This is a genomic window from Streptomyces sp. NPDC002825 (assembly GCF_040295385.1).
Taxonomy (GTDB): Bacteria; Actinomycetota; Actinomycetes; order Streptomycetales; family Streptomycetaceae; genus Streptomyces.
Map to the genome: position 1 here is coordinate 1 of NZ_JBEOVH010000003.1, position 55,781 is coordinate 55,781.

The 55,781-nt window shown below is 70.0% G+C and carries 51 protein-coding genes and 4 pseudogenes; 33 read left to right on the forward strand and 22 right to left on the reverse strand.

From position 1 onward, the window contains the following. Positions 1-547: 547 nt before the first annotated feature. Positions 548-769 (forward strand): hypothetical protein, encoded by a 222-nt coding sequence (locus ABT041_RS04535; RefSeq protein ID WP_279949063.1) that lies wholly within the window; start codon positions 548-550, stop codon positions 767-769. A 13-nt stretch (positions 770-782) separates the two neighbouring features. Here ABT041_RS04535 and ABT041_RS04540 read toward each other — a convergent pair. Further along, positions 783-1,207: pseudogene (locus tag ABT041_RS04540) on the reverse strand (transposase family protein); the annotation flags it as partial. Between the two features lie 870 nt (positions 1,208-2,077). Between ABT041_RS04540 and ABT041_RS04545 the strand changes: the two are divergent. Beyond that, complete coding sequence (locus ABT041_RS04545) at positions 2,078-2,620, forward strand: DUF6368 family protein (RefSeq protein ID WP_351178888.1); 543 nt, start codon at positions 2,078-2,080, stop codon at positions 2,618-2,620. Positions 2,621-2,638: 18 nt separating this feature from the next. Here ABT041_RS04545 and ABT041_RS04550 read toward each other — a convergent pair whose 3' ends face one another. Then, positions 2,639-3,940: an ISL3 family transposase gene (locus tag ABT041_RS04550; protein WP_351178891.1), complete on the reverse strand. Its 1,302-nt coding sequence runs from the start codon at positions 3,938-3,940 to the stop codon at positions 2,639-2,641. 33 nt (positions 3,941-3,973) lie between these two features. Here ABT041_RS04550 and ABT041_RS04555 point away from each other — a divergent pair, with 33 nt between their 5' ends. After that, entirely contained in the window at positions 3,974-4,162 is a 189-nt protein-coding gene (locus tag ABT041_RS04555) for a TetR/AcrR family transcriptional regulator (RefSeq protein WP_351178894.1), read from the forward strand. Between the two features lie 47 nt (positions 4,163-4,209). On the opposite strand, the gene ABT041_RS04560 is transcribed toward ABT041_RS04555, so the two are convergent. From ABT041_RS04560 to ABT041_RS04570, 3 genes are all read right to left on the reverse strand, one after another. Beyond that, positions 4,210-5,010 (reverse strand): SDR family NAD(P)-dependent oxidoreductase, encoded by an 801-nt coding sequence (locus tag ABT041_RS04560; protein WP_351178897.1) that lies wholly within the window; start codon positions 5,008-5,010, stop codon positions 4,210-4,212. Between the two features lie 151 nt (positions 5,011-5,161). Next, on the reverse strand, positions 5,162-6,604 hold the full coding sequence (locus tag ABT041_RS04565) for an aldehyde dehydrogenase (RefSeq protein WP_351178900.1): 1,443 nt from the start codon (positions 6,602-6,604) through the stop codon (positions 5,162-5,164). A gap of 48 nt (positions 6,605-6,652) precedes the next feature. Further along, positions 6,653-8,188: an MDR family MFS transporter gene (locus ABT041_RS04570; RefSeq protein ID WP_351178902.1), complete on the reverse strand. Its 1,536-nt coding sequence runs from the start codon at positions 8,186-8,188 to the stop codon at positions 6,653-6,655. Between the two features lie 171 nt (positions 8,189-8,359). On the opposite strand from ABT041_RS04570, the gene ABT041_RS04575 reads away from it, so the two are divergent. From ABT041_RS04575 to ABT041_RS04585, 3 genes and pseudogenes are all read left to right on the forward strand, one after another. Then, a complete protein-coding gene (locus ABT041_RS04575) occupies positions 8,360-8,848 on the forward strand; it encodes a TetR/AcrR family transcriptional regulator (protein ID WP_351179981.1) in 489 nt (162 codons plus the stop codon). A 287-nt stretch (positions 8,849-9,135) separates the two neighbouring features. Further along, a complete protein-coding gene (locus ABT041_RS04580; RefSeq protein ID WP_351178905.1) occupies positions 9,136-10,083 on the forward strand; it encodes an AAA family ATPase in 948 nt (315 codons plus the stop codon). 480 nt (positions 10,084-10,563) lie between these two features. Next, a pseudogene (locus ABT041_RS04585) lies at positions 10,564-11,028 on the forward strand (IS3 family transposase); the annotation flags it as partial. 347 nt (positions 11,029-11,375) lie between these two features. Here the strand turns inward: ABT041_RS04585 and ABT041_RS04590 are convergent. After that, a pseudogene (locus ABT041_RS04590) lies at positions 11,376-12,452 on the reverse strand (IS701 family transposase); the annotation flags it as partial. Positions 12,453-12,605: 153 nt separating this feature from the next. Continuing rightward, positions 12,606-12,737, reverse strand: a complete 132-nt coding sequence (locus ABT041_RS04595; protein WP_351178907.1) for a hypothetical protein — start codon at positions 12,735-12,737, stop codon at positions 12,606-12,608. Positions 12,738-13,130: 393 nt separating this feature from the next. Here ABT041_RS04595 and ABT041_RS04600 point away from each other — a divergent pair, with 393 nt between their 5' ends. The 6 genes from ABT041_RS04600 (at position 13,131) to ABT041_RS04625 (ending at position 21,107) form a co-directional block, all read left to right on the forward strand. Continuing rightward, complete coding sequence (locus ABT041_RS04600; RefSeq protein ID WP_351178910.1) at positions 13,131-13,427, forward strand: phospholipase effector Tle1 domain-containing protein; 297 nt, start codon at positions 13,131-13,133, stop codon at positions 13,425-13,427. A 338-nt stretch (positions 13,428-13,765) separates the two neighbouring features. Next, on the forward strand, positions 13,766-14,254 hold the full coding sequence (locus ABT041_RS04605; RefSeq protein WP_351178913.1) for a hypothetical protein: 489 nt from the start codon (positions 13,766-13,768) through the stop codon (positions 14,252-14,254). Next, entirely contained in the window at positions 14,251-14,895 is a 645-nt protein-coding gene (locus ABT041_RS04610; protein ID WP_351178916.1) for a hypothetical protein, read from the forward strand. The genes ABT041_RS04605 and ABT041_RS04610 overlap by 4 nt, the downstream gene beginning before the upstream one ends. Positions 14,896-14,897: 2 nt before the next feature. Beyond that, positions 14,898-19,610 (forward strand): putative T7SS-secreted protein, encoded by a 4,713-nt coding sequence (locus tag ABT041_RS04615; protein WP_351178919.1) that lies wholly within the window; start codon positions 14,898-14,900, stop codon positions 19,608-19,610. A 28-nt stretch (positions 19,611-19,638) separates the two neighbouring features. Next, entirely contained in the window at positions 19,639-20,238 is a 600-nt protein-coding gene (locus tag ABT041_RS04620; RefSeq protein ID WP_351178922.1) for a pentapeptide repeat-containing protein, read from the forward strand. A gap of 626 nt (positions 20,239-20,864) precedes the next feature. Next, positions 20,865-21,107 (forward strand): helicase associated domain-containing protein, encoded by a 243-nt coding sequence (locus ABT041_RS04625; protein ID WP_351178925.1) that lies wholly within the window; start codon positions 20,865-20,867, stop codon positions 21,105-21,107. Between the two features lie 382 nt (positions 21,108-21,489). Here ABT041_RS04625 and ABT041_RS04630 read toward each other — a convergent pair whose 3' ends face one another. Further along, positions 21,490-22,227, reverse strand: coding sequence for an SDR family oxidoreductase (locus tag ABT041_RS04630; RefSeq protein WP_351178926.1), 738 nt, complete (start codon positions 22,225-22,227; stop codon positions 21,490-21,492). A 92-nt stretch (positions 22,228-22,319) separates the two neighbouring features. On the opposite strand from ABT041_RS04630, the gene ABT041_RS04635 reads away from it, so the two are divergent. Further along, positions 22,320-23,159, forward strand: coding sequence for a LysR family transcriptional regulator (locus tag ABT041_RS04635; protein ID WP_351178928.1), 840 nt, complete (start codon positions 22,320-22,322; stop codon positions 23,157-23,159). A gap of 218 nt (positions 23,160-23,377) precedes the next feature. On the opposite strand, the gene ABT041_RS04640 is transcribed toward ABT041_RS04635, so the two are convergent. Together ABT041_RS04640 and ABT041_RS04645 are read right to left on the reverse strand one after the other, a co-directional pair. Beyond that, positions 23,378-24,271 (reverse strand): SDR family oxidoreductase, encoded by an 894-nt coding sequence (locus ABT041_RS04640; protein ID WP_351178931.1) that lies wholly within the window; start codon positions 24,269-24,271, stop codon positions 23,378-23,380. Between the two features lie 50 nt (positions 24,272-24,321). Next, positions 24,322-25,074, reverse strand: coding sequence for an SDR family oxidoreductase (locus ABT041_RS04645; RefSeq protein WP_351178933.1), 753 nt, complete (start codon positions 25,072-25,074; stop codon positions 24,322-24,324). Between the two features lie 127 nt (positions 25,075-25,201). On the opposite strand from ABT041_RS04645, the gene ABT041_RS04650 reads away from it, so the two are divergent. Beyond that, the gene (locus tag ABT041_RS04650) at positions 25,202-25,840 is read left to right on the forward strand and encodes a TetR/AcrR family transcriptional regulator (RefSeq protein ID WP_351178936.1); all 639 of its coding nucleotides are present in this window, start codon (positions 25,202-25,204) and stop codon (positions 25,838-25,840) included. Positions 25,841-26,201: 361 nt separating this feature from the next. Here the strand turns inward: ABT041_RS04650 and ABT041_RS04655 are convergent, their stop codons facing one another. The 3 genes from ABT041_RS04655 to ABT041_RS04665 form a co-directional block, all read right to left on the reverse strand. Beyond that, on the reverse strand, positions 26,202-26,819 hold the full coding sequence (locus ABT041_RS04655; protein ID WP_351178939.1) for a DUF4232 domain-containing protein: 618 nt from the start codon (positions 26,817-26,819) through the stop codon (positions 26,202-26,204). Between the two features lie 51 nt (positions 26,820-26,870). After that, positions 26,871-27,965, reverse strand: coding sequence for a winged helix DNA-binding domain-containing protein (locus ABT041_RS04660; protein ID WP_351178942.1), 1,095 nt, complete (start codon positions 27,963-27,965; stop codon positions 26,871-26,873). A gap of 99 nt (positions 27,966-28,064) precedes the next feature. Next, entirely contained in the window at positions 28,065-28,487 is a 423-nt protein-coding gene (locus ABT041_RS04665) for a VOC family protein (protein WP_351178945.1), read from the reverse strand. A 158-nt stretch (positions 28,488-28,645) separates the two neighbouring features. Here ABT041_RS04665 and ABT041_RS04670 point away from each other — a divergent pair, with 158 nt between their 5' ends. After that, positions 28,646-29,701, forward strand: a complete 1,056-nt coding sequence (locus tag ABT041_RS04670) for a helix-turn-helix transcriptional regulator (RefSeq protein WP_351178948.1) — start codon at positions 28,646-28,648, stop codon at positions 29,699-29,701. Between the two features lie 245 nt (positions 29,702-29,946). On the opposite strand, the gene ABT041_RS04675 is transcribed toward ABT041_RS04670, so the two are convergent. After that, entirely contained in the window at positions 29,947-31,269 is a 1,323-nt protein-coding gene (locus ABT041_RS04675) for a geranylgeranyl reductase family protein (RefSeq protein WP_502976367.1), read from the reverse strand. Positions 31,270-31,743: 474 nt separating this feature from the next. Here ABT041_RS04675 and ABT041_RS04685 point away from each other — a divergent pair, with 474 nt between their 5' ends. From ABT041_RS04685 to ABT041_RS04700, 4 genes are all read left to right on the forward strand, one after another. Then, positions 31,744-32,376 carry a hypothetical protein gene (locus tag ABT041_RS04685; RefSeq protein WP_351178951.1) on the forward strand — a complete coding sequence of 211 codons (633 nt, stop codon included), beginning with the start codon at positions 31,744-31,746 and terminating at the stop codon, positions 32,374-32,376. A gap of 646 nt (positions 32,377-33,022) precedes the next feature. Then, positions 33,023-33,385 (forward strand): MarR family winged helix-turn-helix transcriptional regulator, encoded by a 363-nt coding sequence (locus ABT041_RS04690; protein WP_351179987.1) that lies wholly within the window; start codon positions 33,023-33,025, stop codon positions 33,383-33,385. Next, positions 33,382-34,815, forward strand: coding sequence for an MFS transporter (locus ABT041_RS04695; protein WP_351178953.1), 1,434 nt, complete (start codon positions 33,382-33,384; stop codon positions 34,813-34,815). The genes ABT041_RS04690 and ABT041_RS04695 overlap by 4 nt, the downstream gene beginning before the upstream one ends. A gap of 34 nt (positions 34,816-34,849) precedes the next feature. Continuing rightward, entirely contained in the window at positions 34,850-35,143 is a 294-nt protein-coding gene (locus ABT041_RS04700; protein WP_351178956.1) for a DUF1330 domain-containing protein, read from the forward strand. Positions 35,144-35,386: 243 nt separating this feature from the next. Here the strand turns inward: ABT041_RS04700 and ABT041_RS04705 are convergent, their stop codons facing one another. Next, positions 35,387-35,644 (reverse strand): hypothetical protein, encoded by a 258-nt coding sequence (locus ABT041_RS04705; RefSeq protein ID WP_351178959.1) that lies wholly within the window; start codon positions 35,642-35,644, stop codon positions 35,387-35,389. Between the two features lie 304 nt (positions 35,645-35,948). Here ABT041_RS04705 and ABT041_RS04710 point away from each other — a divergent pair, with 304 nt between their 5' ends. Continuing rightward, positions 35,949-36,593 carry a class I SAM-dependent methyltransferase gene (locus tag ABT041_RS04710; RefSeq protein WP_351178962.1) on the forward strand — a complete coding sequence of 215 codons (645 nt, stop codon included), beginning with the start codon at positions 35,949-35,951 and terminating at the stop codon, positions 36,591-36,593. A gap of 42 nt (positions 36,594-36,635) precedes the next feature. Next, positions 36,636-37,556, forward strand: a pseudogene (locus ABT041_RS04715) (ISL3 family transposase); the annotation flags it as partial. A 9-nt stretch (positions 37,557-37,565) separates the two neighbouring features. On the opposite strand, the gene ABT041_RS04720 reads toward ABT041_RS04715, so the two are convergent. Together ABT041_RS04720 and ABT041_RS04725 are read right to left on the reverse strand one after the other, a co-directional pair. After that, the gene (locus ABT041_RS04720) at positions 37,566-37,916 is read right to left on the reverse strand and encodes a hypothetical protein (RefSeq protein ID WP_351178968.1); all 351 of its coding nucleotides are present in this window, start codon (positions 37,914-37,916) and stop codon (positions 37,566-37,568) included. 75 nt (positions 37,917-37,991) lie between these two features. Continuing rightward, on the reverse strand, positions 37,992-38,237 hold the full coding sequence (locus ABT041_RS04725; protein WP_351178970.1) for a hypothetical protein: 246 nt from the start codon (positions 38,235-38,237) through the stop codon (positions 37,992-37,994). Between the two features lie 220 nt (positions 38,238-38,457). Here ABT041_RS04725 and ABT041_RS04730 point away from each other — a divergent pair, with 220 nt between their 5' ends. Continuing rightward, positions 38,458-39,087: a hypothetical protein gene (locus tag ABT041_RS04730; protein ID WP_351178973.1), complete on the forward strand. Its 630-nt coding sequence runs from the start codon at positions 38,458-38,460 to the stop codon at positions 39,085-39,087. A gap of 414 nt (positions 39,088-39,501) precedes the next feature. Then, on the forward strand, positions 39,502-40,623 hold the full coding sequence (locus tag ABT041_RS04735; RefSeq protein ID WP_351178976.1) for an HD domain-containing protein: 1,122 nt from the start codon (positions 39,502-39,504) through the stop codon (positions 40,621-40,623). Here ABT041_RS04735 and ABT041_RS04740 read toward each other — a convergent pair. After that, a complete protein-coding gene (locus tag ABT041_RS04740; RefSeq protein WP_351178979.1) occupies positions 40,520-41,116 on the reverse strand; it encodes a TetR/AcrR family transcriptional regulator in 597 nt (198 codons plus the stop codon). The two genes, ABT041_RS04735 and ABT041_RS04740, sit on opposite strands and share 104 nt — an antisense overlap. A 76-nt stretch (positions 41,117-41,192) precedes the next feature. Here ABT041_RS04740 and ABT041_RS04745 point away from each other — a divergent pair, with 76 nt between their 5' ends. From ABT041_RS04745 to ABT041_RS04755, 3 genes are all read left to right on the forward strand, one after another. Next, entirely contained in the window at positions 41,193-41,885 is a 693-nt protein-coding gene (locus ABT041_RS04745) for an NAD(P)-dependent oxidoreductase (RefSeq protein WP_351178982.1), read from the forward strand. A gap of 29 nt (positions 41,886-41,914) precedes the next feature. Further along, positions 41,915-42,286: a pyridoxamine 5'-phosphate oxidase family protein gene (locus ABT041_RS04750; protein ID WP_351179990.1), complete on the forward strand. Its 372-nt coding sequence runs from the start codon at positions 41,915-41,917 to the stop codon at positions 42,284-42,286. 73 nt (positions 42,287-42,359) lie between these two features. Further along, entirely contained in the window at positions 42,360-43,232 is an 873-nt protein-coding gene (locus ABT041_RS04755) for a haloalkane dehalogenase (RefSeq protein WP_351178985.1), read from the forward strand. A gap of 243 nt (positions 43,233-43,475) precedes the next feature. Here the strand turns inward: ABT041_RS04755 and ABT041_RS04760 are convergent, their stop codons facing one another. After that, positions 43,476-44,441, reverse strand: coding sequence for a DUF5937 family protein (locus tag ABT041_RS04760; RefSeq protein ID WP_351178988.1), 966 nt, complete (start codon positions 44,439-44,441; stop codon positions 43,476-43,478). Positions 44,442-44,519: 78 nt separating this feature from the next. Here ABT041_RS04760 and ABT041_RS04765 point away from each other — a divergent pair, with 78 nt between their 5' ends. Then, complete coding sequence (locus ABT041_RS04765) at positions 44,520-45,374, forward strand: alpha/beta fold hydrolase (protein ID WP_351178991.1); 855 nt, start codon at positions 44,520-44,522, stop codon at positions 45,372-45,374. A 525-nt stretch (positions 45,375-45,899) separates the two neighbouring features. Continuing rightward, a complete protein-coding gene (locus ABT041_RS04770) occupies positions 45,900-47,150 on the forward strand; it encodes a HEAT repeat domain-containing protein (RefSeq protein WP_351178994.1) in 1,251 nt (416 codons plus the stop codon). A 290-nt stretch (positions 47,151-47,440) separates the two neighbouring features. Here the strand turns inward: ABT041_RS04770 and ABT041_RS04775 are convergent, their stop codons facing one another. Then, entirely contained in the window at positions 47,441-48,334 is an 894-nt protein-coding gene (locus ABT041_RS04775; RefSeq protein ID WP_351178997.1) for a class I SAM-dependent methyltransferase, read from the reverse strand. 756 nt (positions 48,335-49,090) lie between these two features. Between ABT041_RS04775 and ABT041_RS04780 the strand changes: the two genes are divergently transcribed. Both ABT041_RS04780 and ABT041_RS04785 read left to right on the forward strand, forming a co-directional pair. Further along, complete coding sequence (locus tag ABT041_RS04780) at positions 49,091-49,558, forward strand: tyrosine-type recombinase/integrase (RefSeq protein ID WP_351179000.1); 468 nt, start codon at positions 49,091-49,093, stop codon at positions 49,556-49,558. Between the two features lie 495 nt (positions 49,559-50,053). Further along, the gene (locus ABT041_RS04785; RefSeq protein ID WP_351179003.1) at positions 50,054-50,527 is read left to right on the forward strand and encodes an RICIN domain-containing protein; all 474 of its coding nucleotides are present in this window, start codon (positions 50,054-50,056) and stop codon (positions 50,525-50,527) included. Between the two features lie 214 nt (positions 50,528-50,741). On the opposite strand, the gene ABT041_RS04790 is transcribed toward ABT041_RS04785, so the two are convergent. Beyond that, on the reverse strand, positions 50,742-50,906 hold the full coding sequence (locus ABT041_RS04790; RefSeq protein ID WP_351179006.1) for a hypothetical protein: 165 nt from the start codon (positions 50,904-50,906) through the stop codon (positions 50,742-50,744). 875 nt (positions 50,907-51,781) lie between these two features. On the opposite strand from ABT041_RS04790, the gene ABT041_RS04795 reads away from it, so the two are divergent. The 3 genes from ABT041_RS04795 (at position 51,782) to ABT041_RS04810 (ending at position 54,749) form a co-directional block, all read left to right on the forward strand. Beyond that, positions 51,782-52,846, forward strand: coding sequence for a cobalamin-independent methionine synthase II family protein (locus ABT041_RS04795; protein ID WP_351179009.1), 1,065 nt, complete (start codon positions 51,782-51,784; stop codon positions 52,844-52,846). Between the two features lie 432 nt (positions 52,847-53,278). Then, positions 53,279-53,497, forward strand: coding sequence for a hypothetical protein (locus ABT041_RS04800; protein ID WP_351179012.1), 219 nt, complete (start codon positions 53,279-53,281; stop codon positions 53,495-53,497). Between the two features lie 958 nt (positions 53,498-54,455). Further along, positions 54,456-54,749: a putative quinol monooxygenase gene (locus ABT041_RS04810; protein WP_351179015.1), complete on the forward strand. Its 294-nt coding sequence runs from the start codon at positions 54,456-54,458 to the stop codon at positions 54,747-54,749. On the opposite strand, the gene ABT041_RS38995 is transcribed toward ABT041_RS04810, so the two are convergent. Beyond that, positions 54,733-55,095 carry an Lsr2 family DNA-binding protein gene (locus ABT041_RS38995; protein WP_502976370.1) on the reverse strand — a complete coding sequence of 121 codons (363 nt, stop codon included), beginning with the start codon at positions 55,093-55,095 and terminating at the stop codon, positions 54,733-54,735. The two genes, ABT041_RS04810 and ABT041_RS38995, sit on opposite strands and share 17 nt — an antisense overlap. Positions 55,096-55,781 lie beyond the last annotated feature (686 nt).

Sequence of the window (55,781 nt, forward strand, 5' to 3'; positions counted from 1 at the left end):
AGCAAAACCCCTTCTCCTTGCGCATCGCCTCGGTCTTGAGACCATCCCCCGCGCCCGGGGAGCAGACGCCAGTCGAGCCGCTGAGCTCGCCCCCCTCGGCGGTCATCCCCACGCAAGCAGGGAGCAGACGCGATCCGCACGCGGACCACCCATGCGCCTGGGACCATCCCCGCACGGGCAGGGAGCAGCCCGAGACCGTCGAGCCGCAGGCTCCGGCCACGGGACCACCCCCGCGCGAGCCGGGAGCAGGGCTAGAGCCCGCTGATCGACTGCTTCGTCCAGGGCGTGTCCGGGTCGGGGGTCGAACGCCCACCTTCCAGGCTTGAGCACTGGCGAGCTTCAACGCCTGCGGCTAGGATGTGCGTTGCTCATTCGAGAGCCACAAGCACTGGCGACGTGTCCGATGGGGGACAGTGCTTCAATCTCGACAGGCAATGAGCACGATGAGTCTCTAATCGTCGCAGAGCCTCAGCAGGCCATCCGCAAGCGGTGGTCGAGCTGAGGCTGCCCGCCGACTGGTCGATCACCTTCGTGAAAGGGATCGACTGTGAGGCTGACTTTTCTCGTTCAGGTACTTCTTGCGCTTCTGTCCTTCGTATCGTCGCTGCTGGTAGCAGTGGTGGCGGGGGTACTTTCGCATGAGGCCGGGGCGCCGGTAGCTGGTGCAGTGCTGTACGGCGGCGGCGCGTTCATCGGCTGGATGACGCTCTGCGTCACTGTGCTGACCGCACTCGGCCTCCTCGGGCGTCACAGCCATCCCGGCGAGTGAGGATGCCCGACACTCAGGAGTGCAGCCAGAGCCGGATCGCAACGAGGGTGACTGTGCCGTGGAAGATATACGTACCTGGTCGCCACAGCCCGCGACGCCTTGAGGGCATTCATGGCTCGCTCGACTTCGTTCCTGCGTTTGCAGATCAACCTGTCGAAGCCGGTGGGTCGACCTCCTCGGCTACCGCGGCGCTGCCGGTCAGCCCCGCTGATTCTTCGGTTCCGGGATGGTGTGCTTGATCTGGCGCCTGCGCAAGTAGCGGCGGTTACGCCAGGATGACTACACCTTGTCTGGCTGACGTGAGCAGGCCGGGTGCGTGGGCGACCGCCGCCCGGCCGTGGTACGCGACCGCGCACCAGGACCGGAATCATCTCAGGTGCATCGCCCGCTGTCGGGCGTGACCAACACTGTCAGGGGCCGCAGGACGCCGCGATGTGCCGCTGCCCGTGCGCCCCTCACACGCAGAGCAATGCGCCGGAACGCTCCGGCCAGCAGGAGGAATCAGCGACCGTCACGGATTGAAGAGCCAGCACCGCAGGAAGCCAGCCACCACTGACACTGCTCCGGAAGGCCTCACATGCTCCGACGCTCGGTTGCCCTCGCTGCCATGGCCACGGTCTTGGCCGGGCCCCCCATGGCCACTTTCGCCTCGGCCCAGCCTGCGCAGACGAACTCGGCTGCCCGTACCAGCTGCCACGAATGGCAGCTCAGCGACGGATACCAAGTTCTCTGCCACTTCTGGGACGAGCCTTACACCTACCGGGCGTATGCCCGCTGCGGTTACCCAGGCGGAGCGATCTACCGAATCTTCGGACCCACACGGCAGGCAGTCCGTGAAGGAGAGGGCGCCCAGGCATCCATCGCCGAATGCGGCTCCTTCGGGCCGGCCGTCGGAGGAGGACTGGACATCAACCCCTGAGCACACACCGGCCCCGGCTGTGGGCCGAACCGAGCAGGGCATGCACCAGAGCCGAAGTCGCGACCGGACCAGTCGCCCGTCTGGCTGCTGCCGCCGGGCGTGAAGCCCGGCTCGGATTTCCTTGCCATCCGGGACCATCCCCACGTGGCGGGGAGCAACTCGGCCCATGCCTGCCGTTCCAGCTTGATCAGCGACCATCCCCGCGGACACGGGGAGCAGACTCTGTGACCTGCAGTTCTATCCCATGAACAACACCATCTGAGCCACTTTCACCGGAACCGGCAAACCAGTGGCTCTGTTCACGAGTTTCGGTTCTGGCTCACTTTCCGTACAGTAGTCACGCTGAGTAATCGGTTGGGGCTAGGAGCCTGGATGACTAGGCTCGCGCCATGAGTGGACCGGTGTTGGTGATTGAGTTGGCGGAGCCTGTCCCACCTATATCGATCCAGAAGCTCCGGGACCTTCTTGTCCGATCCTCATCTCACTTTGAAGAGAAACGGGTCGGCGAGTATGACCTGAACATTCACGCGGAGAGCCTCGGCATAGCAGACACAGGCGGCATCGACGGACGTCGGCCTGTCATGGTCTCCCTCATGGGGCCCGGCATCGGCGACGAGGCCCTCTTCGAGGCTGAGCACGCCGACGAAGTCGACCAGGAACCCCTCATCGGCTTCACTCCAACCCACGCTGTCGACGTCACAGCGTTCTGCAACAGGCCTGTCGACCACGTCGTCACAGCCCTGCTGACCGCTGCTGTCATGGACGTGATTGGCGGCGTCGCCAACGCCGAACTTCGTGAGGATCAAGTGCCGATCGTGGCTGGCCTTCCGGGCATCGTCGCAACCATGACGGATCCCTGGCCTGCAGTGTACGGTTCAGCAGAATTCCTCAGAGCGTGGGCTCGACAGCCCGGCTTCCGGCTCCTGAAGTAGCCCTAGGGCAGTCAGTTTCTAGGCCAGAAGCACGCGCTTGCGTAACAGCGTGAAGCCGGCTCGGCCGAACATCTGCCGCTTGAGCATCTTGATCCGGTTGACGTGCCCTTCGACCACGCCTGAGTTCCAAGGCAGGGTCAGGCCGGCGATCACGGCGTCACGGTCACGGTCGATGCCTGCGGCGAGGGTATGGAGGCCAGGGAGGTCGTCGCGCCGGACGGCATCGAGCCACTGCGGCAACCGTTCGCCCTGGCGCTCGCTGAGCATCTGACCGAAGGAGCGGACGTGGCCGGTGAGGGCGTCCAGTTCAGGGCAGTGGACCAGAACGGCCTTGAGCCGAAGGTGCTCCGTCTCGGTGACGGTCTCCGGCCGACGGAGGATCCATCCGGCGACGACCCGGGGTGACGGTGGCCGAGCCGTCACGAGGCCTGACGAGAGCCGCTTCTCCCGGAAATAGGCGTGAACCCGCTGGTAGCTGCCCTGATAGCCGAGCGGCACGATCTCCTCCCATACCCTCCAGGCGTTCGTGCAGCCCTGGTTCCAGCGGTCATCCAGGTAGGGCTTGAAGACGTCGAGTTTGGATGGCCGGCCCTGCCACTGTCCCTGGAACAGGTCATCCGGGGTGGCTGCGTCGGCGAAGAGCTTGACGGTGCGCGAGGCCCTACGGAGTTGGCGGCCGATCGCCCTCCGGCTCAGCCCGGCCGCCAGCAGTTCGTGGACGGTCGCATGGTTGACACGAGTGCGGTCAGCGAAGCGGTGTCCCCTCGGCCAGGGCGAGCCCGAGGGGCCCTCGAACTTCTCCGGCTCGGGGGCAGGCTGGGCTGGATCCGGTCCCAGGACCTGCAGGCATCCGCGGTGGTCCGCGACGCACCGCTCTGCGGCCTCGCTCAGGTTGTGCCAAAGATGCCACCTGTCCACGACCTGCACCGCCTGCGGTGCCCCGGCCGTGGCACCTTCGGCGAAGAATGGTGCCCGATCACGGCAGACCACCTCCACCCCTGGTCGTTTCGCGAGCCAAGCCGCCAGACTGGACGCCTCCCGGTCGGGCAGCAGGTCCACCGGACGCCGGCTTTCGACGTCAACCAGAACAGTCCCGTAGTGGCGCCCTTTGCGAGTCGCGTACTCATCGACGCCGACCACTCGAGGGGCCGGAACTTCAAGCTCGGGCAACGCTTCGACCAGCCGCAGCACCATGCTGCGGCTCACGGACACACCGAACACGCTCGCCATGCGGGCACCGGCACGACCGGCGAGCACGAGGCCGACCGCGGCCAGCATCGACCGCAGGCGCTCGGTCCGCCGACTGTACCGACGGGTCAACCCTGGCAGCTGTTCGAGGGTTTCGACGCGGGCGTGCGAGCTCAGCTCGTACTCGCGCTGGTCGCCGGTACGTGGTTGCTGCGCAGCGTCGTGGGCACCACCGCTCTTGCTGCGGCCGACAACGAACGCCTGACGGACCTCCTCGCCGACACGCTCCGCCCGGTCATCGGCGAGGCCGGTGCCACGCCCGTGCCCACCTCCCCGGACGGCGCTGCCGGGTAGCCCGCCGTCTTCCGGGGCCCAGTGGCGGCGTGAAGTCCGCGTCCGGCTCAGAACGCGGATCGGATGAGCCCGCCGTCCACGCGGATGGTGGCTCCGCTGACGTACCGGGCGTAGTCGCTGCACAGGTACGCCACGGCTGCTGCGATCTCGTCCGGCTCGCCGAACCGTTCCTGGTCGTTGGGGATGAGCGCGTTGACGGCGTTGGGCTGGATCTCTTCCCAGGTGTCGCCCCACCCTCGGGCGGGACCGATCTCCGTGACGAGTTCCTTGGTGGCCTCGACCAGGATGGCTCCGGGTGACACCACGTTGGAGGTGACGCCGGTGCCCTTCAGTTCACGGGCCAGGGACACGGCGAGATTGTGCCGGGCCGCCAGGGTGGCGTTGTACTGCGGGTGGGTGTTCATCGGCTGGGAGGCGAGGCCGCCGCCGATCGTGACCACCCGCCCCCAGCCGCGCTCGCGCATCGCCGGGACCAGGTGCTGAATCATCCGGACACCCGAGACGACGTTGATGTTGTAGGTGTCCCGCCATTCGTCCGGGCTCGCTTCGGCCCACGACAGGTGTCGGTAGAAGCCGGCGTTGTTGACGAGGATGTCTACGGGTCCCTCCGAGGTCGCCGCGCGGGCGACGTCGGCGGCGGCCTCGTTGTCGGCCAGGTCGCCCACCACCGTGGTGGCGATCCCACCGGCATCACGAATGTCTTGCGCGACCCTTTCCGTACGTTCCTTGTCCCGCCCGTGCACCACGATCGCCGCACCCTCGGCTGCCAGCAGCTTCGCGGTGGCCTCACCGAGCCCGGAGTTCGAGCCGGTGACGAGCGCGCGCTTTCCGGTGAGATTGAGGTTCATATTTGCTTCTTTCTCTGTCGTCCCGTGCCGTTCCTGACGGCCGGGAGAGTGTGCCGAGACTCTTACGTATGCAGCCGTGGACTTCTCCCGAGTCGGGACGAGCCGGAGGGTTGCTCAGTGGGGCTACCGGCCAGGGAACCCCGGCTGGAGGTCAGACAGTGATGGTCTTGTACTCGGTGTAGGTGCCGAGGCCGACCGCTCCGTACTCGCGGCCGATGCCGCTGGCCTTGAAGCCGCCGAACGGGCCGTCGAACGCGACGGAAGCGCCGTTGACGGTGACGGTGCCGGTGCGGACGCGGCGGGCGACCGCCAGGGCGTGTTCCTCGTCGGAGGACCAGACGCCGCCGGAGAGGCCGTACTCGGAGTCGTTGGCGATGCGGACGGCGTCGCCCTCGTCCTCGTACGCGATGACGACCAGGACCGGGCCGAAGATCTCCTCCTGGGCGATGCGCATCGCGTTGTCGACGTCGGCGAAGACGGTCGGGGTGACGTAATTGCCCTTCTCCAGCCCCTCGGGGATCTGCGGGCCGCCGGTGACCAGGCGGGCGCCCTCGTCGATGCCGAGCCGGATGTAGTGGCGCACGCGCTCCTGCTGGTCGGGTCGGATCATCGGGCCGATGAAGGTGTCGGGGTCGTCCGGATGGCCGACTTTCAGCGACTCCACCATGTCCTTCAGCGCGGTCACGACCTCCTCGTACCGGCTGCGGGGGGCCAGGATGCGGGTCTGGGCGATGCACGACTCGCCGTTGTTGAGCAGGGATCCGAACTTCAGGCCCGCGACGGCCTTGTCGATGTCGGCGTCCGGCAGGATGACCGCGGCGGACTTGCCGCCCAGCTCCAGGCTGACCCGCTTGAGCTGCTCCCCCGCGATGGCGGCGATGCGGCGGCCGGCCCGGGTCGAACCGGTGAAGGCGATCTTGTCGACCTCCCTGTGGGAGATCAGGTACTCACTGGTCTCCCGGTCCGCGGGAAGGACGCTGATCACACCGTCCGGCAGACCCACTTGCTCCAGCAGCTCAGCGAGGAAGCCCATGCTCAGCGAGTTTTCGGGGGACACCTTGAGGACCACGGAGTTGCCGGCGAGCAGAGCAGGGATGATCTTCGAGGTGGCCGAGGAGAACGGGGAGTTCCACGGGATCACCGCGGCCACGACGCCGACCGCCTCGCGGCGCACCACGCTGCGTACCGGGGAGGTGGGGTCGGAGGGCGCGAGTGTCTCCTCCCAGGCGAACTCCTCCGCCGCCTTCAGGTAGGCGTTCGCCTGGCGGGTGAGACCGGGCTGTCCGGCGCGGGTGAACCATCCGGCCGACCCGTTCTCCAGCGAGATCAGGTGCGCGATCTTCTCCGCGTTCTGCTCGCGCAGGGCGTTGAACCCGCGCAGGACGGCGATCCGCTCCGCCGGCGGGGTCAGCGACCACTCCCCCGCCTCGAACGACGCCCGCGCCGCGGCGACCGCGCGGTCGATGTCCGCCGGGCGCGCCTGAGCGGCCCGACCGACCACCGACCTGTCGTGCGGCGAGGCGATGTCCAGCAGCTCCGGGTCACTCGGCTCCACCCAGGAGCCCCCGATGAAAAGCCGGTCGTAGGTGATCATGTGCTTTCTCTCTTTCCGATGCTCGGTGTTGGCGTGCTGTGGGGTGGTTCAGGCGGTCTGGACGGTGTCCTTGGCGGGAGCGGACCGGGTGGCCGGCGCCGTGGCGCCGGGCTTTCGGGCGGGCTTGAGGAAGACGGCCAGGAGGATTCCGGCGGCCAGGGTGGGGGCGATCCACAGATATCCGGCGGCCGTGGCGTGGGCGAAGCCGTCCAGCGCGGTGTCGCGGAGCGCCGCGGGAAGCCGGCCGATGGTGTCGGGGCGGGCGGCGTCGAAGCCTGCCGTGGCCGGCAGGCCGCTGGTGCGGGCGGCGAAGCCGCTGTTGAGCAAGGTGCCGAAGACGGCGACTCCGAAGGCCGCGCCGATGGAGCGGGCGAAGGTGACCACGGCGCTGGCGGCACCGAGGTCGGCGGTGGGCACGCTGTTCTGGACGGTGGTCAGTACGACCATGGGCACCATGCCGATGCCGACTCCGGTGATCAGGAAGTAGGCGCTCAGCGCGAAGGTGCTGGTGGCGGCCCCGATCGTGCCCAGCAGGAGCAGCCCGGCGAGGTTCGCGGCCAGGCCCGCGAGCAGGATCACCCGCAGCCGATCGATGTGCGCGGCCCAGCGTCCGGCCAGGGACTGGCTGATGACCAGGCCGGCGACCAGCGGCAGCATGTGGATGCCGGACAGGGTGGCCGAGACGCCGTGGACGATCTGGAGGTAGGTCGGCAGGTAGACCAGGACCGCGAACATCGCGGCGTTGGCGAAGAACCCGATGAGCGAGGAGAAGACCACGGTCCGGGAGCCGAGCATGGCCAGCGGCAGGACCGGGGCTGCGGCGCGGCGCTCGATGGGCACCAGCAGCGCGGCCAGCGCGATCGTGGCGAGGACGAGGCCGATGATCGCCGGCGAGCCCCAGCCCCAGCGCTCGCCGAACGAGGTGATCAGGACCAGGCCGGTCGCGATCGCTGCCAGGACGGTGGCGCCGAGCCAGTCGATGCGGGCCTTGGCTCCCCTGGTCCCCGCGGGCAGCGCCCGCGCGGCGACGACCAGGGCCAGCGCGCCGATGGGCAGGTTGATCAGGAAAGCCCATCGCCAGGACAGCTGGTCGGTGAAGACCCCGCCGAGGAGGGGGCCGACGATGCTGGCGACGCCGTAGACCGAACCGAACGTCGCCTGGTAGCGGCCTCGTTCGGCCGGGGCGACGATGTCGCCGACCAGGGCGAAGGTCAGCACGATCATGCCGCCGCCGCCCACGCCCTGGAGCACCCGGGCTCCGATCAGCTCGGGCAGGTTCTGCGCCAGGCCGCAGGCCACCGACGCGACCAGGAAGACCGTGGTCGCGGTCAGGTAGAGGCGCTTGCGGCCGAACATGTCGCCGAGCTTTCCCCACATCGGTGTGACGGCCGTCGAGGCGAGGAGGTAGGCGGCGCTGACCCACGCGATGTCGTCGAACCCGTTCAGGTCCTGGGCTATCCGGGGCAGTGCCGTGGACACGATGGTCTGGTCGAGGGCCGCAAGGAGAACCGCGAGGACCAATGCGCTCATGGCGGCGCCCACCCCACCTGCCCGGGGGGACGAGGACGATGATGACTTCAACATCAGAGTTGCCCTTTCTGAAGTATCTGCCACATCAATGTAGCACTTAATGAGCGCTTCTCTACATGGCAGTGGCGTTAGGTTTCTCAGGTTCCACAGTTCCTGGCTAGAATCGGGGCGGTGAGAGCCGACGCAGCACGTAATCTGGAAGCCGTACTGACCACCGGGGCACGGATGCTCGCCGCCGATCCCGGCGCGAGCATGGCGGCCATCGCCGCCGAGGCCGGCGTGGACCGGAGCACCGTCTACCGGCGCTTCGACTCCCGCGAGGCCCTCCTCGCCGCCGTCTACAAAGCCCGTCTGACGGCCATCGAAGAAGCCATCGAGGACGCACGGCTCCGCGAAGCACCCGTCGCCGTCGCCCTGCACCGCTACGTCGAGAACATCATCACCGTCAACCGCACCTGGCCGGTCGACCTCACGCGCATGCTCGCCGACGACACCGTCCACGCACGCCGCGACGCCGCCGTCCGCGAAGTCGACGCCTTCCTCGAACGCGCCACCGACGAAGGACTGCTCCGTCCCGGCCTTCCCGAAGGATGGGCAAGCGCGCTGCTGCCCGAGCTCATGAACCTGGTGTCCCGACAGAGCCCCGGGCTGAGCCCCGGCCGAGCAGCCGACGTCGTCGTCGACACGTTTCTGCACGGCACCGGAGCGTCCTGACCCGGCAAGGGCCCTCGATCGAGGAACAGGTGTCTCCACGTGTCTCCGCCGGAGAACGCTGCAGGGAGCGGCCCGCGCATCAAGAACGTTTTCGGCCATACCACGTGACGGGGTTCCTCGTGGATATCCAGTGTTGCCGCACGGCGGCTCGCAGGGTGGCGTGACGCCACGGGCACAGGCGCGGTGCGGGCGACGGCACCGAGCGTGCGCGTGAACCGCGGGGCGTTCGAGCCGGGCCGGTTCAACGGGGAAGGATGTAGGGGGCGACGAAGTCGATCGACGGGGCGATGGTCGGCCGCGAACGCGAGCAGTCGGTGCTGTCCGAGCTCGTGGCGGCCGCCGGAGGCCAAGCCCTCGTCCTGCGCGGCGACGCGGGTGTGGGCAAGAGCGCCCTGCTGGACCACGTCGACGGCCTCGCCGCGGGCGAGGAGCACCGGGTGATCAGGGCTGCCGGGGTCGAGGCCGAGTCGGAGCTGCCGTTCGGCGGCCTGCACCAGTTCCTGTACCCGCTGCTCTCCTCCATCGACCGGCTCGACGACGGCCACCGGAAGGTGTTCGACGTCGTCTTCGGCCGGGGTGAGGGCTCTCCTCCCTCGGTCATGCCCCTCGGCATCGCCGTCCTCGAGCTCTCCTCCCTCGTGGCATCGCAGAAGCCCTTGCTGCTGGTACTCGACGACGGCGGCCAGTGGTTCGACACCTCCAGCACCGAGGTGTGCGGATTCGTGGGGCGCCGGCTCACCGGCAGCGCGGTGAACCTCGTCGTCACCCTGCGTTCCGGCCTGCCCTCGGGCTTCGACACCGCCGCACTTCCGGAACTCGCGGTGCCCACGCTGTCGGGGGCGGCATCAGGACAACTCCTCGACAGGCACCACCCGGAGCTGGACTCCCGGATCCGCGGTCTGATTCTGGAGGCGGCCCAGGGCAACCCGCTGGCCCTGCTGGAGCTGCCGTCGTATGCGCGGGGCAACCGCACGGGGCACACACCTGAGGCACTCTTCGGGTACGCCGGCATCCCGCTCCCCCAGCGTCTCCAGCAGGTGTACGGCACCCGGATCAAAGCTCTCAGCGACGAAGTCCGTGCGGTGCTGCTGCACGGCGCTCTGGACGGCGTCGGTGCCGGTGCGGCGACCGGCCCCACGGGAGGCGCCCGTTACCGCATGACGGGTGCTCATGAGGCGGTGCGTCCAGGAGGCTGGGCAGCGCGGCGTACATCGCCGGTCACTCCGGCATGCTGAAGCACGCGCAGCAGTTACTCCTCTCGGGCACCGGGTCCGGTACCGACGCCTCCCCCGACTCGGTGGTCACGTCGGGCTACGTCGCGCTCTTCACGGACGGGGACATCCGGTCTTCGCAGCGGCAGGTGTTCGCAGCGATCGAGAGCATGCGCGACAGCGGGCCGCGGGAGCCGGCCGAGGTGCTCATCCGTCTGGTGGACCTGCTGCTTGCCATCAACCAGTACGCGAGTGACGAGGTCTGGTGGGAGAGGACTCACGAGCTGCTCGGCTCACTGGGCGACCTGGTGCCCTCGTGCTCACGTATCTACCAGGACGCCTGGGGCGACGTGGTGCGTCGCGGCGCCGGTGTGCGGAAGCGGGTGGAACGCGCCTACGCCGGCCTCCACGCCCTGGAACCGTGGGACGTCACGCGGCTCGGCGTCGCCGCCTACCACGTGGACACCCTCAGCCAGTACCGGCCGCTGCTCCAGCGCGCTGCGGGCGTGGATGTATCTGGCCACGGTGATCGACATGCATTCGCGGCGGGTCGTGGGCTGGTCGCTGGCCGAGCACATGCGTGCCGGCCTGGTCGTCGACGCGGTCCAGGCCGCTGTGGATGTCCGGGGAGGTGATGTGCGAGGCGTGGTGTTCCACTCCGATCGCGGCACGCAGTACACGTCGGCGGCGTTCGCCGATGTCTGCCGGACTCACGGGACACGCCGCTCGATGGGCCGGGTCGGCTCCAGCTACGACAACGCCCTCGCGGAGTCCTTCTTCGCCACGTTGAAGCGTGAACTGCTCTACGGCTCACGCTCGGTGACCCGGGCGCAGGCCCGCATCGCGGTCTTCTCCTGGATGGCTTGGTACAACCGCGAGCGGCGGCACTCCGCCCTCGGTTACCGCAGTCCGACCGACCACGAGCGGCAGCACATCACGACCGTCACTACCCTGGACTTGGTTGCGTAGCAGTCGAGTGTCTACGAAATAGGGCAAAGCCCGCCCTCTTCAGACCAGGTCGCCCCGCACCCCTTGCGGCCGGGCGACCGAGCCGACCCCCGCGGCAGACCTCGCGGAGTTACGGCACCCGCCGATCGAGTGGCGTGGCGGCGGCCCCGAGGGGGGACCCGAAGCCGCATTGCGACGCCCTCGTGAGAGGCTTCACGACCCAAAGACCCGGCAAGCTGAGGCCCGGTTAGCTGGCGGGGGGGCTCTCTGGTGCCATTGGAGTCGTCGAACCTCCGCCACTGTGAGCCTGACAGCCCCGAGTGCCTCACCTGTTCCACCCCCTTTTTCCCGGGGCTGGTGTGCCGTGTTGTCAGGAAGGCGTGCGCGAGCATGGCGAGGGTAATGTGCCGATACCAGCCGACGTAGCGGCGAACTTCGTACTGGTCCAGGCCGCATTCGTTCTTAGCGGCCCGGAAACACTCCTCGATCGCCCAGTGCGTCCCGGCGATCCGCACCAACTCCTGAACGGTGGTCTCCAAGAGGGCGTAAGCGAGGTAGTAAGCGATCTCGTCGGGCTTGCGGATGCTGCGCCGGGCCAGGGCCCACCGCATCCGGTGGGGGACCTCGCCCTGGTAGTCGAACTCGGCGACGGTCGGCAGCCGCACCGCCGCCCAGTGGTAGACGCGCCGGCCCTTCGCGCCGTCACCGCACGAGATCTTCTCCCACGCTTCGCCCGGGCCTGCGCGAACAAGCCGTCGATGCGGGGACAGTCCACGGTGTACTGGGACTTGGGCACGGCCAGTACGTAGCCGACACCCGACTGTTCCAGAGGCCGGCGAAAGCGGCTCTCCTGTCCGTAGGCGGAATCCGCGGTGACCCAGGTGATGGGCAGCGGCGAGGCGAGGCATCGCAACACCATGCGCCGGGCCAGTTCGCCCTTGCTGGCGAACTCCCGCTCGTCGGGGACTCTGGCCGCACGACAGCGTTCGCGGTCCTCGGTCCAGGACTTCGGGAGGTAGAAATCGTGGTCCACCAGGGCCCGGCCGTGGGTGGTGGCGTAGGCGCTCGGTGCGACCGGCGGTCCCGGAGTGCTGGCGCTGTACTCCGGCGGAAGTGACGCCCTTCTTGATGAAACCAGTGTCGTCGATGATGAGGACTGCATTGTCCTCGCCGAGCTTGTCGGCGATGTATCCCTGCAGGTCGTCGCGGACGTCGTCGGGCTCCCCCTTGGCACCGGCGAGCAGGTGCTGCAAACCATCAGGAGTGGCATGGCCGGCCTGCTCGGCCAGCTGCCAACTGTTCTTGCGAGCCACCGGGGCGAGCAGACCGCGTACGTAGTCGCGTATGCGGCGACGGAGCTCGACTCGGCCGAAACGGTGGCCGATGGTCACGAAGAGGTCGTCCAGTTCCAGGTTCCACTGCTCGGCAGCATGCCCGGTGATCACGCGAGGAGGCTGCCCCGCCGCTGTCACTACCAGCGACGCTGTCGCACGATCGAGGGGCGGTCTCTTCGAGACCGCCCCTGACCAGCTTCCGTCCCGCTACACTCCAGCCGCCCGGCATCGCCCCAGGTCAGACACCAAAGTCCTGCTGGAGTACTAGCTGTTCCTGGGCCATACGGTGGCGTCCAGCTCGATCAGGCCGGGGAGGATGCAGAGATCCGGGTCGAGGCAATGCACGTCGACGAGCCCCGCCATGACGCCCGACGCGATCATTACCTTGACGGTCACAGCGGTATGGTCTCGCCGCGCTGGAGCGGGGTCGGCGTCCGACCCGTCCAGCCGGACGGCAAACGTGACCACCTCGTAGTCTCGAAGGACCTGGGTGGCGGTCTGACGGGCCTGGGCTCCAGCGCTCCGTCGCACCCTGATCATCACCGCGCCACCCGGGTCGGTGGCTCCTCACCGGCCCGCTGGTCGTACGCGTCGATGGTGGCCCTCGAACAGGACCCCGCGAGGCCGTCGGTCGCCCCGCTGATCGCCTCACGCATGCGATCAGCCAGTTGATGCCGAGTCGTACACGTACCTGATGCAGCCTACGCACCCGGCGACCGGATCCACCTCTTCGGCTTCAGCGGCAGCACGTACACCGCGCGCCCTGGCCGGCCTGCTCAAGTCGGCCTGTTGCGGCCCGGGGCGGAGAACCTCGTACCGCACGCGACCCCCGACGTGGCACGCGTCCGCCACGCCGTCTCCACCGACGAGAAGCGCCGACCGTACGAGGAGCACCTCGTCCTGCCGCCGAAGGAGCCGGGGGCGCCGGGCCCGCCCATCGAGGAGGCCTGGTTCGACGGAGGCCACTCCGACGTGGGCGGCACCTTCGACGACGACCCGAGACTTCCCACCGTCGCGCCCAAGCGGATCGTGGACGGCGTCCTCGACGCGGGCCTCCTGCTCGAGAAGAAGGCGTACGGCAGGTGATCCGGCTCGACGCGACGGGAGAACCCCGGTTCTTCAACCGTGGCCCCGCGTACCGGAGATGGCGGGTCCGTCCGGGGATTCGGCGGACGGAGGACCCCTCGGCGGCGGCGTCAACCGGCGTCCCGGTGGGCGGCTGCTTCGGTGTCGCCGGGGCTCCTCGCGTGCGTGGGGCGCGTGTCCCCACCGGATCCGGTTCGGGGTTCCGATGGGCAGGCGTCCCCACCGGGATCCCGACGGGCGAGTGCTCGTACGGTCGATCCGGGGAACCATACGGAGAGGGAAAGCGTGTACACACGTGAAACGGGGGAGGCCCGGTACGACGTCGGGGAGGCGGGTCGGTGGGCGGAGCGACGGCACTTGCGGAACGGATCGCCGAACGGCGGGCCGGGCTCGGCGATCCGAGGGAGCTGGTGGGGGAGCTACGGCGTGCCCTCGTCCTCGTCCCGGTGGACTCCGGCGGTCTGTGGACGGCGGAGCTCGGTGGGGTGCGCTGGATCTGCGCCTTCACCGACGAGGCGGCGCTCGCCCGGTTCGCCCGGGCTCGTTCCCTCGCCCCCGGCTCGCGGGCGGACGACGCCACCCGCACCTGGGACTACGCGGCGCTGCGCGGCGCGCGGCTGCTCGACGAGATCGTCCCCGCCCTGGGCGTGCCCGCCGGGGTGGCCGTCGACATCGCCGATCCGGAGGGGGCGATGGCCTTCCCGCCGGTCCGGGGCATCGTGCCCGACGACGTGGCGATCGACGTCCCGACCGACGGGCCGACGCCCTCTCCGGCCGACGGCCCAGCCGCGGCCTCGGGGCCGACCGCCGGCGGTGACGCCCGATGAGCGGGGGCGGGCAGGAGAACCTGCGGTTCGACCAGGAGAGCATCAAGCGGATCACCGAGGGGATCCGGGCGGCCACCGCCGAACTCCGCGACATCGGCACGGGCACCGGCTCCGTGCTCGGCAAGGGGTTCTCCGAGCTCTCGATGACCGGCATGGAGGCCGGACACCACGGTCTGTCGGCCGACTTCGAGGACTACTGCGAGCGCTGGGAATGGGGCGTGCGAGCGCAGATCCAGGACGCCAACACCCTCGCGGCGACGCTGGGGCTGGCCGCCGGAATCGTCTGGGAGGAGGACCAGTACCTCCAGGGCACCTTCAAGATCGCTGTGAACTCCGCCGTGGGCAACCCGCACGCCTCGGAGGCGGACATCGTCAAACAGGACTGGGGCGACGTGTTCACGCCCGACTACCTCAGCCCCGACTGGAGCGCCGAGTCCTTCGACCGCGCCGGCGACGACATCGCGCAGACCTGGAAGGACACCGGACGGGCCGTCCTCACGGAGGGCGAGGGCGGGAGCCGGGCGCGGATCCTCAACGAGCTCCTCGGGGTGGACCAGGGCGACTTCGACCGTGCGGTGGACGAGACGTTCGGCCCGTCCCCTGAGGAGAGGGCCCAGCAGCGGAACACCGGGGGGAACTGAGCGTGGGCATCGGGGACTTCATCAGCGACCTCACACCGGACGTCGTCGAGGACGCGGTCGAGGACGGGGTCGAGTGGGTCGGCAACCGGGTCGAGGACGCCGGCAACTGGACCGCGGACCGGTTGGACGACGTCGGCTGGGAGTCCGGTGCGGACTGGGTGCGCGAGCAGTCGCGCTCGGTGGCGAACCGGATGGGCGCCGAGGTCGACGAGATGGACCTCGGCCAGACCGAGGACAAGACCAAGCTGATCTACGGCAGCCCGTCCAAGCTCCGCTCGACCGCCTCCCACCTGCGCGACCTGCAGTCCTCTTTCGACAAGGTGGGTCAGGGGCTCAAGGGTCTCGACGCGTCCGCCGTGAAGGGTGAGGCCGCGGACGCCTTCCGGGAGAAGGTGGCGGTCGAGCCGCCGAAGTGGTTCAAGGGCGCGGACGCCTTCGGCAAGGCCGCCGACGCCTTGGCGAGCTTCGGCCTCACCGTCGAGTGGGCCCAGGGACAGGCCCAGACGGCCATCGACAAGTGGAAGCAGGGCACCAAGGCGTCCGAGGACGCGGCGAACGCCCATCAGAAGAAGGTCGACGACTACAACAAGGCCGTCGACCGGTACAACGCCGAACCCGCCGACAAGCGGAACCCGGCCTCCCTGCCACCCAGGCCAGGCGCCTTCAGCGACCCCGGCAAGGCCCTGATGGAGGAGGCGCAGGAGATCCTCGCCGAGGCCCGGAAACAGCGCAACGCCGCCGCCGAGACCGCCCGCACGGCGATTCGGGCGGCCCGGGACGCGGCCCCTCCCAAGCCCTCGTACGCCGAGCAGGCCATGGACGGCCTCGACGAACTGCAGGTGATGCAGACGCACTTCGGCGGTGGCATCGTCAAGGGCACGGCCGGACTGCTCAGTTTCGTCCGGAGCGTCAACCCCACCGACCCGTACAACCTCACCCACCCCGCCGAGTACTTCACCCAGCTCAACAGCCTCGCCTCCGGCCTCGTCCTCATGGCCAACGACCCGTGGGGCACGGGCAAGCAGATGCTCGACAACTTCATGAAGGACCCGGCGGAGGGCCTCGGCCGGCTCGTCCCCGACCTGTTGCTCACCGCCGCCACCGCCGGCGGTGGCGCGGCCGTCAAGGGCGTCCGGGTCGCGGCCGAGGGAGCAGACCTGGCGTCCGACGCCAACCGCGCCCGCCGCCTGATCGACGGGTCGCCGAACGGCACCCACAACCGCCCCGACGCCCACCGACTCGTCGACGAGACCGACCCGGTGGACCTGGCCTCGGGCCGGATGTTCCTGCCCCAGACCGACGTCTCCCTCCCCGGCACCCTCCCGCTCACCTTCACCCGACGCGTCGAGTCCGGCTACACCGCCGGACGCTTCTTCGGCCCCTCGTGGTCCTCCACCGTCGACGAGCACCTGGAGATCGACGCGCAGGGGGTCGTCCACGTCACGGACGACGGACTCCTGCTCCCCTACCCGCACCCCGTGCCCGGTCTCCCCACGCTCCCCGAGTCCGGCACCGGCCGTCGGCCGCTCGCCCGCGACGAGTCCGGCGACTACACGCTCACCGATCCGGACACCGGTCTGACCCGGCACTTCGCCGCGCCCGCCGGCACCGAACCGGGCGGCGACGGAGAGGCATGGCTCGTTCGGACGGTGGACCGCAACGGCAACGCCGTCACCGTCGACCGCACCGAGGACGGAACCCCGCTCGCCCTCGTCCACACGGCGGGCTACCACGTCGACGTCACGACCGAGAACGGCCGGGTGACACGCCTCGCCCTGCGCCTTCCCGACGGCACCGGACAGGAACTCGTCCGCTACGGCCACACCGACGGCGACCTGACCGCGGTCACCAAGCCCTCCGGCGCCACCCTCACCCTCGCCTACGACGACCGGCACCGGGTGATCACCTGGACCGACTCCAACGGCAGCCGCTACGACTACGCCTACGACGAGCACGACCGGGTCATCGGCGAGGGCGGCGAGGACGGCCACGTCCAGCTCACCCTCGCCTACGGCCACCCCGATCCGGCCACCGGCCACCGCACCACCACCCTCACCACCGCCGACGGACGGGTCACCCGCCATCTGATCGACGGCGCCTGCCACGTCCTCGCCACCGTCGACCCGCTCGGCCACACCACCCGGCTCGGCCACGACGCCCGCGGGAACCTCCTCACCCGCACCGATGCCCTCGGCCGGACGACCGCCTTCTCGTACGACGACGAGGGCCGGCTGCTCACGGTCCTCCGGGCCGACGGCAGCCGGCTCTCCACCGTCCGTGACGACCGGGGCCTGCCCGTGGAGTTCATCGACGCCGACGGCGGGCGGACCCGCCAGGAGTTCGACGACCTCGGCAACCTCACCGCCGTCACGGACCCCGCCGGCCACACCACCCGCTACGCCTACGACGACCGGGGCCACCTCGCCACCCTCACCGACCCCTCCGGCGCCGTCACCACCTTCCGCTGCGACCCCGCCGGACTCCCCCTTGAGGTCGGCGATCCCCTCGGCGGCACCACGCGGTGCGAGCGCGACGCCCACGGCCGGCTCGTCCGCGTCACCGACCCGCAGGGCGCCGTCACCGCCCTGGAGTGGACCGAGGACGGCGAACTCGCCCGGCGCGTCCGCCCGGACGGCACCGTCGAGGCATGGGCCTACGACGGTGAGGGCAACTGCACGGCGTACACCGATCCGAACGGCCTCACGACCCGCTTCGAGTACACCCACTTCGACCTGCTCGCCGCCCGCACCGGTCCGGACGGCGCGCGCCACGCCTTCGAGCACGACGCGTCCCTCCGCCTCACCCGGGTCACCGACCCCCAGGGGTTGACCTGGGACTACACCTACGACCGGGCCGGCCGCACGGTCGCCGAGACCGACTTCGACGGGCGGACCGTCGCCTACGAACTGAACGCGGTCGGGCAGGTCACCGCCCGCGTCGCCCCCACCGGCCAGACCATCCGCTACGAGCGGGACGCGCTCGACCGGATCGTCCGCAAGGACGCGGCCGGAGCCGTCACGACCTACGCGTACGACGCCGCCGGCCGGATGGTCCGCGCCGAGGGCCCCGACAGCGAACTCGTCCGGCAGTACGACCGCCGCGGCGAACTCAAGGCAGAACTCGTCGACGGCCGCCCGCTCATCTACACCTACGACGACACCGGACGCCTCTCCCGCCGCATCACCCCCACCGGACACGTCACCAGCTACGCGTACGACGCCACCGGCCGGCTCGCCCAGCTCACCAGCGGCGCCCGGCGGATCTCCTTCACCCACGACACGGCGGGACGGGAACTGCACCGCGCCTTCGGCGACGCCCTCGAGCTCACCACGTCCTGGGACGGGTCCGGGCGGCTGGCCGGCCAGCACCTGACCGCGGGCGGCCGCACCGTCAACCGCCGCGCCTACACCTATCGCGCCGACGGCCACCTCACCGCGCTCGACGACGCCCTGCGCGGCTCCTTCCGCTACGGCCTCGACATCACCGGCCGCGTCACCACGGTCACCGCCGCGGGCTGGAAGGAGTCGTACGCCTACGACGCCTCCGGCAACCAGACCTCCGCGTCCTGGCCCGGCAGCCACCCCGGCCAGGACGCCACGGGCCCTCGCAGCTACACCGGAACCACCCTCACCCGCGCCGGAGCGGTCCGGTACGAGCACGACGCCGGCGGCCGGATCACCCTGCGCCGCCGGGTCACGCTCTCCGGAAGAGCGGACACCTGGCGGTTCACCTGGGACGCCGAGAGCCGCCTCACCGCCGTCACCACGCCCGACGGGACGCGTTGGCGCTACCGGTACGACCCGCTCGGCCGCCGCACCGCGAAGCTGCGGCTCGCCGACGACGGCAAGACGGTGGTCGAGGAGACCCTCTTCACCTGGGACGGCCCGACCCTGTGCGAACAGGTCACGACCGCACCCGAGCTGCCCCGCCCCGTCGCCCTCACCTGGGACCACCGGCACGCCAAGCCGCTGGCCCAGACCGAACGCGTCCTCGGCGCCGACGCCTCCCAGGAGGCCGTCGACGAGCGCTTCTTCGCCATCGCCACCGACCTCGTCGGCACCCCCACCGAACTCGTCGACGAGACCGGCCGGGTGGCCTGGCACAGCCGCGCCACGCTCTGGGGCACCACCACGTGGAACAGCGGCGCCACCGCCTACACCCCGCTCCGGTTCCCCGGCCAGTACTTCGACCCCGAGACCGGTCTCCACCACAACTACTTCCGGCAGTACGACCCGGAGACCGCCCGCTACCTCACCCCCGACCCGCTGGGGCTCCTCCCCGCCCCCAACCCGGCTTCCTACGTCCACAACCCGGTCACCTGGTCCGACCCTCTCGGCCTCTCCCCCTACCGCGGGCTCGGACTCAGCGACGAGGCGATGAACGCCATCCAGAAGCTGGAGAACATCAAGGCCGACCCGATCGGCCGCATCAACTCCGAGCCCAACCACAACCACTACTCGGCGGCGCGGCGCGAGGCGGGCGGCGAGGTGGTGGCCCGCAAGCCGGACGGCACCCCCTTCGACCACGTCCAGGACCTCACACAGGCCGCGAACGGACTGGAGAACGTCCGCAAGGCCCTGTGGAAGGAGATGGAGAAGCTACCGGACGGCATGACCGAGCGCGGGCTCGAAGTGCTCCTCAAGAAGCACGACGAGACCGTCTACCACCTGGACCGTGTGAAAGGCTTCCTGCACCAGATCAAGCAGCAGCCATGACCGATCCCAGAAACGGAACAGTGCGCCCATGACCGACGAGAACAGCCACGCCACCGAGGTACGCGAGCGGTGGGCCCGCCCGGAGAACGCCCCCGCCCTCGAGGGCATCCGCGCCGCCCTCGCCGGCGGTGGCGACTGGCGCGCGCTCGTGCGCGAGTGGACCCTGCCCTGGGGCACCGAGAACGATCTGGCCGGCATTCCGCTTGCCGGTGCGGGCCTCGGCGGCGTGGACCTGAAGGACGTCATTCTCAGCTACGCCGACCTGCGTGGCTGCGACCTGAGCGGCTGCGACCTCACCGACGCGTTCCTGACCGGCACCGACCTGCGCGAGGCCACGCTGGTGAACGCGACCCTCACCCGCGTGAACGCCGGGCTCTGCGACCTCAGCGGGGCCGACCTCAGCGGCGCGAACGCGGACGACGCCGTGTTCTCCCGCGCCCGCCTCGTCGGCACCCGGCTGTCCGGCGCCTCCCTGCGCCGGGTGAAGTTCGTCGCGGCCGAACTCGGCGACGCGGACTTCTCCGACGCGGACCTGTCGGACGCCGTGATGGTGGCGGCCAGGACGGTGGGCACGATCCTGGACGGCGCACGCCTGGAGGGGACCCGCCGCGGCTCACTGAGGCCGTAGACCCTCAGCTGTCGACGGACCACGAAGGTCCCCTCACCGATCTCGAGGGCTGCCGCGAAGGCGGCGGCCCCACCGATCAGCCGTCACCCCGCGCGCCACGGGTGCCGCAGTCGCTTGGGGCCGTGAGGCCGACCGCACCCCCTCCGCGACCGGTGTCCGAGGCCCGCCGTGCTCTTCCTCGGGTTCGACCGCCCCGCGGGAGATCCGCTTGCCCGTTCACGCTCGGCTCCGTGCCACCGTCCCCGCTCTCATGCCCTCGTCGCAGGCCGGTCCGCCGGAGATCGCGGGGCGGCCCGGGCGCAGGCTGCTCGTCCAGCGGAGCGACGACGAGATCGTGGATCCGGCAGCAACCGCAACCTCTCCATCAGCGACAATCCCGCCACGCCTTCCACAGCGGGCGACTTGATCAGACAGCCGGTGGCAGACTGGCGACACATCGAAGCTCCGTTGGTTCAGGGCGACTTGGGAAGGTCACCCCGTTCAACCGCAGCTCCGATGCGTTCGTGACGGCTCGGCCCGTACTCCTCGCACCACCGCGACCTGTGGACGATCACTGGGACTTTGCAGTGCACCTGCCAGCGCTCGGCCGACGTGCTCGACCGCGGCCTGGACGCCGAGCTCACTCCATGGACCCGTTGTGGTGCCTGGACTCCGACTGGAACCGCTCCTATCGCCGGATGCTCGGCTACCTCGCCGCCGACGGCACCGTCGCCAGCCCGGTCAACCGCACCGGCCTGGGCGACGACGCGTCCTTTCGGCCCGGCGCGTGGCTGCTCAAGCAGGCGAAGGTCCGTGTCGAAGGGAAGCTGACCGAGCAACAGACCGCGCTCCTGGACGCACTTCACGCTTCCGAGGCCGCCGGCGGCTGACAGCGCCGGTCCGGGGCGGGATCTGCCGCTCTCCACTGCGCGGTGCGCGTCGGCGGTCCGGTGGAGCGGAAAGCGGGTCAGTGGCAGGCCGTGCTCCTCGCCGACCGGCAGGGCGCCATCGCGTACTGCGGCGGCGACGTCCTCGGCGGCTGCGGCGCATGCCTCCGGACCGGCCGTGTACAGCACCAGGAACTGGAGGCGCGGCCCGTCCTCGGCGACGGTGAGCGCACGGTGCGCGGTCAGCGCGGGGACACCGAGCGCGGCGCCGGCGTCGAAGGCGATCTCGTCGGGACCATGCCCAGCAACAGCGATCTTCGCTGGATGCACGTGGGCCGACGCGGCGGCCCCGGCCTGATCGACGAGGAACGCGTCCGCGGTCAGGTCACCAGGGCACGACGCCTTTGTCGTCGAACAGTTGGCCGGTCGGGCCGTCGTCCGACAGGGTGGCCAGCCGGATGGCGATCGCCGCGCCCTGCTCGGGGGTCTGCGTCCCGCTGAATCCGTTGAGGTCGGTGGCCACGTAACCGGGGCAGGCGTTGTTGATCAGGACGTTGGTGCCGCTCAGCTCCTTGGCGTACTGGATGGTGACGGCGTTGAGGTAGGTCTTCGTCGGCGCGTACGCCCCGCTGATCCCCCCGAGGTCCACGCCGGGCGCGGTCTGCAGTGTCAGGGAGCCGACGTGGCTGGACTGGTTGACGATGCGCGGGTGCGCCGAACGGAGCAGCAGCGGCAGCATCGCGTTGGTGACCCTGATGACGCCGAGGACGTTGGTCTCCAGCAGTCGCCGCACGGTCTCGAGGTCGATGGTCGTCGGTTCCTCCGGCCAGCCGCCGGCAACGCCGGCGTTGTTGACCAGTACGTCCAGCCGTCCTGCCCGCTCCTCGATCAGCTGGACTGCGGCGGCCACGCTCCCGGCGTCGGTCACGTCCAGGGGCACGCCGAACGCGTCGGCACCGGCCGCACGCAACTTCGCCACGGCGTCGTTCCGGCGCTGCTCGTCCCGGGCGCCGACACCGACGCTCCAGCCCCGTGCGCCCAGTCCGGCCGCGATCTCATAGCCGATTCCCTTGTTCGCGCCGGTGACCAGCGCGATCGTCTTCTCGTTCATGCAAGCGAGCATGCCTGCGCTGCAGCCGGGCACCAACACCCTCTCGGTAGTGCAGCGATACCCGAGCGGTATCGATCAGCCGCCTGCCGTCTTAGCCTGGACTCATGGAAATACGCGAGCTGCGGTACTTCGTCGCCGTCGCCGAGGAGTTGCACTTCGGCAGGGCCGCCCAGCGCCTCGGGATAGCCCAGCCGCCCCTGTCCCGCACGATCACCCAGCTCGAGCGGCGGCTCGGCACCGCGCTGCTGGAACGTACCAGCCGCAAGGTCACGCTCACCGAGGCCGGAACCGTGCTGCTGGCCGAAGGACGCGAGATCCTCAGCGCGGTGACCGCGGCCGAGCGGCGTACCCGACGGGCCGCCAAGGAACACCCCAGCCTCGTCCTCGCCGTCAAATCCGGCACCGGTGGCGAGCTGCTCACGAAACTGCTCGAGGCCTACGCCGCGGAACCCGGCGCGGCCACCGTCGATCTGCTGATCTGCGAGGCGCACCAGCACCGGCAGCTGCTGCAGGAGGGACAGGCCGACGTGGCTCTGCTGCACCTGCCCTTCGACTCGGCAGCCGGGCTCGACACCGAAATCCTGTACACCGAGGGACAGGTCGCGATCCTGCCGGCCTCACACCCGCTCGCCATGCGCTCCCAGGTCCGGATGGCCGACGTGACCGCACTGCCCGAGCTCCCGATGGCCCGCTGGCCCGATCCCGGCGGCAGCTACCCGGAAGGACCGGGCGCGGAGGTACGGAACCTGACACAGGTCTTCCAGCTGATCGCGCTCGGCCGTACCACCGTGGTCATTCCCGAGTCGGCCGGCGCTGACCTGCGCCGGGACCTCGCGGCGGTGCGGGTCCTGGACGCTCCGCCGGTGACGACGGTGATCGCCTGGCCGCCGCAGAGCCGCCTTCGTGCAGTCGCTGACCTGGTCCGCGTCGCCACCCACCTGTGAATTCGGATCAGGAGGACGGCGGCCACCCGACGACAGCCCCGATCAAGGAACTGGCAGCCAGGCTCCGGGGAGGCCGGCGGCAATGGACGAGCCTGGAACAGCGCCTGCGGGGTGCTCCGCGCGGACGCGCCACTCCCCCCGGCGATGCCGCGCTGCGGTCCCCCTGAGGTCGAGATCAACCCCCCGCTGACCGCTGTACCGATCGTCCTGGGCCGGGCTCAGGGGAGGTGCGGGGTGAGCAGGTCGTCGAGGCCGATGCGGTGGTAGAAGGCGCTGCGCACCAGGTCACCGACGCGGTTGACGGTCTCGGCGCCGTCGTCCACGGGGTCGATGTGGACACGGAAGGGGCGCTGCCCCTCGGGGGTGTCGACGACGCGCACGATCGCGGCGGCCACCTCGGCCGGGTCCGCGTCGGGCGGGGTGATCTCCGCCAGGCGTTCGCCGACCTGCTCCGACAGTCCCGCGTAGCGGGCCTCGTAGGCGTCGGCGACGGTGGTGTCGGCAGGGCGGCCGGAGTGGGCGAAGTGGTTGGTGCCGGAGGTGAATGCGCCGGGGACCACGATCGTGGTGTCGATGCCGAAGCGGGCGACCTCGGCGGCGTAGGTGACGGCGAGGGAGTCCATGGCGGCCTTGGCGGCGAAGTAGGGGCCGAGGTAGGGCGGGGTTCCGCCGCGGGTGCTGGTCGAGCCGACCCACACCAGCAGGCCGTCGCCCTGCCGGCGCAGGTGGGGCAGTACGGCGCGGTTGACGCGCTGCGTGGAGGCCGCGTTGACGTCGAACACCTCGTGCAGTTGTTCCGGGGTGAATGCCTCCAGCGGGCCCAGGACCATGTGGCCGGCGTTGTGCACGACCACGTCGATCCGGCCCGAGGCAGTGACGATCGTGGCGATGGCGGCGTCCACGGACGCCTGGTCGCCGACGTCGAGTTCGACGGCGCGCAGGTCGACGCCGTGTTCCTGGGCGTAGCGGGTGGCCTCCGCGACGGCGGGGCGGTTGCGGCCGGTGGTGTGGCGGATGCCGGCGTAGACGACGTGGCCGGCGTCGGCGAGGGCGCGTGCGGTCATGGCGCCGAAGCCGCTGGACGCACCGGTGATGAGCACGGTCTTGGACATGCTGTTCACGTTCCTTTCGAGCGTTCGGGAAGGGGTGGGGCGGCGGGTGTTCAGATGACGCCGCCGTTGGCGTAAAGGACCTGGCCGTTCACCCAGCGGGCCGGGCCGGCCAGGAAGGAGACGACCTCGGCGATGTCGTCGGGGGTGCCCAGTCGCTCCAGGGGCGACATCTTCGTCAGGTTCTCGACGACAGCTTCCGGCTTGCCGTCCAGGAACAGGGCGGTCGCGGTCGGGCCGGGGGCGACGGCGTTGACGGTGATGTCGCGGCCGCGCAGTTCCTTGGCGAGGATCAGCGTCATGGCGTCGACAGCGCCCTTGGTGGCGGCATAGGCGGTGTAGGTCGGCAGAGCGATCTTCGTGACCGAGCTGGAGAAGTTGACGATCGCGCCCCCGGAGCGGACGCGGCGGGCGGCCTGCCGGCCGACGACGAAGGTGCCGCGCACGTTGATGCGGTGCATCCGGTCGAAGTCGGCGAGGTCGAGCTCGGCCAGGGGCGCGAGCAGCATGATCCCGGCGGCGTGCACCACGACGTCGACGCCGCCGAAGCGCTCCTCGGCCGCGTCGAACAGGGCGGTCACCTCGGCCTCGTCGGCGACGTCCGCCTTGACGGCGATGGCGGTGCCGCCTGCCTTCTCGATCGCCTGCACCGCCTCCTCGGCGGGGGCGGGGTTGCCCGAGTAGGAGACGACGACGGCCAGGCCGTCGGCGGCCAGGCGCTCGGCGGCGACCCGGCCGATGCCGCCGGACCCGCCGGTGACGACGGCGACGCGCGGGGTGGCGGTGTGGGTGTCGTTGGTGGCCATGGGAGGACTCCTTCCGGCGGCCGGAGGAACCCGGCACGTAATGGACGCTGCGTCCATATTAGCGAGATGTAGACGCTGCGTCCATATAATCTGGGGAAGACTCATCGAACCGACCCGAGGAGGCCGCGTGGCCAGGCCATCGACCGCAGGCAAAGAGACCAGTACCACCCCGGACGGCGACGCACCGGTACGGCGCGGCCGGGGCCGGCGACCGGCCGACGAGGTGCGACGCGACATCCTCGCCGCCGCAGGCACCCTGCTGTTCGACGAAGGCATGGCAAGCTTCACCATCGAACGGGTCGCCACGACGGCGGGCGTCAGCAAGATGTCGATCTACAAGTGGTGGCCCTCGAAGGGCGCGCTCGCCCTCGACGGTTACTTCACCGCGGTCGAGAACACCCTCGCCTTCCCCGACACCGGCGACATCGAGGCCGACCTGCTCAACCAACTGCGCGCCTTCGTCCACCTCACCGCGGACACCCCGGCCGGCCGCATCGTCACCGAACTGATCGGCGCGGCGCAGACCGACCCGGACCTCGCCACCGCCTTCCGCGAGCACTACTCCGGCCCGCGCCGCCGCCTGGCCGTCGACGTCCTGCAACGCGCCCAGCAACGCGGCCAGCTGCGGGCCGACGTGGACGCGCGCATCGTCGTCGACCAGCTCTGGGGCGCCTGCTACCACCGGCTACTGATCCCCGACGAGCCCGTCACCGAGGAATTCGTGGCCGGACTCGTCGCCAACCTGATGCGCGGCCTACGACCGTAGGCGAATGGGACCGGGGCGCTCGCGCAAGCCGTTCCTACGCCCCTGCCGGAAGTGCCACGTCCAGGATGCGGAGAAGCCGGCTGACCCACCGCCCGGCGTTACCGGGCAAGGGCCCCAAGGCCTCCACCCATGTGGCAAGCCCCGGCCGCTGAAAGCGCGGCCGGAGCTTGGTGTGCCGGTTCTCGGTACCCGCCCAGGGGCAGTGAACGTCCGTGCGGCGACGGGCATCCCGCACGCCCGACGCACGTGCGGGCTTTCGGGTGGACGCGATGCGGTTGCCCGCGCACGCCCGCCCGGCGACGGCGTGGACACCGCTACGGGAGCAGCACGCCCTGGTTGGACGGCTGCAGCGTACCGGCCTTCAGGCCGCCGCCGAGACCGTCAGTTGCGGGACGGCCTTTCCGTCGGCGCCGAGCACCGCGGCGGTCAGCTGGGTGGTCTCGTCCGGCGGCGTCACCACCAGCCCCGACAGGACCCGGCAGCTGGCGTCCGGCTTGCCGCAGGGCGCCCAGGCCAGGCCGGAGAAGGCGGTGGTCCCCGGCTTCAGGGTGATCTGGGTCGGCGGCCAGGGTTGGGCGACGCGCGCGGTGGTCATGTCGACCCGGCTGTTGTCGGCGAGCAGCCCACCGGATCCCAGGTACCCAAAGACCGTACAGGTTCGCGTGCCCTTGTTGACCAGCATCACCATGGCCGAGCCAGGGCGGTCGGGCTGGATCTTCACGTCCGCCTTCAGCTCGGACGTGTGGCACCGGCCGGCGGCCTGGTCGCCGCGGGCACCGGCGCGGCCGAGGAACGGGCCGGGGAGACGCCGGCCGCAGCGCCGGTACCACCACCCGACGCGGCCCCCGCTGCCGTCGCTGCCCCCCTGCCGTCTTCGACGGGGCGGGGTCCGCGTCTCCTCCGGTGCAGGCGACCGCCCCCAGGCCGAGTGCCACAGTCGTGACGGCGCCAGGGTCAGCCGGGACAGGCGCGGGTTCATGGTCCTCCGAGAGGTGCGAACTGTCCGGTCACGTCGAAACCTGGGTGATCGTCAGTTTTCGGTGTCGAGTCGGACGTGCTCGATGTCCTCGTCCAGGAAGGTGGTCAGGTCCTGGGCTTCGGCGCGGACGGCTTCCTGCTCGAGGGCGGTGAGGGGCCGCAGGGGACTGATGCGCAGTTGGTTGCTGCGCACGGTCCAGGTGGCGGTGACGCGTCCGTCGACCAGGACCATGCGGTGGCCCGCGACGGACAGACCGAGGTAGGGGGCGTCGATGATGCGGCCGCGGTCGTGGTAGCCGAGGACGGCGTTGTCGAAGGCCGGCAGGAACCGGACCGGGGCGGGGGTGTCGGGGTGGGGGCGGGGTGCGTCGGGCAGGTCGAGCAGTTCGCGGCCGCGTTCGTCGCGGAAGACGACGAGTTCTTCCCGGGCAGCTTTGACGGCGGCGGGAAGTCCGGCGAGGCCGCACCAGGCGCGCAGGTCCGCGCTGGCGGCGGGCCCGTGGGCGGCGAGGTAGCGGCGCAGCAGTTGCTGCCCTATGGGATCTCTGCCATCGGCGGGAAGGGGGTCGATGTCCCGCTCCAGCCAGGTGGCCAGCGGCAGGTTGCGTACGCCCGCGGTCTGCTGCCAGAGGCCGCGGGGCGGGAGTTGGGCCATGGGGATGAGGGCGGCGACGAGCAGTTCGCCCAGGACGCGGCGGGGTGGGTCGGGCCAGCGGTCTTCGAGGGCTTGTACGAGCTCGCGCATGGTGCGGGGCTGCTGGTCGGCCATGACGGAGCGGCCGGCGGCGGCAAGCTCGTCCAGGTCGATTCCGGCCAGTTCGCGCGGGTAGGTCCCCAGGACTCGCTGGCGCAGCATGGTGTCGTGGCGGGCTCGCCAGGCGAGTGCGTCGTCGGAGGTGACGAGGTGGACGGTGCGGCGCATCAGGTGGGTGCGTACCACGGTGCGGCCGGTCAGCGCATCGTCGAGTTGCTCGGGCTTGAAGTCGGCCATGCGGGACCACAGCCCGATGAACGGTTCCTGGGGCTCTTGCGCCTGCAGGCCGCACAGGTGGGCCACCGCCTCGGGCGCGGAGGTGTCGCTGCGCGTGAGCAGATGTTGGCGGGCCAGAGTGGCGCGGTTCAGGGCGCGGCTGTCGAGGACGGTCACTGCTTCCTTCCGCTATTCCAGGTGGGTGGTGCCCGCGCCGTCCGGACCGCCAGGGGGCAGCGGCGGCCCGGACGGCGCAGGCCTGTCAGGTCGGCCGGATCAGCCGTTGTACGGGGCGGTGACGTCCAGGACCCAGGTGACGCCGAAGCGGTCCGTGAGCATCCCGTACAGCGGCGCCCACGGCGCGGGGTCCAGCGGACGCACCACCGTCGAGCCCTCGGCGAGCCTGCCCCACAGGGCGCCGATCTCCTCGGCGTCGTCGCCGCGGACGGAGACGAAGAACGGGTCCTGGCCCTGGTCCCAGGGCAACTGCGACGGCACGTCGTAGGCCATGACGTGGAAGCCGTTGTCGCCGGCCACCTCGCCCCACATCACCCAGTCCGCCTCGCTCTCCTTCCGCACGGCGCCCGCGTCCTTGTAGGTGACGGCGATCGTGCGTCCGCCGAAGACGGACTGGTAGAAGTCCAGCGCCTCGCGTGCGGTGCCCCGGAAGTTCAGGTGGGTGGTGGTCGTGACGGACATGATCTGTTCCTTGCCTTGGTGTGACGGATGTGCGCCGTCGGCCGTCGGTGCCGAGCGGCGGCTGCCGGACCGGGGCTGGTGCCTCCCGAACGGCTCGTGTGTCACGATGGCAGAGGTAGAGGACAGGTTGTGTCCGGTACTCCGGGGATGATGGTGCCATGCATAAGACATCTGCCCGGCTGCTCGCGCTGCTCGCGCTCCTTCAGACGCCCCGTGACTGGTCCGGCGATGATCTCGCCGAGCGTCTCGGCATCACCTCGCGCACCGTGCGCCGTGACATCGACCGCCTGCGCGAACTCGACTACCCGATCAGGACCCTCAAAGGACCGGCCGGCGGCTACCGCCTGGAGGCCGGCACTCACCTGCCGCCCATGCTGTTCGACGACGACCAGGCCGTCGCCCTGGCCGTCGCGCTGCAGACCGCCGCCGCCGGCACCACAGTCGCCGAAGACGCCACTCGCGCCCTGGCCACCCTCCGCCAGGTCATGCCAACCCGCCTGCGCCACCGCATCGACCTGTTGCACGTCACCGCCGTCCAACCGCCCGAGGCCACCGGCGACACCCCTCAGGTCGACGCTCAGATCCTGATGGACCTGAGCCGCGTCATCCACGCCCGCGAGGAACTTCGCTTCGACTACACCCCAGCCCCCGGCACTTCAAGCGACGATCCCCGCCGGGTGCAACCCCACCATCTGGTCATCTTTCGCCAACGCTGGTACCTCGTGGCCTGGGACGTCCGCCGCCAGGACTGGCGCACCTTCCGCGTCGAGCGCATCCGACCCCGCACGCCCACCGGCCCCCGCTTCACCCCTCGCGACCTCCCCGGCGGCAACGTCTCCACCTTCATCACCAGCCGATTCCGCGGCAACGACGGCACCACCACCGACTGGCCCTGCCGCGGCGAAGTCGTCCTCCACCTCCCGGCCTCCGAGGTCGCACCCTTCGCCCATGACGGAGTCGTCGAGGAACTCGACCCGCACCGCTGCCGGCTCACCCTCGGCTCCTGGTCGTGGACCGGACTCGCCGCGACCATCGGCCGCTTCGACACCGACATCGACGTCATCGGTCCGCCCCAGCTGGCCGCCGCCTTCGCAGACCTCGCCGCCCGCTACACCCGCGCCGCCGCAAGACCCGAGACCGGCCCGGATGCCGTGAGAACGAAAACCGCCGCGCCGCTCGAGCCCGTCGACTATCCGCCACAGACCCACCGCTGATCCCCACACGACGCCCGAAGGGCTCCGCACCCGTCCGGCGTCGCCGAGAGGACGACCCTCTTGGGCAGAGCGAAAGAGGCCGCTTCTTCTTCAGTCGTCTCACCACACAGCCATCCAACGCGGCGAGGCGGCAAGCTCAGAACAAGGCCCCCGGGGCCGGCAAGGAGCGGTGGGGCAGCTTGCGTGCCGGATATCCGCCTCGCGTCGCGGGCCTGCGCGAGGCGGCACGGGCCGGCGGGCATGGGTTATCGCCGGGGTACGGGGACCAGGCGCAGGAGTGCGTGCAGGACGGCGTCGGTGGTGTCCTGGGCGGGTTCGTCGCTGACGTGGGTCAGCAGGCGTGCCAAGACCCGCAGGAGATGCGGCGAGGCCATCACCCGGGGGTGGAGGATGGGCCGGTAGCCGAACCGGGAGAAGAGCAGATCGCCCGCGAGGTTTCCCAGCCGGTAGTAGCGCGCCCAGCGACGCTGGATCTCGGCCGGGTACTGATGCAGCGCGTGTTCCCGGCGCGGGCCGGCCGGCCGGGCCAGCGCCAGGGCGATGGTCTGCGCCGCCACCTCGGCGGCCTCCATCGCCTGGGCGATACCCTCACCGCTCCACGGGCTGACCATGCCTGCGCTGTCACCCACCAGCAACAGACCCCCGCGGTACTGCGGTCGCCGGTTCAGCCCCATCGGCAGCGGCGCGCTGCGCAAGGGGGAATCGGCGTTTTCTTCGTGCAGGCCCCACTCCTGGGGCAGGCGGGGCAGCCAGTGGTCCAGCGCCGCCCGCAGGTCCACAGGCCGGCGCCGGCCCTGCTGCGGCAGGGCTCCCAGGCCCACGTTGACACGGCCGTCGCCCATGGGGAACACCCATCCGTATCCGGGCAGGTCGGCTCCGGTGCGGGGACAGCGCAGGTCGGCCCACAGCTCCAGGTAGGGGTCGTGGGTGCGGGCCAGGCTGCGGTAGTAGCGGCGGGCGGCCGCCGCGACCGACCGCTTCGCGTCCCGTTCGAACCCCAGGCCCACAGCCGTACGCGCCGAGGCGCCGTCGGCCGCGACCACCAACGGGGCGAGATAGCGCACCGGCTCCGCGTCCGGCCCACGCAAGGCCGTGACGCCCACGACGTGCCCCGCCCGGTCGGTCAGCGTGCCCGTCACCTTCACATGGGTGCGCAGGCGCGCTCCGGTGGCGCTCGCGCGGGCGGCGAGCAGGTCGTCGAAATCGTGCCGGCTGCGGGTGAGCCCGAAGTCGGGGACAGCACCCAAGCGAGGCCAGTCCAGCTCCACCTGGTGCCCGCCGCAGACCCAGCGCATTCCCTTGTTGCGCATCCAGCCCGGCGCGTCGATGTCGATACCCAGCCGCACCAACTGGTGCACCGCGCGCGGAGTCAGCCCGTCACCACACACCTTCTCCCGGGGGAAGCCGCTCTTCTCCAGCAACAGCACCTCCACACCGGCTCGCGCCAGATGCACCGCGGCGGCGGAACCAGCCGGTCCCGCCCCCACCACGATGACCTGCGCATCCTCGTCACCGGCGCCCTCAGCTCCCCCACCACCGCCGCCGATCCCATCACTTTTGGTGATCACTCCCCTACTATGCCCGCCGCCAGGCACCGGCAGTCCGATCGGCGCGGCCAAGGCGGCTGCCCGGCGGGGAAGGACTTCGCGCGAGGGGTCCCGCCCGTGATGGTGACGGTGACGGTGGTGTACGTCTCCATCGCCGCCCCCACGCAGTTCGAGCCCGTCATGGAGCGCGTTTGGATGCCGCCACTGGGCCTGGCCGCCCACGGACCACGCCGGACAGCGTCAGTGCTGACAGCAACTCTCGGACCCGCGCCTACCTGCGGCGACGAAGCTTCCGCCACGTCATCCCCGAGAAGAGGGACCAGGCCGTGAACCGCGTACGCCGGGGCCGGGCCCGGGGGGTGCCCGCCCGGCTTCGGCAAGGACGATGCGGCCGGCGCCCCTTGACCAAGGCTGCTCGTCCCGCCTCGGGGGTAGCCTGTCCCACTCGCCAGGACTGCGTGATCAACGCGTGGGGTCGTCACCAAAGGAGGCCTCGTGCGGCCGCTTAGAAGGCTCTTCAAGACGCTGAGGAACACCCACGATGCACCTGGCGACGAGACGTTCGCGAAGAGCGGACCGTGTGAGCGTTGCCCCAGATGGCCGGCGCTGGAGACGACCGCAAACGGCTACACAACGCGCGCGGTGTCCTCGTCGCATCACAGCATCATGACGAGCCCGGAGTTCGGGACGTCGGCTGCTCGGTGCACGGGGTGCCATGCCAGGTATCCCGCGCCGTGGGTAGTGAAGGGGAACGAGCCAATGCCCTACGACGACGCGCGGGATGCCACCGAGCTCACCGGTCAGGAGCGTCCGCACGGCCTCGTCGAGGCGGAGTACACGATCAGCACCTCCAGCGGGAACGACTGGCCCGCGCTACCTGGGGTCGACTACGCGACGCTCTTCCAGCCTCGCTCACGGGCCTGTGAGCCGGCCGAGGCGGAGGGTGATCACTCCTTCCGTACAGGAACAGCTCTGATCTCCGTCTCATGGGAGCTCGCTGGTACGTGGGCCGTATCCGTCGAGGGCGCTGCTTCGTTGGAATCCGCCGACCTGATCGTCGAAGAGATGGCACGGCAGCTTGGCGAAGCGACTGGCGAGACAGCGCTCCATTACAGAGTCAACGGCTAGAACGTCTGGACGATGCTTGCACCACTCTTCGTCGAAGCCGGATGGCGGTTCGCCTGGTGAGCCTTTGGGCAGGCGGGAGGCGTGGTTGTCGGTCTTCTCCGGAATCGTGTGGATGCTACGGCACCGCAGGTATTCGCTGGCCCGCATCCGCCCCCAGTGCGGAGGCACCAGCCGGGCATGGCAGCGTGTCAGCATATCGGCGACCCGCTCCAGGCCACCGCCGGCCTCGACAGTCTCCCGGACCGGGTACGCAACGCGGCAGCGCACTCCGGCGCGACATACGCACGGCCCGTCGCCCGCGACAACTCCCGCTCCCCCGCCAGGACCAGCCGAGCCTCACGCGCCCCCTGCCGGTGCGTCACGTGCCCAACGACGCCAAGTACCGCCCGCAAGCCCAACGCCTCCTCCGTCAACGGCGACAGGCGAACCGCAGCCGCGCCGCCGACTGTCGCCGACACTGAGACGTCACCGACCCCCAGCCGTCTGGGCCGCCCGCGCCAGTCCCGAGCATTTACATAGACTATTAATATAAAAGCGCTATGCTTCGAGCATGAGTCGTCAAGACACCGCTCCTGGCGCGTCCGCCGCCATCGGGGCTGCCCTCTACGGCCTGGCCACGAGGGCCGCGAGACGTCTGCCTCGGGACATGAGCCTGACGTCCGCCGCCACCCTGGCCACCCTGGACCGGACCGGCCCGCGGCGCATCACCGATCTGGCCGCGGTCGAGGGCGTCACCCAGCCCGCGATGACCGCCCTGGTCCGGGTGATGGAGGAGTCCGGCCTGGTCGAGCGGCGGGGGGACGCGTCCGATAGGCGGGTCACGTTGGTGTGCCTGACCGAGGCCGGGGCCGCCTATGTCCGGACGCGGCGACAGGCGGGCGTCCACGCGTTCGAGCGGTTGATCGGTGAGCTCACCGGCGACGAGGTCGAGGCGCTGGTGGCTGCCCTTCCGGCGCTGAAGCATCTGGCAGAGCTCGAAAGCCAGGACCGCGAAGGGCCGAAGCAGTGAACGAGCAGCCGGTCGGCGGGGTCGCGGTGAAGGCGTTCCCGGTGGCGCGTTCCGAGACGCGGTTGCTGATCCCGGCTCTGATGTTCATCGCTCTGGTCGTGGCGGCGGTCGCCAGCCTCGGGACGCCGCTCATCACCAGTGTGGCGACCTCGTTCCACGTATCGCTCGGCAGCGCGCAGTGGACGCTGACCGTCGCGCTGCTCAGCGGCGCCGTCGCCACGCCGGTCCTTGGCCGACTCGGGGCCGGCCCACACCGGCGGGCCACGATCCTTGCCACGCTGGCGGTCGTCGTCGCCGGCAGCGCGCTCACCGTGCTATCGCTGCCCTTCGCGTGGCTGCTGGTCGGCCGGGCGGCTCAGGGCGTCGGGCTCGGGCTGACGGCGCTGATGATGGGCGTGGCCCGGGACCACCTCCCCGAGGAGCGCAGCGCGGCCGTGATCGCCCTGATCTCGGTGGTCTCGGTCATCGGGGCCGGCGTCGGCTACCCGCTGGCCGCACTGCTCGCCGAGCTGGGCGGGGTACGGGCCGCCTACGGCCTCGGCCTGGTCGTCACCGCCGCCGCCCTCCTGACCGCGTGGCGCTCCATGCCCGCAGCCCCCGAAGGCCGCTCCGCCCACGTGGACGTGGCAGGCGCGGTCGTCCTGGCCGCTGCCCTGTTCCTGGTGCTGATCCTCGCCGGCGAACGGAGTCTGTGGATCCGGCACCTCGCCGTGGCGGCGGGCCTCGCCGTCGTCGCCGTGGTGCTGCTCTGTGTCTGGGCCGTCATCGAGCTGCGCAGCACGACGCCCCTGGTCGATGTGCGGGCGCTGCGGCACCCGGCGGTCGCCGGGGCGAACCTCGCCATGTTCGTCGGCGGGATCGGCATGTACCTCCTGCTCACGCTCGTCACCCGGTACGCGCAGACGCCGGACGGCGCCGGGTACGGCTTCGGGCTGACGACCTTCGTCGCCGGGCTGGTCCTCATCCCGTTCTCGGTGCTGGGGTTCGTCGCCGGCAAGCTCACGCCGCGCGTCCGGACACGGATCGCCGACGCCTTGCTCCTGGCCGGCAGCGCCGTCGTGGTCGGCGGCGGGTTCGCCCTGTTCGCGGTGGCGCGGTCGGACCTTGCCGACCTGTTCGTGGCGATGGGCGTGCTCGGCTTCGGCGTCGGCGGCTTCTCGGCCGCGATGCCCGGCGTCATCCTTGCCGTCACTCCCAAGAGCGAGACGTCGAGCGCCATGAGCTTCAACTACGTCGTCCGCAGCGTCGGGTACTCCCTGGGCAGCGCCGTCGGAGGCCTGATTCTCGCCGCGGGCACCGGCCCCGGCCACCTCTTCCCCGAGGACAGCGCCTACACCACCGCGGCGCTGGTCGGCATCGGCGCCATGGCGATCACGACGCTGACAAGCCTCGCTCTCGCCCTCCGACGCTCGTCCGCGACCAACCCGTAAGTCAGATGCACTTCATCCCACCACTGGAGGTTCCATGCCCAAGGGCTACTGGGTCAGCGTCTACCGCACCATTTCAGACCCCGAGAAGCTGGCTGCTTACAACGAGCTGGCCCGTTCGGCCGTCGCGGCCGGGGGCGGTCGGGTCCTCGTCCGAGGCGGTCAGGTCGTCGCGCACGACGCCGGAATCGCCGAGCGCACCATCCTGATCGAGTTCGACAGCTTCGAGCAGGCCGTCGCGACGCGCGAGAGCGCGGCCTACCAGGAGGCGCTGGTCGCCCTCTCGGACGGCGTCGAGCGCGACTTCCGCATCGTCGAAGGCCTCGACTGACCGACCGGGGTCCAGTCGGATCATCACTGAGGACCCTCCATCTTGGTTTTCGAGGGTCCGGCCGGTGGTGCGGCGGGGTTCGTGGGGGGCTCGTGCTGGTCGTGGGCGGCTGTCTTCGGCCTCAACGCCTGTCAGCGGTCCAGTTCGAGGTGCGTCAGGACGAGCAGGTCGCGGAGCAGTGGTAGCGCGGGAGGGCTCGCGAGTCCCCCGCTCACGGGCGCGACGCCTGGCCGCTCAGGGCGGTCAGGCGTCGTAGGGCCAGACAGCGACATTGTCCGGCGCCACGCAAACCTCGACCCACGACCCGTCGACACCGTCGGGCAGGTGCGAGTCGGCAAGATCCAGCAGGATCACCGAGCCACCCACCTCCAGGGCCGCACCTGCGTCCTCGTCGAGACACAGCCGGCCACGAAAGACGATGCGGTCACCGTCTTCACGCAGTTCGGGCGTCCCATCGGTACTTGACCGAGCGTTCTCCGCCCAGACGATGTCCTCATCCACGGTCCACTCGACATGGTGGTCTCGCCCCACCGCATGGGGCGCTCCCTCCCAGAGCACCACAGCGGTGCCCACTGCCGAGTGCACTCGGACGAACATGGGCCCCGACCAGACCAACCGCACTGCCTCCACCCTGACCAACACCCGTCCATCATCCTCGCAGCGCCTACCGAGCACCTTCGCCAATGGCGCGCTTTCAGACGAGCTGACACAGAGGCGGGCCAGTCTCCTTTCAGGCGGAGGCTCGGCCACGAGACCCGAGCGAAAAGCGGTCGCGCTCCCGACAGGCGCGCCGTAGCGTGCGCGCGTGAACGTTGAAGATCCAAAGGAAGTGGTCCGGCGCGGGTACGACGTGCTGTCTGAGCGCTACGAGCAGGCATTCGGCAGCGAGACGAAATACGGTTCGTGGATCGAGGAGTTGCTGGGTCGCCTCCCTCAGGCAGGCACCGTCCTGGACATCGGGTGCGGCACCGGGGTTCCCGTAGCACGGTCTCTGGTCGCGGCGGGTCACCACGTGACGGGCGTCGACATCAGTGAGGTCCAGATCCGCAGGGCCAGGGAGCTCGTGCCGGGCGCCGACTTCATCCGGGCCGATGCCACGACCTTGGGGCTTCCCCAAGGTGGTTTCGACGCCGTCGTCTGCCTGTATGCCCTCATCCACATTCCGGTGGAGGAACAGCCGGCCCTGCTGGAGCAGATCGCTTCCTGGCTGCGGCCGGGCGGCTGGTTCTTGAGCACCACCGGGCATCGGGCTTGGACGGGGACCGATGAGAACTGGCTCGGCGGCGGGGCCGCGATGTGGTGGAGTCATGCCGACGCCGCTACGAACCGCTCGTGGCTCGTGCAGGCGGGCTTCGACGTGGTCCACGAGGAGTTCGTGACTGAGGGCGACAGCGGCCATGTCCTGTTCTGGGCTCGGCGTTCTGCGACACGACAGCGCCAGGCCGACTGAAGTGCGGCGGCAACACGGGGCTTTGATCGGGTGTGACTCCGCGGCGCCCCTCAAGCCCTCCAGGTCGCCGACCGATGGCACTTCTGGCACAACCTCGGCGAAGCCGCCGAGAAGTGCGTCTACCGGCACCGCGCCTGCCTTCGGCCCGCACCTGAGTCACCGGAGGAGCCACACCAGGCGCCGGAGTCGCCCGCGTCCTCGCCGTGGCCAACAGGCCACCGTTTCGCCGAGCACACCCGCGCCAAGCACACCACCGTCCACGCCCTGCTGGCCGCCGGTCACAGCAAGCGGTCCATCGCCCGGCAGCTCGGCATGGGCCTCAACACCGTTCTCCGATTCTCCCGCGCCACCGAGCCCGAGCAGCTGTTCACCGGCCAGTGGCAAAGTCGTCCCACCAAGCTGGATGCCTACAAGCCCTACCTCGACCAGCGATGGCAGGAAGGCTGCACCAACACCAGGAAACTGTGGGAGGAGATCAAGGCACAGGGCTACCCGGACGGCTACGGCAACGTCCGCGCCTACGTCAGCCGGAACCTACGCGGCAAGCCCCGGCCGGTCGGCCCCCGGCCGCCAACCGCCCGCGCCGTCACCCGCTGGATCCTCAGCCACCCCGACGCCCTGACCGAGAACGACCAGCTCCAGCTCAAGGCCGTGCTGGTCAACTGCCACGAACTAGACGCACTAGCCGAGCACGTGCGCTCCTTCGCACACATGCTCACCCAGCTGCAAGGCCACCAACTGCCAGCATGGATCGAAGCGGCAACCGCCACCGACCTGCCCAGCCTCCAGCGATTCGCCCGGCACCTGGAACGCGACGTCGACGCCGTCACCGCCGGACTCTCGCAGCCGTGGAACTCCGGAGTCGTCGAAGGCCACGTCAACCGGATCAAGATGCTGAAGCGCCAGATGTTCGGCCGCGCAGGCTTCGAACTCGTCCGCAAGCGCGCCCTGCTCCACTCCTGAGCTTCCCGTTCAACCTTCGGCGCCCGGCGAAGGCGGTTCGTTTTCGGCGATGAGGATGACTTGGGCGGTCCATGACCAAGGCTCCTGGGGCGGATCCCAACTCACCTCCACGTCGGTGTCGTGGAAATCTCGCGCGAGTTCCGTCACCATCACCGCCGCCGCAGCCCGCGCACCTTGCGGGGTGGTGTCGATCGGCACGTCCAGCCGCCCGCAGAGATTTCCGCTTTCGGTGAGGACACTGGTGCGCCACCCCTCCGGCATCGCCAACAGGACGATCCCCTTCGGAACGCCCCAGGCGGGCCGCTTCTTCTTCTCCTTATTGCGTCTCACCATGCCGCTATCCAACATCGTCGAGTTCATGGTGACGAGCCTGGGTGGAGGATCAACCGACGCGGCACGGTTGGGTGCCTGCCTTGCACGGCAAGCTGAAATCCTTCAGGACGGATCGTCGACGAGCCAGAAGCCTTCTGGGAACTCCTCCAGGAACTCACGACGAGCGGGATTGGTCTCGGCAGCTGCCATCTCCCCGAGCAGGGCGATCAGCTCCTGCTGCTGATCGTCCGACAGCGTGCTGACCACGTGGGCGACGCCCTCCATCACCTTGACCGCGTCGTCCTGATCCATCTGCTCGTCCTCGCTTCCGTCGATGAACCACAGGACATCGACCAACGCCTCGGCCAAGGCACGAGTCAGGGACGGGTACGAAGACGTCATCAGGACGGCCTCCCAGCAGATCAACGGCAGAGTCCGGCTATCCCACCACACACCACCGACATCACGATCCGTGAGCCACCACAGAAAGTGGACCAGAGCCCGTTCCCGCGAACAGAGCCAACGGGCCGCAGTCTGAGCACTTCACCCCGACCCCCCATCTCGCCGACGTCGCACTAGTCTTCGCATCATGGCTTTGCGACCTGACGAGTTCTACGACCATGCACTTGCGGCCTCGGACGCCGAGCACCGGCTTCCGCTGGCACGGATGACCGGCTGGGACATCAGCCCGTTCGAGGAGGAGGGACTGCGGGTGGCACCCCTGCGGCCGCCTGTCCAGCCCGAGCCTGCGCGGCACGGCGAAGACCCGTCGGACTGCGACTCCTGCCGCGAGCGCGATGAGGGGATCTGGTTCAACGACAACTGGCGGCTGACTCGGATCAAGGGCGTCGGAGTGCCGCTGGTGCTCATGCTGCATCCGCTCGACCATCACGACATGGCCGACCTGCCCGACGAGCTGGCAGCCGAGCTGGGCGTGCTGACCACGCACATCGTCCGTCACGTGCAGGCCCTGCCGCACATCTCGCGCGCCCACGTGTACCGGATCGGGGACGGTGCGGCGCATTTGCACATCTGGTTCTTCGCCCGACCCGCCGGGCAGGCGCAGTTGTACGGTTCGTGGCTGCCCGTGTGGGACGACCTGCTGCCCGAATACCCGGCGGACATCGCGGACGCGGACGCCGCGACCGTCGCGGACGCCTTGACCGCCTCCGCGGGAGGCCGCCGCCAAACCATAGCCGGGGACAAACCCCACGACTGATCTTCACGTGGTTCTGTAGATGAGGTTCGAGTGAGAGCGATTGTCGTTCGGCGCCGAGAGCGCCCCCTTCAAGAGGGGGACGATGTCGCTCGCTTTCAAGAGCACTCGGGTACTTGCTTCGGCCGGACCGTCGATACACGCCGTCCCCACGGTGCGCAGCGCGCTACGCCATGGGGACGGCCTCGTCGCAAGTCCGACCGGTGGTAGACATGATGGCCCGCCAGGGGGCGGAGCCGAAGACAGGCATGGGGGAAGGGATACGGCCGTCGTGCAGGCGGAAGGTTCAACCGTACTGGGAGACGCGACCGTCGCGGCCATCTCCAGCACCAGAGTCACCTCGCCCGCCGTGAAGCCCCGCATCGACTCCCCGGTCCCAGCTCGTAGTTGGACCAGGCTGGTTGCACACTCGCCTCCATGCCTCTGCACACGCCCCGCGACGCTCTGGCCGTACCCGCCGTTCCCGACACCGCCGCCTGCGCCGCCGCTCTCGAAGTCGCCACCGCCTACTGCACGCCGGCCCTGCTGAACCACTCGGTGCGGTCCTTTATATGGGCCTCCGCGTACGCTGCGGACCGGGGCATCGAGTATGACGTCGAGCTGCTCTACGTGGCGGCGCCGCTCCACGACATAGGGCTGGTCCCGGAGTTCGACAGCCACACCGTCGCTTTCGACGAGGCCGGCGGGCACGTGGCCTGGGTGTTCGGTGCCGGGGCAGGGTGGCCGGTGGAGCGTCGGCAGCGGCTGTCCGAGGTCATCGTGCGGCACATGTGGGACTCGGTGGACGTACGGGAAGACCCCGAGGGCCACCTTCTGGAGCGGGCCACCGGTGTGGACATCTCCGGGCGGAACGCGGACGACTTCACGCCCGGGTTCCGGGCGGAGGTCCTGGCCCGGTACCCCCGCGAGGGTCTCGCGGAAGAGTTCCTGGCCTGCTTCCGCGACCAAGCTGTACGCAAGCCGGACAGTTCCCCGGCAGCCTCCGTGCGGGGCGGCCTCGCCGAACGCATCCTGTCGAACCCGCGCCCTCACCGACCTCAACACCGACTGCCCGTACGAGGCGAGGGCCGAGTACTGGTCGTGGCTTGGCCAGGCCGACGTACCGCCCGACGTCCACGGCCGGCCGGGGAGGGTGCCGACCTGAGAACGGCCGCCGCGTCGACGTTCGAACAACGAACGGGTGGCACAGCGACTGCTTGCAACCGTGCCAGCGATGAGCCCGCATCGCCTCCGGCTCCGGCGGACACCGCACCGCATCGCGCACACGGTCGAGTCGGGCTCGGACGCCGAGGATCGGTTGGCCTTCACGGAAGTCGTGCCAGAACTCGACGTTCGGGTTCCGGCGGGACTTCTGTGAAGTCCTTTTTCGCCGTGGCTGTTGTGCGCCTGTTCTCGTTGATCCGTTTCGTCTCCGCATGCGCGTTCCGAGCAGCCGTCACGCGGTGCGCGGCCGTGGGCTCAGGGCTGCGCGGAGAGCCGGGATCAGTGCGCGGCGGGTCTCGGACGGGGACAGGGTGGCGGGGGTGGGGAGAGGGTTGAGGTAGCGGGTGTAGATGAGGCCGCCGAGGATGGTCACCACGGCCGTGGCGCGGGCGGTTGCCTCCCGGCCGCCGAGAAATTCAACAAGCCGGGCCAACAGCTCGTGTTCCAGGTATTCGCGGATCACCTCCGCGGCCTCATCGCCCTCGGCGGTGAGCCGGCGGAAGTCGGCGTCCTCCCACAGATCCGTCACCGCGTCGATCAGACGGCCGGGGAGTGTGGCCGGGTCGCCGCCCAGGACGTCCTCCACCGTGAGTGCGGTGGCGCACTGGAACTGCATCACGTCCGCGAACAGGCCCTTCTTGGAGCTGAAGTGATAGGAGATCAGCGCAGGGTCGACTCCGGCGGCTGCGGCCACCGCACGCAGGGTGGTGCGCCGGTAGCCGCGCTCCAGGAACAGCGCACGGGCCACCGAGACGATCGACTCGCGGGTCGGCGGGTTGCCTCGGGGGCGGCCTCGAGGGCGGGCGGGGGCAGGGGCGGCGTTATTCATCAGCGTTGAGCCTGCGTTTCGTGGTCGGCACAGTCAAGGGCGTTCCGGCCATCACACGAAGGGATCGCCCGCCACCATGCGTATCGCAGTCTTCGGCGCCAATGGACCGACCGGCCGCCACCTCACCGACCAAGCCCTCGCCGCCGGCCATGAGGTCGTGGCTGTGACCCGCCGGCCCGGCTCCCTCTCCGCGCGGCCCGGTCTCACGGTGGCCGTCGCCGACGCCACCGACCCGGCGGCTGTCCATGCCGCGCTCGGCGGGACCGACGCCGTCCTGTCCGCGCTGGGTGCACGCTTCAGCAAGCAGACCATCACCACGTACTCGGCGAGCGCCACCGCCATCACCGACGGCATGGCCCGCCACGGCATCAAGCCGCTGCTCGTGGTCAGCTCCAGCATCGCCGATCCGAGCTGGCGCCCCACCGGCGCGCACTTCTTCAACCACGTGCTCGACCCGCTGGTGAACCGACGTCTCGGCAGGACCCTCCACGAGGACATGCGTCGCATGGAGGCCGAGATCCGCGCCACGGACCTCGACTGGACCCTCGTACGGCCCTCGGGCCTCTTCGAGCACCCCGTCGTCACGGACTACCGCACTGCCGAGGCAAGCGCCGACGGCGTCTTCACCGCGCGCGTGGACCTCGCCGCCAGCATGCTGCGCGAGCTGGAGGAGCGGCGGTACGTCCGAACGGCCATGGGCGTCATCACGACGGCGGTGAAGCCGAACATCGCCAAGCTGATCTGGAACGAGGGCGTGAAGAAGAAGTGAGCCGGCCGGCCATCGAGCTCACGGGTGGCATGCAGGGGTTTTTCACCCGCCCCCACACGGCCACCCTGACCACCCTCCGCCCCGACGGCACCCCGCACGTCACCCCCGTCCGCTTCACCTTCGACGCGGCCACCGGCCTGGCCCGCGTGACCACCCGGGCAGGAGCCCGCAAAGCCCGCAACGTGGCAGCAGCCGGCACGGTGGCCCGCGTCGCGCTCTGCCAGGCGGACGGCGTGCGCTGGGCCACCCTCGAAGGCCGGGCCACCGTCACCGACGACCCCGTACGCCTGGCCGAGGCGATCCGCCGCTACACCGCCCGCTACCGAGCGTCCCCGCCCGCCCCACCGGACCTGGTCGTCATCGAGATCGCCGTCGACCGCGTCCTGAGCCTGAACCTCTGACTCGCGCTACGAGCCCCCGGTACGCCGTCCCCATGGAATTTCCCGAATCACCGAAAGGTGAAGTGACACCGCCATGCCCACCATCCCCGTCCTCGACTCCACCCTCCACTACCGCGAGTCCGGCGACCCCGACGGACTGCCGTTCGTCTTCCTCCACGGCAACCCGACCTCCTCCCACCTGTGGCGCAACGTCCTGCCGGGCGTGGCCGCGCCCGGACGCCGCCTCCTCGCCCCCGACCTCATCGGCATGGGCGACTCCGGGAAGCCCGACCTCGCCTACTCCTTCGACGACCACGCCCGCTACCTCGACGCCTGGTTCGACGCCCTCGGACTCGACGAGGCCGTCCTGGTCGGCCACGACTGGGGCGGCGCCCTCGCGTTCGACCGCGCCGCCCGCCTCCCGGGACGCGTCCGTGGCCTCGCCTTCACCGAGACGATCATCAAGCCGCTCGTCGGTGACGAATTCCCGGCAGCCGGGCGGGAGCTGTTCACCCTCCTGCGCACCCCCGGGATCGGCGAGGAGATGATCCTGGAGAGGGCACTGTTCGTCGAGGGGCTCCCGGGCACGCTTGCCACCCCGCTCGCCCCCGACGACCTGGAGGTCTACCGCCGCCCGTTCCCGACACCACGCAGCCGCCGTCCGATACTGGCGTGGACGCGCATGATGCCGCTGGACGACGAACCCGCCGATGTCGTGGCACGCGTCGAGCGCTACGACGCCTGGCTGGCCGCCAGCCCCGAAACCCCCAAGCTGCTTGCCGCGTTCGAGCCCGGCCCGGGCGCGATGACCGACCAGGGGGCGGTGGCCTGGTGCGAGGAGAACATCGCCGGCCTGGAGATCTCCCGCCACGGGGTCGCCGGCCACCACTCCCCTGAGGACCGCCCGGAGGAACTGGCCGCGGCGATCCACGACTGGGCCGTACGCCACGGGCTGACGCACCGGTAGTCGTCCTCACCGAGTACCGGTCGCGAGGCCGACCTGACGCTTGTCCGTCACTCCACCCGCGCAGGTCACACACCCTGAGCCGAAAGGGACGTTCGGACAGCAGTTGTTGCGCACTCTTCGTTCAGCACCTGGCGGGGCCCCGATGCGCATGTCCGGCGTCGGGTTGCCGGGGAGGGCTCGTGGCCAGATGCCCGCCGGCACGATGTGGCTGGTATCGAGCGGCGAAGCGCTGCACGGCCCGCGTCAGCACGACGGCTCGGCCGTGAGCGCAGTCCCTGTCCGGGTGCGCAGGTGCACGGCCGTACGGCCCGTGCGGTGCGTCGCCACCAGCCCCGCGCCACGCAACGCGCCGAGGTGCTGGGAGACGGCGCCGGCGGTGACACCCAGGCGGGCGGCGAGGTCGGGGGTGCTCAGTGGTTCACCGAGCTCGGCGAGCAGGGCGGCGCGGGTGCGGCCGAGGACGGCGGACAGTCCCGCGGACGTCGCGCGGGGCTGTTCCCAGAGCAGCCCGACGCCGGACGCCGGGTAGCGGATGGAGGCGGCGGTGCGCGGGGAGTAGTCGACGATCACGTCCGGCCAGCCGAAGACGGACGGCATCAGCACCAGCCCGTGCCCGTCCGCCTCGACCGTCCACGCCGCGCCCGAACGACGGCGCCCGTGCACGACCAGCTCACCCTCCCGCCACACCACATCGCCGTGCAACTGAGCGAAGAGCCCCTCCACCCCGCCGTCCACCAGCGCCATCGCGCGCCGGCCCAGGTCCGCCTCCAGCACGGCCCGCATCCGCCCCCAGTGCGGGGCCACCAGCCGGGCATGGCAGCGTGTCAGCGCATCGGCGACCCGTTCCAGCAGCACCGCCGGCCCCGGCAGTCTCCCGGACCGGGTGCCCAGCGCGGCGGCGCACTCCGCCGCGACGTACTCCGGGTCCGTCGCCCGCAAGACCGCCGCCTCGGCCTCGAAGGCCGGCAGGCGCTCCTCGGGCACCGGGAACAGGAACGACGGCAGGCAGCCTTCGAGCAGCGTCCGCAGCAACGGCGACTCCGGCTCCTGCGCCAGCACCGGCTGCGCCTCGCGCACCCACGGCCGGTGCACCTCGTGGCCGCCGACACCGAGCGCCGCCCGCACCCCGAGCACTGTCTCGGCCAGCGGCGACACCGCGAGCCGCACCCGCGCCACCTCGGCCGCCGAGAGCCGGATCTCCACCGCCATGTCCGCCCCCGCCCTTTGATCGTTTAGCTGTGGCTGAACGGTAGCCGGGTCCGACCACCACCGCCCAGGCTGTCCGCCATGGACTTCCTCACTTCTTACGACGGAACCGCGCTCGCCTTCCGCGCACTCGGCGACGGCCCGCCGCTGCTCTGCCTCCCCGGCGGTCCCGGCCGCGCAGCCGAATACCTCGGCGACCTCGGCGGACTGTCCGCCCATCGCACCCTGATCCTGCCCGACACCCGCGGCACCGGAGCCTCGGCCACGCCCGCCGACCTGACCACCTGCCGAGTCGACCGCCTCGTCGCCGACGTCGAGGCGCTGCGCCACCACCTCGGCCTGGACCGCGTGGACCTGCTCGGCCACTCCGCCGGCGGCAGCCTGGCCATGCTCTACGCCGCCGCCCACCCCGACCGGCTCACCAGCCTGACCCTGGTCACCCCGTCATTCGCCGCCGTCGGACTGCCCTCCGACACCGGAGCCGAGGACGTGATCGCCGCCCGCGCGGCCGAGCCCTGGCACACCGAGGCCGTGGCGGCGCACCGGCACATGAAGACCGCGAAGACCTTCGCCGAGGCCGCGCCGTATCGATTCGCCTTCGAGCCACTGATGTACGGCCGCTGGGACCAGGCCGCCCGCGCCCACGCCGCCGCCGACCCGGCCCAGCGCGCGCTCCCCGTCAGCGAGCACTACTACAAGGACTACACACCCGACACCGGCGAACTCCGACGCCGCCTGGGTACCCTCGCCTGCCCCGTACTCCTCCTCGCGGGCGGGATGGACCTGTGGCCCACCGCCGAGTCCGCCACCGACGCCGCCTCGCTCTTCCCCGACGTGACGCTGGCCGTCCAGCGGGGCGCCGCCCACTACCCATGGCTGGACGACCCGCAGACTTTCACAGCAACCGTGGAGCGCTTCCTTTCCCGGGCCAGCTGACAGAGCTCAGCAAGCGCCCGGCCCGCTCCCCCATCGAGTGCCTCGGCTCGCTCGCGCGTCGCCCCGGGGCGCGGTGCGGGCGGAACTCGGGCCGCCCGGCCTGCACGCCCCGAGCTCGCGCCGGGCCGGCCCACCGGTCCACATGCGTCTCCTCAGCCGACCTGGACGTGGCTGGCGCACGCACCAGTTACACGACGTGCGGTCCTGCGTAGCGCACAACCTGGTGCCGGGCGCGCCTCCCTCAACGTCGGCGGTATCGGCGCGGCCGCCCGGCCGAGTCGTGGGAGGCTCAGCAGGATCTCAGCGTCCGGGTGCTGCGGGAAGACCTCTTCGAACGCTTGGCCAGTGCCGTGAACGCATTGGTTGATGAGGCTCCACGCATTGCACGCCAGTTGTTTGGAGTCCCTCAGAGCTGCTCGCCGCGATTCCCCACTCGCAGCAAGCCGCGGACCAGTGCCACGTGGGCGGGTCCAGCTGCTGCTGGGCCGCAGAGGCTGTGTCAGTGCCTCCTGCCATCCTTTTTCCGTGATCAACGAGTACGAGAAGCTGCTGGCGGGACTGGACGATGTGGACTGGGCCGGCCTGGAGCACGCCTACGGGTCGGCGCATGACGTTCCAGGGCGTATACGCGCTCTCTGCGGGAGTGACGATGAGGCGCGGGAGCGGGCGTTCATGAGCCTGTTCAGCAGCATCTTTCATCAGGGATCGCGGTATTCGGCCTCTCCGGTCGCCGTGCCGTTTCTCGCGAGGATCGCCGTTGCGGGGCCTGCGGCCGCCCGCGAAGACACGATCCTGTTGCTCACCCGCCTGGCTGTGGACTGGCACGACGAGTACGGCGTGACCACCGGCATCAACGTGGCTGGATGGCGTGCGGCCGCGGCGGAGTGCGGGCCGGCGGAGCTTCTGCCGTGGTACGAAGAGCAGCTGGCCGTCGAGACGGATCCCGAGAAGCGCGCAAAGCTGCAGGAGATACAGGACTGGGTGGCGGCCGGCAACTCGTTCGACTCCCGGTGGTCGGCGCTGCAGGCATACGACGCGGTCCTCACCGAACGCCCTGGCCTCCTTGTCCTGCTCGGCGACGATGACGCCCGTCTTCGGACCCGGACCGCCTACCTCCTGGCTTGGTTCCCCGAATTCTCCGCCACCTCCCTGCCCCGCCTCATGGCCCTTGCCGCACATGAGAAGGCCCCGGTCACCGCAGCCACCGCGCTGCTCGCCGCCGGCCTCGTCGGCCACCCTTCCGCGGTAGACGACATCACCCCGTACCTAGATGCCGCAGACCCGCTGTTGCGGTGGGCCGCGGCGACTGCCCTCGTCCGCCTCGCCGGCCTCGACGAGGCGCCCGTCGGCCCCGTCCTGCTCGGCAGGGCCGTCACGGAACTCACCGCCGCATCCCACAGCACGTTCGATCACGTGACCGACTACTTCGAAGGCGACCTTCACGGCCACATCGAGCGCACCCTCCACGCGCTCCCGCCCACCTCAGAGCCGGCCGCCGCGCGCGAGGCGCTCGACGCATGCCTCCCCCGCATCGCCCGGGACCGCTCCGGATCCCGCACCCGCAAAGCCATCGAGCGACTCTTCCCTGCTCCGCAGCCGCACCTCGCACCCCGCTACGCCGACCTGACAGTGGCGCAGCAGCAGCTGCTGAACGATCTCGCCGGCCATCAGCACGCCTGGGTGATCCGCTCGTCCGCCGACCGGCTGCGTGAACTCGGCCTTCCGTGCTCGCAGGAAGCCCTGCAGTCCTTCGTCGGCGTGCACCGTACAGCCTGAACCCCGCAGCAGAACGCGCGCCAAGGAAGGGCCGGCCCTACTGCCGTGCGATGAGTTGCCTGCTCGCCCGCCGCGGCGTCACCTTCCCGCGCACCAAGACACGAGAAGGCACGGCCCTCGACCTCGACACGAAGCCGGACCGGATCGAGGTGGTCCTGAACCGCATTGCGGAACGGGACGTCGCCTTCGACGAGTTCGGCCCCCTCGGGATCCGTACACGACGGGCTCAGGCAGAGCCGCCGTCGGCCATGACGACGAGCACCGGGCAACGTACCACCGCACCCACGGCGTCAAGCACTTTCACGGCTGCCACGCGGTCGGCGCGCCACAGCCAGCAGGTGCAGGCTGGACACCACCAGCTCTGGGTGGCCGTCGGCGAACCGCGCGGTGGCAAGGGCGGTTTCAAGCGCCTTCGCGCCCAGGTCCATTCTCCCGGTCCGGCGCTCTTCCGCTTTCAGCGCTTCGTAAGCGGGCCCGTGCAGACCGTAGACGGCCATGGCGTCGAGGCCGGCTTGCCGGGCCTCGGCGCAGAGTTCCGAGGGGTCGTGGTAGTACGTGGTGGGGCCGTCCCGGCGGACATGAAGCCCTGTCGTCGCGATGTCCAGCGCACGAGGCGAGTTCAGGTCCAGCAGCTTGGCGTACCGGTTGAGGGCGGCCGCAGCGACCAGGCCACCGGGTTTGACGACACGACGGGCCTCCCGCCACGCACGGGCACGGCCGGTCCTGTCCGGCAGGTGGTAGAGAGGACCGAGCATCAGTACGGCATCGAACGAGCCGTCTGCCTGCTCGAGTTGCCGCGCGTCACCGACGAGAGCAGCCAGACCCTGCCGACGGGCCTGATGTACGTGCTTGTCCACCGGGTCGACGACGAGAACCTGAAAACCGCCGTCAGTGAGCCAGCGGGCGTGCACGCCAGGCCCGCCGCCGACATCCAGCACGGAAGCGGGAAGAGGCGGCAGGTGAGCACGCAGGAGTTCCTGGGTCCGCACCAGTTCGACCGTCCCGATGGTGCGCCCGGAGACGAGGCGGCCGGCCTCATCTCCGGCGTCGTAGAAGGCAGTGATGTCGGGAAGGAGCGCCATGTCGACCTCCGGTAGGAAGAGCAGGGCAACCGATCGGAGAATGACATGGCCGGTCGCACAGCCGCTACAACCGGCCGGCTTCAGGGAGCGGGGCAGGCTCATGTCGTCGGCGCCCGGCCGTGAGCCGGTATCTGTGTACGGCACCGTGGGGCATTCACGTGTACGCCGACAGCCCGAGGGCCGCGAACTCCTCAAGACCGCCCCGACCGCGGCCGGGCCGCGCGGCTGCCCCGTACATCAAGCAGGTACTTGCCCTCCCCATCCAGCTGGATGGGGCCACCACGCGCGTCGTGTTCTTCTCAGCGTCCGGCACGGAGGGACACGCGAGGCCCGTCGCCTGCCTCAAGGCCAACGGGTTCACGACATCCTCGCCGTCGCACGCATCCCGCTGAACCTGCGCCGCTCAGCACTCACGAGGCTGAGCACCCGGCGACCGTCGCCGTCTGCTTCACCGCGCTCGGGAGCCGGCGCTTCACCGACTTCACGCCGATCTCTGGCAACTTCACGGACCTGGACACCTGCTTCCTCCGCCTCGGCGAATCCGCGGTAAGGACGAAGCGAGGAAGAGCACACCCAGATCACGACGACCCGACCCTGGCCGGCGCCCACGCCATGGGTGCGCACAGCCCGAGTGTCGAGTCAGGACTCCGACAGCATTCGGACGGCGGGACGCTCTCGCCGGCCCTCGAAGCGGCTCCGCGCTGCAGCCGGGAGTCCCAGATCATGCCGGTCGTCTACCGAACGTGCCACCGCGCAGCCGGGGCCACGCCACCAGGTCCCCAGCCCACTGTGACGCCGGGGCCCACTTACTGCTGTCCGCACTGTGGCCCCAGCTGGCGCCATGTCTGTCACCGCCCCATGAGGGTCCAGGATTCACGGCACAGTCCCAGTCGCAATGGCACCTGCGCGCTCCATCCAAGCCCCACGGGTGGAACGCGCCTGTCCTGTCGCAGTGAGCCTGTCGGATTCACACCGCTTCTCGTTCGTGCTGTCGGATTCTCACTGCGTCGCGCGTTGAGCGACGACGTTTGCCCCGCACGTGGGGTTTGCTCTCACTTTCCTGGTCCGGTTCCTGTTCGCCGCCCTTTCGCTACGCGGCGGCTTGCCGAGACGGTTCGTCCGCACGCCCTGCGCCACGGGTTCGCCGGAAACCTACTTGATGCCGGCGGGACCGTCGACGAACTGCAGGACCTACTCGGTCATGCCTCCACCAGCTCGACTCAGGTCTACGTGCACCCCGCACCTCAGCGGTTGCGTCAGGCAGTGGACCGCGTGGGCTCGCCGCGGACGGCCGAGACCGGCGAGGAGACGCGATCACTGCGGTGACCGCCGCTCGGCGCATTCACGCGTACGCCGAAAGCCCGGAATCGCCGCTGTCCCGCCTGGGCGCCGCGACCAGCCAGGACTTTCTCCGCGAGGCGGGCTGGGACCCGCGGTCGCTGGCGCTGACCCTTTCGGCAGTGCATCCCTGCTCGGCTGGGACGTCTGCACAGTCCCCGGCTGCGCTGCCATGGTCGAGGGCAGCAAGTCTGGAGGCTTGTGCGCGACCTGCGGCAAACACCGGGCCGAGACCGGACAGGTGCCGACGGTGAGTCCGAGGCCCTTCACGATCGGCGAGCGGGCATGCCAGGTGGGCTGCCCGCGGCCGTGGGCGTCACGGCGTCGGTCGTTGCCCCGCCATACGACGCCCCGTCCTCCTGGCCGTGGAGGGCAGGGCGTCGTTGTGCGGGGACTGTCGCACTCGCGCACGCCCCCGTCGTGCCGTGTAGTCCTTTCCCCTCTCCTGGGTAGGTTGCCGTGTATCGACACTGGGGAGGGCACATGCTGAAGAAGATCGCCGCCATCGGGGCGGCTGGGGTGCTGTGCTGGGGGCTGAATACGGCTCCGGCGAGCGCGGCGGCCACGTCGATGGAGTACGTGCACATCGAGAGCGTCGCGGACGTGGGTGAGTGCCTGGACTACCGGTCCGACTGGGGTCCGTACACGACGACGTGCAACGAGGGCGCGTACCAGACGTGGCTGATGTCCCCGTACGCGGAGACGGAGACGGAGCTGCGGCAGAATGCCGGGGCGCGGCTGTGTCTGGTGGCGCGCAACGGGGTGCCGGTGATGCGGGACTGTATCGCCGGGGACCAGGCGGCGCTGTGGACGCTGCATGATGGCGGCGGGGCAGGGTGGCAGCTGGTCAACAAGGCGACGAAGACGTGTCTGGTCGCGGGATCCGACGAGCACCACCGTGTCGGCCTGAACACGTGCTCGACCGGCGGCTCGCGGAGTTGGATCCTGTACTCCTGAGCATCCTGGAGTCGGTCATCCCCTGCGACACCGCGAGTTCGACCTCGGTTAGCCCGGGACCATGATCAGCCTCAGCCACCTTGCACCGTGGGCCAGAGATAGGGCACCAGGGTACATACCGGAGGTTCTGCCTCCATCGAGAGCGTGACTTCCGCGAAAGCCAGGTGGTCTGAGAATCCGGAGACGCCGACTTCTCAGACCACCTGACATACCGTCAAGTCAACGGCTCGTCAGCTGACAGAGGCGCTTCGACAGGACAGCGCCATCTGTTCAGGCGACTCCACCCGTGCTGATGCCGTCGCGAGGCACGCGCCGTGAGTTGTGCCTCGCGGAGGTCGGCGCCGTCGAGAAGAGCGTCACGAAGGTCCGAATTGACCATTGCTGCGCCGCAGCGCGGCAAGTGCGGCAAGCCCTGGCAGACTCACCGCCACGAGCCCGAACCATTCACGTCGGTTGCCCTGCACCGGCCCACGAGAACGGACCCGACGGTTCCGCAGGGTACGACGCCGTCCTGCTGCACGCCGGACCCGGACACGACGGAGCCGCTCGGTGCCGAGAGTTCGAGTCACCCGCACCATGGCACCCGCAGAAGCCTGGACCGGTACGCCCGCCGCCACACCGCGAAGACACGCGAACGGGCGCCTGAGTGGCCGAGGCGGCCTGTCCGGTGCTCCGGCCAGGCCACAAGCAACCCCGTGTCACGCGACTAAGTCAGAACCCGTCAGGTCGGCGCGCATGGCCGGGTTCCGACCGGGGCCGAGGGGCGTAGTCAGTGTCGACGGCGACTCCAGCAAGGTCAGCACCCCCGCGTCCAGACGTGCACCCTGTCCCGGCGGCGGCAAGAGGTCTTGGCGGAGGGGCTGAAGGTGGCTCCGGGTTCAACGCCTGCACCAGAACCGTCAGCACCTCTGCCCCCTGCGTGCCGGGCAGTGCTGCACCCTCGGCCGTGGCCCTCCAGTCTCCGTGGGAAGACCTGGCCGCTTCCGTAGGTGAGCCGGCTCGCCCCGTTTGGGTGAGCCGCTCGGCTGAGCGTGAACAGCTGCTCGTCTCTCGAGCTGTGACACCGGAACCGCTGTGGAGCGCTCGCGGCTGGAATTCACGCGTGCCCACGTATGCCTGAGGCGTCCTCGTCGGTTGCGGGCGTCAACCTTCAGCGCCTTCCTCGCACCGATGCGGTGAAATCGGCGGAGCAGTCGGGTGGGGGCCAGCCCCGTTCCTACCGCGGGCCGCACAGGCCTTCCTAGGGTCGGCGCCATGAACATCCCCACTGAGCCGATCGGCAGCCTTCCCCGTCCGCGTGCCCTGCAAGAGGCGTTCGCCGAACACGCTGCAGGGCGCCTGAGCACCGCGGAGCTGGAGAAGATCCAGGACCAGGCCGTCGTCGACACCCTCGCCATGCTGGAGAAGCTGGGCAGCCCGGTCCTGGTCGACGGCGACCAGGCGAAGCCCGACACGATCACCTACCCCGTCCAGGGGCTCCCCGGGCTCGCCCCCGGCGGTGCCGTCATCCCCTACGCCGACGGTCACACCCGACAGCTGCCCCGGCTGACCGCCGGCCCCTTCCGCTACCAGGTCCGCGCGGACACCTACCTGCACGCCGCCCGCGCCAAGACCGACCTCCCGCTCAAGCAGGCCGTCGTCGCGCCCTCCGCTCTCAGCCTCCTCTACCCTGCGGACGGCATCGACGGCTACTCCCGCGAGGCGTTCCTGTCGGACCTCGCCGACCAGTCCGAGGCCGAGATCCGCGCCTGCCTCGACGCCGGCGCCCACGCCGTACAGCTCGACTTCACCGAGGGCCGGCTGTCACTGAAGCTGGACCCGACCGGCGGCATCCTCGACTCGTTCATCGAGCTCAACAACCTGGTCCTCAGCCGGTTCAGCGAGGACGAGCGGGCCCGCATCGGCGTGCACACCTGTCCCGGAGCCGATCAAGACTCCACCCACAGCCTGGACGTCGACTACACCGAACTGCTGCCCCGTCTCTTCCGCCTCAAGGCCGGCAACTTCTACCTCCAACTGGCGAGCGAGGCCGACCCGGAGCGCGTGCTGTCGGTCGTCGCCGAGCAGCTGCGTCCCGGCCTGCGCGTGTTCGTCGGGGTCACCGACCCTCTCGATCCCGCCGTCGAGACCCCCGAGCAGGTACGGGACCGAGTCCTGGCCGCCGCCCGCCACATCCCTGTAGACCAGCTGGGCACCTGCGACGACGCCGGCTTCGCCCCGTACGCCGACGACACCTCCACCGCCCGCGACCTCGCCTTCGCCAAGATCGAGGCACGCCTGCGTGGCACCGAGCTCGCTTCCCAGGCTCTGGGGGCCTGACCCGGTCCGAGAAGTTGCGGAGGACGTGCCGCAACGTGGCAGTGGGCACGGTTGACACCCGCCGTCAAAGGACCCGGCGCGGCGGCAAGCACGAGACGACCGCGGCACATCCTTCCAGGTCAGAGGTCATTCAGAGCTCACGTGCCGGGAAATTGCCAAGCGCCGGGTTCGCTTCCCGTCGTCTGCTCCACGGCGAAGCCCCAGGTCACAGACCTGGGACTTCGCCGTTGCCCATACCTCTCCAGGCGCGCGCCCGCGGACGCCCTGCGGTCCAACCGTCAAGTCGTGTTCTGAAAGTCGCCGAGAGGCAACGCTGCATTGAGGGGGCTTGTGGAGCGGGGTGCGGAGGAGAAGGACGGTCCGGGAAGAGAGCTGAACGCGTATGAGCGCGTTCTCGCAGAGGACCGTCGGGTCGTACGCGAGATGTTCCGTGTGAGTATCGGTGGTGCCCATGCGGGGCTCGCCATAACGGGTTTCGTCGTCACCTTGTTCGCTGTCATCGGCGGCGCCGCGTGGGCTCTGATCGTGGGTGGAGCGGTCGCGTTCTGCTTCACCGTTGCTCTTGTCGCGATTGTCGGTGGCGGTCGCCGCCGGCGGGCGGCGGTCACGCGCGCTTACCTCCTGACTTTCGGCTGGGCCGGTTGGCTGTGATCGCCGCAGGGGTATGGCCGGCGATACGGTGCGACATCAGCAGCTCCGTCCGCCACAGCCACTCGTCGATCACGGCGACATAGCTGGTGGCCTCGAAGCGGACGGCGAGTTTGTCGAAGCGTGTGGCGACCGCACGGTTGCGCTTGGGGCGGTTACTCCCGCACTCGACCGCGTGCCGGGCCTTCCTCGCCGCCGAAAGCCAAAGACCGCCTGCCTGCTATCCCGCGTCGCTCGTGGTTCCGCGCCTGGTCGGCAGGCTCCGGGGTCGTGCATACAGCAGGGACAGCGGCCGCCGGCCTTGGTCGCAGGCCATGTGAATCTTGGTGGAGAAGCCTCCACGAGACCGGTCCAGGCCTTGGTCGTCCGGCTCGGTGCGGATTCCGCCCGTTGATTCCTTCTCCGCCTGACCGTCACTGCGATCGTCGGCGTGTTGGTGGGCACGGCAGGTCGTGGAGTCGATGTTTACCTCCACATGACAGGCCCGGCCACGTCTGCCCAGGCCTGCAGGCCGGTTAGTTGCACGGGTCAGGTGCCCTCTCTCTGCCAGCGCCGGAAGAGCCCGTGGACGGTCTGTCAGGCCCCGTACTGCTATGGCAGATCTCGCCACGGAGCAACGGTTCGCACTGGCCCCCTGATCCCATCGATCAATCGCCGTCACCCCCCGACACCGAGGGGTCGGTTCGTTGGAACCGATGCACTCCCTGCGTGCTTGCGGCGAAGATGCGGAGCATCTCCCGCAGGACAATCACGTAAAGGCATTCATCAGGTTCAACGACGGCGCCAGGACGCCTCGTCCAGCCAGCGTCAGAAGCAGATGCGACGGCGCCCTTCGATTCAGGGTGGCCGGGTACCGTCCGCTGGCGGCTCCATGGCCTGGCCCACACCGCCGAACCGGCACGGGTTCTTCCTCGCATAGACTCGCGCGTCCCGGAACGAACGCGTCGAACGGAGCGCAACTATGCCCAAGGTCACCGCGATCGCGCTGCTCAAGGCCGCCCCCGGCGCCGAGGACGAGGTCCGCGAGCAGGCACTGTCCCTGATCGCGCCGTCGCGGGCCGAGCCGGGCAACATCAGCTATCAGGCGTACGTCCACCCCGAAGACCCCAGTGCGTGGCTGGTTTTCGAGGAGTGGGAGGACCGTGCCGCGTTCGAGGCGCACCTGTCGAGCCCGCATCTGACCGAGGCGCTGGCGGCGGGTCCGGGACTGCTGGTCGGCCCGCCGGCCGAGCACGTGTTCACCACTCCGGAGTGACCGGGAGTCCGGTAGTCACCTGAGCCCCGCCCCCTTCTGAGAGAGGGCCGCTGGCCCCGGGCCCGGCAGAACTGTTTCCCTCCCGGGCTTCAAGGGTCGCGACAGGGATGCGACCACTGTCGGCAACGTCGTAGCCGTTGACCCGTGCCCAAGCTCGGATGTCGATTGCGTCTGCCGCCACGCCCGCCGGCGGCTGCGGCGCCGTGTCGACTGGTGCCGGTTTCGGGGCGGGTGTGACGGGACAACGGCCTCTCAGCGGCCCACAGCCTGGTGCCCGGCCGGGGGTGACAGGCTGTCGACCCGGAATCCGCACGGACGGCCCTGGCCCACGCTTCAGTCCACGCACGAATGCCTGGAGGACGGTAGCAGTCGGTGCCGGGCTCCGAACCGGCGCCGCTCAAGGGGCGGGCAAGCGACTGCCTGTCAGTGCCGTTTGCGGCGTGTCGCCGGTGCCTCCCTCGCTCGTACGGGGAACAGGGCAGGTTGGGTTGGCTCCGGCTTGGAAAACGGTCGCTCCACACACCTACACCATGGTCAGCAGGTGATTCGTTGATCCGTAGTCGATCTTCCAGTCGGCATGGACACCTGCGAATCCATCCACGACCGCCGCACTCATCGCAGATGAAAGGAGCAACCTTCACGGGACAACCGCGCCTTGCAGGAACCCCGCGGGTTCTTCAGGGACACCCTCGCCATCTCGATCGCCTGGCATGCACGGCCCTGTCACCCACGTGCGGCAGGCCAACCGCACCGTCGCCCTCTCCGAGTACCGTGCCAAGCTCGCCGCCGCCCACGGGGACCGCACCTGAGAGAAACGGATCGGTAACCTCATCCGACGCGACGTCCCCATCCTCCACGACTTCGCCCTGCGCCAGCTGTCCGCCGTACAGCGATACCACCTGTACGAGCCCGTCTTCCAGCGGCAAAGACGGTCGCCGATCATCGCGCGCAACAGCGCGTCAGGGAACTGGTGTCCCCCCCCTCTTCCTCAATCCGGTCGTCGCCGAGGCTCTCCTCGACCGGCTCAGCCAC

What these genes read in the sequence shown, in the direction of transcription:
- ABT041_RS04545 (WP_351178888.1), top strand. Translation starts at nt 2,078, where the DNA reads ATGAGTGGACCGGTGTTGGTGATTGAGTTGGCGGAGCCTGTCCCACCT.
- ABT041_RS04560 (WP_351178897.1), bottom strand. Translation starts at nt 5,010, where the DNA reads ATGAACCTCAATCTCACCGGAAAGCGCGCGCTCGTCACCGGCTCGAAC.
- ABT041_RS04565 (WP_351178900.1), bottom strand. Translation starts at nt 6,604, where the DNA reads ATGATCACCTACGACCGGCTTTTCATCGGGGGCTCCTGGGTGGAGCCG.
- ABT041_RS04570 (WP_351178902.1), bottom strand. Translation starts at nt 8,188, where the DNA reads ATGTTGAAGTCATCATCGTCCTCGTCCCCCCGGGCAGGTGGGGTGGGC.
- ABT041_RS04575 (WP_351179981.1), top strand. Translation starts at nt 8,360, where the DNA reads ATGCTCGCCGCCGATCCCGGCGCGAGCATGGCGGCCATCGCCGCCGAG.
- ABT041_RS04580 (WP_351178905.1), top strand. Translation starts at nt 9,136, where the DNA reads ATGGTCGGCCGCGAACGCGAGCAGTCGGTGCTGTCCGAGCTCGTGGCG.
- ABT041_RS04610 (WP_351178916.1), top strand. Translation starts at nt 14,251, where the DNA reads ATGAGCGGGGGCGGGCAGGAGAACCTGCGGTTCGACCAGGAGAGCATC.
- ABT041_RS04620 (WP_351178922.1), top strand. Translation starts at nt 19,639, where the DNA reads ATGACCGACGAGAACAGCCACGCCACCGAGGTACGCGAGCGGTGGGCC.
- ABT041_RS04625 (WP_351178925.1), top strand. Translation starts at nt 20,865, where the DNA reads ATGGACCCGTTGTGGTGCCTGGACTCCGACTGGAACCGCTCCTATCGC.
- ABT041_RS04630 (WP_351178926.1), bottom strand. Translation starts at nt 22,227, where the DNA reads ATGCTCGCTTGCATGAACGAGAAGACGATCGCGCTGGTCACCGGCGCG.
- ABT041_RS04635 (WP_351178928.1), top strand. Translation starts at nt 22,320, where the DNA reads ATGGAAATACGCGAGCTGCGGTACTTCGTCGCCGTCGCCGAGGAGTTG.
- ABT041_RS04640 (WP_351178931.1), bottom strand. Translation starts at nt 24,271, where the DNA reads ATGTCCAAGACCGTGCTCATCACCGGTGCGTCCAGCGGCTTCGGCGCC.
- ABT041_RS04645 (WP_351178933.1), bottom strand. Translation starts at nt 25,074, where the DNA reads ATGGCCACCAACGACACCCACACCGCCACCCCGCGCGTCGCCGTCGTC.
- ABT041_RS04655 (WP_351178939.1), bottom strand. Translation starts at nt 26,819, where the DNA reads ATGAACCCGCGCCTGTCCCGGCTGACCCTGGCGCCGTCACGACTGTGG.
- ABT041_RS04665 (WP_351178945.1), bottom strand. Translation starts at nt 28,487, where the DNA reads ATGTCCGTCACGACCACCACCCACCTGAACTTCCGGGGCACCGCACGC.
- ABT041_RS04670 (WP_351178948.1), top strand. Translation starts at nt 28,646, where the DNA reads ATGCATAAGACATCTGCCCGGCTGCTCGCGCTGCTCGCGCTCCTTCAG.
- ABT041_RS04690 (WP_351179987.1), top strand. Translation starts at nt 33,023, where the DNA reads ATGAGCCTGACGTCCGCCGCCACCCTGGCCACCCTGGACCGGACCGGC.
- ABT041_RS04700 (WP_351178956.1), top strand. Translation starts at nt 34,850, where the DNA reads ATGCCCAAGGGCTACTGGGTCAGCGTCTACCGCACCATTTCAGACCCC.
- ABT041_RS04720 (WP_351178968.1), bottom strand. Translation starts at nt 37,916, where the DNA reads ATGAACTCGACGATGTTGGATAGCGGCATGGTGAGACGCAATAAGGAG.
- ABT041_RS04730 (WP_351178973.1), top strand. Translation starts at nt 38,458, where the DNA reads ATGGCTTTGCGACCTGACGAGTTCTACGACCATGCACTTGCGGCCTCG.
- ABT041_RS04735 (WP_351178976.1), top strand. Translation starts at nt 39,502, where the DNA reads ATGCCTCTGCACACGCCCCGCGACGCTCTGGCCGTACCCGCCGTTCCC.
- ABT041_RS04740 (WP_351178979.1), bottom strand. Translation starts at nt 41,116, where the DNA reads ATGAATAACGCCGCCCCTGCCCCCGCCCGCCCTCGAGGCCGCCCCCGA.
- ABT041_RS04745 (WP_351178982.1), top strand. Translation starts at nt 41,193, where the DNA reads ATGCGTATCGCAGTCTTCGGCGCCAATGGACCGACCGGCCGCCACCTC.
- ABT041_RS04750 (WP_351179990.1), top strand. Translation starts at nt 41,915, where the DNA reads ATGCAGGGGTTTTTCACCCGCCCCCACACGGCCACCCTGACCACCCTC.
- ABT041_RS04755 (WP_351178985.1), top strand. Translation starts at nt 42,360, where the DNA reads ATGCCCACCATCCCCGTCCTCGACTCCACCCTCCACTACCGCGAGTCC.
- ABT041_RS04760 (WP_351178988.1), bottom strand. Translation starts at nt 44,441, where the DNA reads ATGGCGGTGGAGATCCGGCTCTCGGCGGCCGAGGTGGCGCGGGTGCGG.
- ABT041_RS04765 (WP_351178991.1), top strand. Translation starts at nt 44,520, where the DNA reads ATGGACTTCCTCACTTCTTACGACGGAACCGCGCTCGCCTTCCGCGCA.
- ABT041_RS04775 (WP_351178997.1), bottom strand. Translation starts at nt 48,334, where the DNA reads ATGAGCCTGCCCCGCTCCCTGAAGCCGGCCGGTTGTAGCGGCTGTGCG.
- ABT041_RS04780 (WP_351179000.1), top strand. Translation starts at nt 49,091, where the DNA reads ATGAGGGTCCAGGATTCACGGCACAGTCCCAGTCGCAATGGCACCTGC.
- ABT041_RS04785 (WP_351179003.1), top strand. Translation starts at nt 50,054, where the DNA reads ATGCTGAAGAAGATCGCCGCCATCGGGGCGGCTGGGGTGCTGTGCTGG.
- ABT041_RS04790 (WP_351179006.1), bottom strand. Translation starts at nt 50,906, where the DNA reads ATGGTCAATTCGGACCTTCGTGACGCTCTTCTCGACGGCGCCGACCTC.
- ABT041_RS04795 (WP_351179009.1), top strand. Translation starts at nt 51,782, where the DNA reads ATGAACATCCCCACTGAGCCGATCGGCAGCCTTCCCCGTCCGCGTGCC.
- ABT041_RS04810 (WP_351179015.1), top strand. Translation starts at nt 54,456, where the DNA reads ATGCCCAAGGTCACCGCGATCGCGCTGCTCAAGGCCGCCCCCGGCGCC.